The following is a 55,620-nucleotide window of genomic DNA, read 5'->3' as shown; positions in this document are numbered from 1 at the left end:
TGAAGGATCGCGTCCATGGCCTCAATCTGGGCGCCGACGATTACCTCGCCAAGCCTTTCGAGCTGACTGAGCTGGAAGCACGGGTCAAAGCCTTGCTGCGCCGCAGTGTGCTCGGTGGTGAACGCCAGCAGCGCTGCGGTGTGCTGGCCTACGACCTCGACACCCGGCGCTTCACCCTCGGCGAAGAGTTGCTGACGCTGACGTCCCGCGAACAAGCGGTGCTGGAAGCGCTGATCGCCCGGCCGGGACGGGTGATGAGCAAGGAGCAACTGGCGTCCCAGGTGTTCGGTCTCGACGAAGAGGCCAGCCCCGATGCCATCGAAATCTACGTGCACCGCTTGCGCAAGAAACTCGACGGCCAACCAGTGGCGATCGTGACGTTCCGTGGTCTGGGTTATCTGCTGGAAAGCCGCGATGCATAAGCCCAGCAGCCTGCGCTGGCGCTTGCTGTGGAACCTTGCATTGCTGCTGGTGGTACTGATGCTCGCCAGCGGTTTGAGCGCATACTGGAATGGTCGCGAAGCCGCCGACACCGCGTATGACCGCACGTTGCTGGCCTCGGCGCGGACCATCGCCGCGGGCCTGTCGCAGCGTGACGGCACACTGAGCGCCGATGTGCCCTACGTCGCACTCGATACCTTCGCTTACGACAGCGCCGGGCGGATTTACTATCAGGTCAACGATATCCATCAGAAGCTGATTTCCGGCTACGAAAACCTCCCCGGCCCGCCACCAGGGACGCCGCGAACGGACAGTTATCCCGCGTTGGCGCGCTTCTACAACGCCACTTACAACGGTCAGAACGTGCGCGTGGTCAGTCTGCTGAAAGCGGTGAGCGAGCCGAACATGAACGGCATGGCGGAAATCCGCGTGGCCGAAACCGACGAAGCGCGGGTGAGCATGGCGCGTAGTCTGGCCGCCGATACCTTGCTGCGTTTGGGTATGTTGGCGATTGGCGCGTTGTTGCTGGTCTGGTTCGCGGTCAGTGCGGCACTGCGCCCATTGGAGCGCTTGCGCACGGCGGTGGAAGAGCGTCAGCCCGACGACTTGCGCCCGCTGCCATTGGTTGAAGTGCAGCATGAACTGTGGCCGCTGGTGCGCGGGCTCAATCATTTCACCGAGCGTCTGCGCGGGCAGTTTGAACGGCAGGCGCAGTTCATTGCCGATGCCGCCCATGAGTTGCGTACGCCTTTGGCAGCGCTGAAGGCGCGGCTTGAGCTGGGCCTGCGTTCCAATGATGCCGAGGTCTGGCGTTCGACGCTGGAGTCCTCGGCACAAAGCACTGATCGCCTGACACATCTGGCCAATCAGTTGCTGTCGTTGGCGCGGGTCGAAAACGGCGCCCGGGCGATTGCCGAGGGCGGCGCGCAGTTGCTCGATCTGAGTCAGTTGGCCCGAGAGCTGGGCATGGCCATGGCGCCACTGGCGCACAAGCGCGGGGTGGCCCTGGCGCTAGAGGCGGACGAACCGGTGTGGCTGCGCGGTGAACCGACGTTGCTCAATGAGTTGCTGAGCAATCTGGTGGACAACGCCTTGGCGCACACGCCATCGGGCGGCAACGTGATTTTGCGGGTGACGGCGCCGGCGGTGCTTGAAGTGGAAGATGACGGCCCGGGGATTCCGCTGGAAGAGCGCGATCGGGTGTTCGAGCGTTTCTATCGGCGCAATCAGCAGGTGGCGGGTTCAGGATTGGGGCTGGCGATTGTTGGCGAGATCTGCCGGGCGCATCTGGCGCAGATTAGTTTGCATGACGGTGAGCAGGCGGGGTTGAAGGTGCGGGTCAGTTTTATTGCCGGCTGATTGTGGTGGTTTTGCTGGCCCCTTCGCGAGCAGGCTCGCTCCCACTCTGGAATGCATTTTCCTGTGGGAGCGAGCCTGCTCGCGAATGTGGCGGCGCGGTCTCGGATCAGTAAAACATCGTCCGCGACTCTTCCAGATCTTCACACAACGCTTTGTTCTCCGGATCAATCCCAAGCTTCCTGAACGCCGGCACGCTCAGTGGATCAATCCGCGCAAACGGGTGGTCAGTGCCCTTGTGGCAATACAGGCTCGCCACCTGCACCAGATCGACGTAATCAATGGCCGTCGAGTCGCGCTTGAAGTCCTGATAGCGCCCCGGCAACTCCACCAATCGTTCCGGAAACTCCCACACGCGCAGCAACTTGTCGCCGAGCAACGGGTGAATATGGTCGATCACATGGTTGAGGCTGACCGGATCCGACAGCAGCTCATAGTGATCTTCGGCGTAAGTCAGAATCGGCAGTACCCCGATCTGATGCACCAGCCCGCCAAGGGCTGCCTGATCGGGCTTGAGTTGCGTGTAGCGGCGGCACAACGCGTAACTGACCCCGGCAATTTCCAGGCTCTTGCGCCAGACTTCGCGCATCTTCTGCTCGACCACTTCGGAGCGGGCGTGGAAGATCTGCTCCATCACCAGGCCGATGGCCAGGTTGCTGCTGTAGTTGATGCCCAGCCGGGTGATGGCTGTGTGCAGGTCGGTGACTTCCTGCGCGGCGCGCAGCAGCGGGCTGTTGACCACTTTGATCAGGCGCGCCGACAGTGCCGTGTCACGGCCGATCACTTTGCTCAGGTCGCTGACGCTGATTTCCGGGTCTTCAGCAGCCTTGCGAATCTGCAGGGCCACTTCCGGCAACGTGGGCAGAACCAGGTCATCGTTATCGATGGCCGCAACCAAATCCTGTTGGACTTTTTCCGCCAGTTCGCTCATTTAAACTCTCTAGGGTGTTGCAACAAATGCTGCGATCAGCGCTGGATTTCGCGGTCGCGATCCAGTTCGTAAGGCAGGTCGAGCAGATGCAGCGCGGGACCTTCGAGGGTGCCCAGACGCAAATCACCGGCTTCGGCAGCTTCGGCCTGCAGCACCGCCAGGAGTTCAATGTTTTGCCCGGCCTTGGCGGCCAGCACCACTTCGCCGATGGCGCTGTTGTGGCTTGGCGCGAACAGTTGTGTACCAGGCTCCGGCAAGTCAGCAGCGTCCAGGCTCAATCGATACAGACGACGCTTGAGTTTGCCCAGGTACTGCATGCGCGCGACGATTTCCTGGCCGGTGTAGCAACCTTTCTTGAAACTCACGCCGCCGACGGCTTGCAGGTTGAGCATCTGCGGGATGAACAGCTCGCGAGTGCTTGGCATGACCTGACCGATACCGGCGCGGATCTGGCCCAGCAGCCATTGATTCAGCTCGGCTTCAGGCAGGGCTTCGGACAATTTGGCTTTGATCGCGTCAGCCTGATCGACCGGTGCCCAGAGTTCGGCGCGATCCGGCGAGACGCGAATCGCGATCAGGCTTTCATTGCGCACGAGGCTGTCAGTTTCTGCCGGCAGATCCAGACCGAGGCTGGTCAAGGCGTTGTCGCCATGGGCCAGGCCGAAGCGTACCCAAGCGGCGCTTTCGTCGGTCAGTTTTGATTTGGAGAACACCGCGTACTTTTTCAGGTCCGCCAGTTGCGGCTCCAGCAGCTCGCTGGCCATCGCCAGGACCACGCCATCGCCTTCAAGCAGAATGCGGAAGCTCGACTGCATCCGGCCTTTCTGTGTGCAACGAGCACCGAGGCTGGCGCGGCTGTCGCTCAGGTAATTGAGATTGCAGGTCAACTGGCCTTGCAGGAATTTTCCGGCATCCGCGCCGCGAACCGCGAGAACGCCTTCATGAGACAGGGTGCAGAAAAAAGCAGAATCGGCCATGGGTCTTCGCAGGGTAAATAGACTGGGGCACATCATAAGGGCGCGTTGGTGAAATGGGTAGTTGATAAAGGATCGGTGGTGCCCGACCAAAGCCGACTGTGCGACCCGCCTCGGCGCTGTATACTTGCCGCCAAATTTGAGGAGGGCTCCATGGTCGAACAAGTTGAACTGAATCGCCTCTTTTGGCACAGCCGTCGCGGCATGCTTGAGCTTGACGTGTTGCTGGTGCCGTTCGTGAAAGAGGTTTATGCCGATCTGAACGAGGTGGATCGTGCGTTGTATGTTCGCCTGTTGGAGTGCGAGGATCAGGACATGTTCGGCTGGTTCATGGAGCGCAGCGAGTCTGAAGATCCGGAGCTGCAGCGTATGGTTCGCATGATCCTGGACCGTGTCCAGCCCAAGTAACACGTTCGAATGCCGCTGGCATGCCTCACGGCAGTTGCTGGCGGCGTATCTGCTGGCCCAGGCGTTCGCACTGGGTTCGGTGTTCCTGCTTTCTATTCCACTCTGGGCAAGTTTGCTCGGGGCTTTTGGCTGTCTGCTTCACGGATATTGGGTGTTGCCTCGGCAGATTCTGCTAAATCACCCTCAGGCGTTTCGCGGATTGCGCCGGGACGCCGATGGCTGGCAGTTGTGGAATCAGGCGGATGGCTGGCAAGCCGTGCAGTTGAGGCCGGACAGCCTGGCGCTGCCGTTGATCGTGGTTTTGCGTTTTCGTCTGCGCGGGGAATGGCGGGTCAGATCAATCTGTGTACCACGGGACTCGCAGGCGGCGGATCTGCACCGGCGCCTGCGAGTACGGCTCAAGTTCAGCCGGCGTAGGTGGGCGGCACCAGAATAGTGTCGAGCGCCTCAGGCAACAGGTCGGGATAGTCGAGGGTGTAATGCAGGCCGCGACTTTCCTTGCGCTCCATGGCTGAGCAAATCATCAGTTCGGCGACTTGTGCCAGGTTGCGCAGTTCGATCAGATCGCGACTGACCTTATAGTTGCTGTAGAACTCGTCGATCTCGTCCAGCAGCAGGCGCACGCGGTGTTGCGCCCGTTGCAGGCGCTTATTGGTGCGCACGATGCCGACGTAGTCCCACATGAACCGTCGCAGTTCATCCCAGTTGTGCGCGATGATCACGTCTTCGTCGGAGTCGGTGACCTGGCTGGCGTCCCAGACGGGCAGGGCGCTTGGCGCGGCGACATCGTCCAGTTGCGCGAGGATGTCCGCCGCCGCCGAACGGGCATAGACGAAACATTCCAGCAGCGAATTACTGGCCATGCGGTTGGCGCCATGCAGGCCGGTGAAGCTGGTTTCGCCGATGGCATACAGGCCCGGCACATCGGTGCGACCGTTCTGATCGACCATCACGCCGCCACAGGTGTAATGCGCGGCCGGGACGACCGGGATCGGCTGTTTGGTGATGTCGATGCCGAATCCCAGGCAGCGCTCATAAACAGTCGGGAAGTGACTTTTAATGAACGCTTCGGGTTTGTGGCTGATGTCGAGATACACGCAGTCAACGCCCAAGCGCTTCATTTCATGGTCGATGGCCCGGGCGACGATGTCACGCGGTGCCAGCTCGGCGCGCTTGTCGAAGCGGGACATGAAGCGTTCGCCATTGGGCAGCTTCAAATGGGCGCCTTCGCCGCGCAGGGCTTCGGTGATCAGAAAACTCTTGGCCTGTGGGTGATACAGGCAGGTCGGGTGGAACTGGTTGAACTCCAGGTTCGCCACCCGGCAACCCGAACGCCAGGCCATGGCGATGCCGTCACCGCAGGCGCCGTCGGGGTTACTGGTATAGAGATAGACCTTGGCGGCACCGCCCGAGGCCAGAATCACGAAGCGTGCGCCGTAGGTGTCGACTTCGCCAGTCTTGCGGTTGAGTACGTAGGCGCCGAGGCATCGTTCGCCTTGCATGCCTAAGCGTCGTTCGGTGATCAGGTCGACGGCGACCCGCTGCTCCAGCAGTTCGATATTCGAACGCTCTTTGGCCTGGGCCAGCAGGGTTTTGAAGATGGCAGCGCCGGTGGCATCGGCCGCATGGATGATGCGGCGGTGACTGTGGCCACCTTCGCGGGTCAGGTGGAATTCGAATCCGCCGTCTTCAGTGCCGGACTGATCGTCGCGGGTGAAAGGCACGCCTTGGTCGATCAGCCACTGGATGGCCTCGCGGCTGTGCTCGACGGTGAAACGCACTGCGTCTTCGTGGCATAGACCGCCGCCGGCGTTCAGGGTGTCGTCGACGTGGGATTCGACAGTGTCGGTGTCATCCAGCACAGCTGCGACGCCGCCCTGGGCCCAATAGGTGGATCCGTTGGCGAGATCGCCTTTGCTCAATACGGCAATGCGCAAATGACCCGGCAGGGTCAGCGCGAGACTTAAACCGGCAGCACCGCTGCCAATGACCAGAACATCATGTTGGAATTGTTGGCTCATTACAGGATTCCGCTCAAAGCGACCCGGGTCGGGGGTGGTGCAGGACTGCCGGATCGGCGAGTCAAGGCAGCCACACAGCCCACTAGTATATAGAGGGGGGGATCGGCACAATAGCCGGGCCGACATGGCATTGTGAAACTACTGTGACCGAAAAAACCGTGTGCTTCGTCGGAAGTTTTTCTCACCCATTTGGGGAAAAGACGACTGTATCGGTGCTGAAACAGACTTTTTCTGCACAGGGTCGCCCAATGTCAGGTGGTGACGGCTATAAATAATTGGAACTTTTGCCAAAGGCCCAAGATCAATAGTCGGTGCCAGAGATAAGGGACAGTGTCGGCTTCAGTGCGGAATCTGCGGTTGGATTCCTGCCGGCGAAACCGATGACAAGATTATTCGCGCAGCCGGTTTATCCCGAGCTGCGCTTTTCGTGCGTGCCAAATCAGAGCCCGCAGGAAACTTGCCTGGAGGGGGAGAACTTTTGCGAAAAGCCCGAGTCTATGTTTGCAAGTCTGGTCGTTTAGTTATGCAAGTCTCCTTCGGGCTTATCGAGGAGTGTTCATGCTAACCCAGGAAGAGGATCAGCAGCTGGTCGAGCGCGTTCAACGCGGCGACAAGCGAGCTTTCGATCTGTTGGTGCTGAAGTATCAGCACAAGATTCTCGGGTTGATCGTGCGTTTCGTGCACGACACCCATGAAGCCCAGGACGTGGCTCAGGAAGCCTTTATCAAGGCATATCGAGCGCTTGGAAACTTTCGCGGCGACAGTGCGTTTTATACGTGGCTGTACCGTATTGCCATTAACACGGCAAAGAATTACCTGGTTTCACGCGGCCGCCGGCCGCCGGATAGCGATGTAAGTTCCGAAGATGCAGAGTTCTACGATGGCGATCATGGCCTCAAGGATCTCGAGTCACCAGAACGTGCACTGCTGCGGGATGAGATCGAAGGCACTGTCCATCGAACCATTCAGCAACTGCCAGAGGATTTGCGTACGGCGTTAACTTTACGTGAATTCGATGGTCTGAGTTACGAGGACATTGCGAGCGTCATGCAATGTCCGGTGGGTACCGTGCGCTCCCGGATTTTCCGCGCCCGGGAGGCCATCGATAAAGCCCTGCAGCCGTTGTTGCAGGAAAACTGAGACAGCGGCGACAGCCAAGAGAGGAACGCCATGAGTCGTGAAGCCCTGCAGGAATCGCTGTCCGCAGTGATGGATAACGAAGCGGACGAACTGGAATTGCGTCGAGTGCTCAATGCACTGGATGATGTTGATACCCGTGAGACCTGGGCTCGTTACCAGATCGCTCGGGCAGCCATGCACAAGGATCTGCTGCTGCCACGTCTGGATATCGCTGCGGCAGTGTCTGCTGCACTGGAAGACGAAACGGCTCCGGCCAAAGTATCTCGCAGCCCATGGCGCAATCTTGGCCGTCTGGCTGTTGCAGCCTCGGTGACTGTTGCCGTTCTGGCCGGTGTTCGCCTGTACAACCAGGACGAAATCGCTGGTGTTGAGCTGGCTCAGCAATCCAATCAGCCAACCTTGGCCACCCCACAGGTCAAAGGTCCGGCTGTTCTGGCAGGCTATAGTGAAAGTTCGGAAGCCACTGGCCCTATGGCCAACGGCGTACTGCAAGGTCAGCCAGGCTGGCATGATCAGCGTCTGCCAGGCTACCTGCGTCAGCACGCACAACAGGCTGCACTGAAAGGCACTGAAAGCGCGTTGCCATACGCACGTGCAGCAAGTCTGGAAAACCGTTAAGGAGGATCATGCGCGCCATACCTCTACTTTCGCTTCTGCTCAGTGGCTGGTTCATAGTTCCAGCCCACGCTGATGAGGCCCAGGACTGGTTGACCCGTCTGGGCCAGGCCGAGCAGCAGCAAAGCTTTCACGGCACTTTCGTATACGAGCGTAACGGTAGCTTTTCTACCCATAACATCTGGCATCGCGTCCAGAATGGCCAGGTTCGCGAGCGTTTACTCCAGCTCGACGGTTCGGCGCAGGAAGTCGTGCGCATTGATGGACACACTCAATGCGTCAGCGGCACCCTGATTGCCGGTCTGGGGGATTCCCCCAACTCAGCCGCTCGTCCTCTCGATCCGCAAAAGCTGAAAAACTGGTATGACCTTGCCGTCATCGGCAAATCGCGCGTGGCTGGGCGAGACGCAGTGATTGTATCGCTGACGCCTCGCGATCAGCATCGTTACGGTTTTGAATTGCATCTGGACAAGAAAACGGGTTTGCCGCTGAAGTCGTTGCTGCTGAACGACAAGGGGCAGTTGCTCGAACGCTTCCAGTTCACCAGTCTCGATACTGACGAAGTCCCGTCGGACAAAGATTTGCAGGCTGATGCCGACTGTAAAGCGATAACGCTCGACAGCGACAAGGCTTCCGCCGTCAAGACCGCTCAGGTCTGGCATTCGGACTGGCTGCCGCCGGGTTTTGAACTGACCAGCAGCACCTCGCACAAGGACCCGGAAACCAAGACTCAGGTCAACAGTTTGCTGTACGACGACGGCTTGGCACGCTTTTCGGTTTTCCTTGAGCCTTTGAACGGCGCAACCGTCACTGACACCCGCACGCAACTGGGTCCAACCGTTGCCGTTTCCCGTCGCCTGACAACGCCTGAAGGCGAGATGATGGTCACTGTGGTTGGTGAGATTCCAATTGGCACTGCCGAACGAATTGCTCTGTCGATGCGAAATACCGATGGCACTGCAACCAGTAAGCAGTGAGCTGATTTCAGTCATTACCACGTCTTCATCGAGACGTAGATGAAATGTTTGCTGAGCATTTTCATTTGCAAATACCCCGAAAATTTTTTATAGGTCAGAGCCTCACGGCTCTGGCCTTGTTTGTTGTTCCCGGAACAAAAATGCCGGTCGGTGGTTTCCGGCGTTCCTTGCTCCATATCGCTTAACCCTGCTCGTCGTAACGGGAGCTGTATGTCGATACCAAGTTTGAAATCCTATCTCTCCATTTTCGCCACTGTGCTGTTGCTCGGTCAGGCGGTGCCTGCGGCGCAAGCGGCCGATCTGCCTGACTTCACCCAATTGGTCGAACAAGCTTCGCCAGCCGTGGTGAACATCAGTACCACGCAGAAACTGCCGGATCGCAAAGTGAACCAGCAGATGCCTGATCTGGAAGGCCTGCCGCCGATGCTGCGCGAATTCTTCGAGCGCGGCATGCCGCCTCAGCAGCGTTCGCCGGGCGGTGGTGGTCGTCAGCGTGAAGCGCAGTCGCTGGGTTCGGGCTTCATTATCTCCCCGGATGGCTACATCCTGACCAATAACCACGTAATCGCCGATGCCGACGAGATCCTCGTCCGCCTCGCCGACCGCAGTGAAATGAAAGCCAAGCTGATCGGCACCGATCCACGCTCCGACGTGGCCTTGCTGAAAATCGAAGGCAAGGATCTGCCGGTGCTCAAACTCGGCAAATCCCAGGACTTGAAAGCCGGTCAGTGGGTCGTGGCAATCGGTTCGCCGTTTGGCTTCGACCATACCGTGACTCAAGGTATCGTCAGTGCCGTGGGTCGTAGCCTGCCGAACGAAAACTATGTGCCGTTCATTCAGACCGACGTGCCGATCAACCCAGGTAACTCCGGTGGTCCGCTGTTCAACCTGAACGGTGAAGTGGTCGGCATCAACTCGCAGATCTACACCCGTTCGGGTGGTTTCATGGGCGTGTCGTTCGCGATCCCGATCGACGTGGCGATGGATGTGTCCAATCAGCTGAAGAGCGGTGGCAAAGTCAGCCGCGGCTGGCTGGGCGTGGTCATCCAGGAAGTGAATAAGGATCTGGCCGAGTCGTTCGGCCTGGATAAACCGGCCGGCGCGCTGGTTGCCCAGATTCAGGATGACGGTCCGGCAGCCAAAGGTGGCCTGCAAGTTGGCGACGTGATCCTGAGCATGAATGGTCAGCCGATCGTCATGTCAGCTGATCTGCCGCATCTGGTCGGCGCACTGAAAGCTGGCGCCAAAGCCAATCTGGAAGTGATTCGTGAAGGCAAGCGCAAGAATGTCGAGCTGACGGTTGGCGCGATCCCTGATGAAGACAAAGAGCTGGATGCGCTACCGAAGTCCGGTACTGAAAGCACCAGCAACCGCCTCGGTGTGTCGGTGGGCGAGCTGACCGCCGAGCAGAAGAAAACCTACGACCTCAAAGGTGGTGTGGTGATCAAGGAAGTGCAGGACGGTCCTGCGGCGCTGATTGGTCTGCAGCCAGGTGACGTGATCACGCACCTGAACAACCAGGCCATCGGCTCCACCAAGGAGTTCGGCGAGATCGCCAAGGCACTGCCGAAGAACCGTTCGGTGTCGATGCGCGTTCTGCGTCAAGGTCGTGCCAGCTTCATCACCTTCAAACTGGCTGAATAATCCAGCGCTAAGGTAAAAAAGAAACCGCCTCGAAAGAGGCGGTTTTTTTATGCCTGAAGCTTTTGTCTGGACGGCAGGAGGCTTAGCCCATCATGTCCTTGACCATCCGCTCTTGTTCCATCAGCTCACGCTGGCGGGCATCGATGCGTGAAGACAGCGGGAAGTTACTGCCAGCCTTGCGCTTGGCAAAATCGAGTTGCTGGATCGCCTGGCGATAATCGCCAACCAGCGCGAAATACTCGGCCCGCGCCTGGTGCAGGCCAATGATGTTCCCCGACAAGCCACGGGTTTCGGCGACCTGATACCAGACATCCGGATCATCCGGGCGGGATTTGAGTAATGCTTCCAGCGCCTTCTCGGCATCCGGCGCGCGATTCTGTTTCAGCAGCAGATCCACTCGAACCTGATTCAGCGGATAGTTGCCCGGATATTGTGTAAGCATCCGGTCCACACGGGACTGTGCATCCGGCAAACGATTATTGGTGATGTCCAGATCGACTTGGGCAAGGTTGTAGATGATTTCGTTCGGCGACGTCGCCAGCAATTGCTTGAGATTCTCGCGCGCTTCATTCAACTGGCCACCCTTGATCTGCGCAATCGCCAGACCGTAGCGCGCCACATCGTTCTTCGGGTTTTCATCCAGCTGCGCACGGAAACGCTTGGCGCCCAGACCCGGGGTTTCTTCGTAGATCAACTGCACGCGCGCGCGGATCAATTGATAGCGCTTGGAGTCTTCAATGCCGCCCGGTTTGGCTTGTTCGGCGCGGTTGCGGGTGTCGGCAATACGCGATTCGGTCACCGGGTGAGTCAGCAGGAATTCCGGTGGCTTGGCGTCGAAACGGTATTGACGCATCAGGCGTTCGAACATGGTCGGCATCGAACGCGGGTCATACCCGGCCTTTTCCAGATTGAGGATGCCGATGCGGTCGGCTTCCTGTTCGTTCTGCCGGGAGAAGGTGCGTTGCGACTGAATCGCCGCTGCCTGCGTACCGGCGATGGTCGCAATACCGGCGTCACCGCCACCGGCTGCGGCAATGACGATCCCGGCCAGCAGCGCGGCCATCATCGGTACCTGCATTCGTTGCGATGCCTCGACGCCGCGCGCGAAGTGGCGTTGTGACAAGTGCGCCAGTTCGTGCGCCAGTACCGATGCGTATTCACCCTCGGTCTGCGCATTGAGGAACAAGCCACCATTGACCCCGACCACGCCACCCGGCGCCGCGAAGGCGTTGAGCTGCGGGCTGTTGATCAGAATGAATTCAAGGCGTCGGTCAGTGACTTGACTGGTCTCCACCAGCTTATAGACGCTGGATTCGACGTAGTCCTTGAGCTGCGGATCGTTGAGCTGTGAAACCTGGCTGCGCAACATCGCCAGCCAGGCGCGGCCAAGCTGGTATTCCTGTTGCGGCGAGACAATGGCAGAACTGGCGTCGCCAAGTGACGGCAGATCGTCGGCAAAGCCTGGTGAGGCGAGCAGGCAAGCGAGCGTCAGCAGGGTAGGGCGCAGAAAAGTCATGCACAAAGCCTTAGAAGACAAAGACCTTACTGTAGCCGGACACCGATGCTGCGACCAGATATTCTAGGCTGCTCGAAGACCTGAACCGGAGTGACGCAATGACTGACGCTGTAGCCCATGACGTGGAACTGGACGCCAGTGGCCTGAATTGTCCGTTGCCGTTGCTCAAGGCGAAAATGGAGCTGAACAAGCTTCAGAGTGGCGCCGTCCTCAAGGTGATCGCCACTGATGCGGGCTCGCAACGCGACTTTCGCACCTTTGCCAAATTGGCCGGTCATACGCTGCTGCGCGAAGAAGACGAAGCAGGTGTCTACCGTTACTGGTTGAAAAAGGCCTGAAATCGACAGCGTTACAATCTAAGGATTATTGATGTTCAAAGTGTTACGCGACTGGATTCAGCGCTATTTCTCCGATGAGGAAGCGGTGGTGCTGGCGGTGCTGCTGTTTCTCGCCTTCACGGCCGTGCTCACCCTCGGCGGCATGCTTGCGCCGGTATTGGCGGGTATGGTGCTGGCGTATCTCATGCAGGGCCTGGTGGTCACGCTCGAGCGTCTGCGCGTGCCGGGTGGTGTGGCGGTAGGATTGGTGTTCGCGCTGTTCATGGGCGTGCTGATGCTGTTTATCCTCGTGGTGTTGCCGCTGCTCTGGCATCAGTTGATCACGCTGTTCAATGAGTTGCCGGGCATGCTCGCCAAATGGCAGTCGCTGCTGTTGCTGCTGCCGGAACGCTATCCGCACCTGGTGTCCGATGAGCAAGTGTTGCAGGCGATCGAGGCGGCACGTGGCGAGATCGGCAAGTTCGGCCAGTGGGCGCTGACGTTCTCGCTGTCGAGTTTGCCGCTGCTGGTGAACATCATGATCTATCTGGTACTAGTGCCGATTCTGGTGTTCTTCTTCCTCAAGGACCGGGCCATGATCGGCGAATGGGTGCGTGGCTACTTGCCGCGTGAGCGCGCGCTGATCACTCGGGTTGCGCAGGAGATGAACCGGCAGATTGCCAACTACATTCGCGGCAAGGTCATCGAAATCGTGATTTGTGGCGGCGTGACCTACATCGCGTTTGCCGCCCTCGGACTCAACTATGCGGCGCTGCTGGCGTTGCTGGTCGGTGTGTCGGTGGTGGTGCCGTATGTCGGTGCCGTGGTGGTGACCGTGCCGGTGCTGCTGATTGCGCTGTTCCAGTGGGGCTGGAGCGATCAGTTCATTTATCTGATGGCGGTCTACGGGATCATTCAGACACTGGATGGCAATGTGCTGGTGCCGCTGCTGTTCTCGGAGGCGGTCAATTTGCACCCGGTGGCAATCATCTGTGCAGTGCTGTTGTTTGGCGGGTTGTGGGGATTCTGGGGGGTGTTCTTTGCGATCCCGCTGGCGACCCTATTCAAGGCAGTGCTGGATGCGTGGCCGCGCAAGGAGCCGGTGGTGGCGCCGCTGCTGTAGCGATTGATCCAGATTGTTCGGTGCGGCTTAAGGCCTCATCGCCGGCAAGCCAGCTCCCACAGGGTTTTCGGTGCACACAAAACCTGTGGGAGCTGGCTTGCCAGCGATGGCGTCAGAGAAAACGCGAGAGAAACATCAGGCCTTGTTCAAATTCTGCGCAGCAGCCAAAACAGCATCCACATGCCCCGGCACTTTCACACCACGCCATTCCTGACGCAGCACACCGTCCTTATCAATAAGGAACGTGCTGCGATCTACGCCCAGGTATTCCTTGCCGTACAGCTTCTTCAGCTTGATCACGTCGAACAATTGGCAGACGGCTTCGTCCTTGTCGCTGATCAGCTCGAACGGAAACTCCTGCTTGCACTTGAAGTTCTCGTGGGACTTCAGGCTGTCGCGGGAGATACCGAAAATCTCGGTATTGGCGGTCTTGAAGGCGGCGTATTGATCACGAAAGCCCTGGCCTTCTGTGGTGCAACCCGGGGTGCTGTCCTTCGGATAGAAATAGATCACCACTTGCTTGCCCTTGAGGGCAGACAGGCTGACAGTCTGCCCGCTGGTGGCAGGTGCTGCGAAATCGGCAACCGGTTGGTCGATGACAACGGCCATGAAAGTTTCCTTACATTGGGTTCTGTGGGCGCCAAGGCTCGATCAGTGCGTCCAGGTTCATCGCGTCGGAGAAGTCGAGGAACTGGTCGCGCAGCCAGCTGATCTGGGTGCCGGCGGGCAGGGTCACGGTAAATGTGGCGTTGAGCATGGTGCCGCCGGTCTGCGGCGCCTGGTACGTGTCGCAGGTCAGGTTTTCCAGTTCGACGTTGTGATCCATGAAGAACTGGCACAGCTCATTGATGATGTCCGGGCGATACGCCGAGCTGACATACGCCACGTACGGCAGGGCCTGCGGACGATTTTCCAGCGGCGCGCTGCGCACCACGTTGGCGGTGAAAGCGTGTTTCTTGGCCAGGCCCGGCAAGCTGCCTTCCAGGCGGGCGAGGGCATCCCAACTGCCGGAGACCTCGAGGACCAAAGCGCTGCACTCGCCGTGGCGAGTCAGGCGTGAAGTAACCACGGCGCAGCGATTTTCATGGCTGGCGCGGCACAGGACGTTAGTCAGCTCCATGGGGTTGGCGCCGAGGGCACTGATGACAAGGAATTGTTCGCGAACTGTGGGGGTGGACATGCAGCATTCCTAAAGCGATGAGCGGTCGGTAGGTTTAAGGGCGTTGGCCACCGGGGAGTGCCTGTTCTGGCTGTCCGTACAAAGAGGCCCGGCAAGCGCTCGCGGCTCGCTCCACTATAGCGGGAGCGCGTCGATGCGACGCAGGAACGGGGTCTGGGAGGCCGTAAAGGGAGGCTGGAACCCGGCGTACAAGCTGATCAGTACCGATCAAAGTCTGAAGGGTAGCGAAAAGCGGCGCCAAGGGGAATGGCGGCAGCGCAGTACTTCGCTTGTGCAAGCATCTTGGCGCCAGTACCATTACCGCTCTCTTTTTCCGGCAGGAGCGGTTTCATGATTGCGGGCAGTATGGTGGCACTGGTCACTCCCATGGATGCACAAGGGCGTCTTGACTGGGACAGCCTCAGCAAACTCGTGGACTTCCATCTCAAGAACGGCACCCATGCCATTGTCGCGGTCGGTACTACCGGCGAGTCGGCAACCCTTGATGTAGAAGAACACATCGCCGTCATCAAAGCCGTGGTCAAACAGGTTGCCGGGCGCATTCCGGTCATCGCCGGCACTGGCGCCAACTCGACCCGCGAAGCTGTCGAGCTGACCCGCAACGCCAAGGAAGCCGGGGCCGATGCCTGCCTGCTGGTGGTTCCGTACTACAACAAGCCGACTCAGGAAGGTCTGTACCAGCACTTCAAGCACATTGCTGAAGCGGTCGACATTCCGCAGATTCTCTACAACGTTCCTGGCCGCACGTCTTGTGACATGCAGGCCGAGACCGTGATTCGCCTGTCCACCGTGCCGAACATCATCGGTATCAAGGAAGCCACTGGCGACCTGAAACGCGCCAAAGCGATTATCGATGGTGTGAACAAGGATTTCATCGTGCTGTCCGGCGATGATCCGACCGCCGTTGAGCTGATCCTGCTGGGTGGCAAAGGCAACATCTCTGTAACCGCCAACGTCGCGCCACGCGAAATGGCCGATCTGTGCGAGGCCGCGCTCAAGGGCGACGCCGACACCGCACGGGCGATCAACGAAAAACTGATGCCACTGCACAAAGACCTGTTCATCGAAGCCAACCCGATTCCGGTGAAGTGGGCTTTGGTGGAAATGGGCCTGATGCATCAAGGCATCCGCCTGCCACTGACCTGGCTGAGCACACCTTGTCACGAAACGCTCCGCTTGGCCCTGCGCCAGTGCAGCGTCCTGGTTTAATTGAGGAAGTACAACGCATGAAGCGAATGGCCGGACTTTCCGCACTTGCCTTGATTATCTCCAGCACCAGCGGCTGCGGATGGGTCTGGGGGCCGGAAGGTTATTTCCGCGACCGTGGTAGCGATTACCTGCAAGCGCAACAGACTGCACCAATGCAACTGCCACCGGAAGTCAGCACTTCCAAGCGTCTGGATCCGCTGTTGCCGATCCCGCGTAACGTTGCTGATGACACCGAGAAGGGCGAATACATTGTGCCGCGTCCTCAGCCGCTGTCGGCCGTTGCCGATGCCAGCGATTACTCGCTGCAGAAGAGCGGTGACTCCCGCTGGGTCGTGGCCCAGCACCCACCGGCCGAAGTCTGGCCAGTGGCGGTGCAGTTCTTCCAGGACAACGGTTTCCGTCTGGATGAACAGCGCCCGCAGACCGGCGAGTTCACCACCACCTGGCAGCATTCCGACGAACTGTCCGCGGCCATGGCCAAGCGCCTGAGCGCAGCCGGCATCGCCAGCGACAGCGAAACCCGCGTGCGTGTGCGGATCGAGCCGGGCGTGCAGCGCAACACCAGTGAAATCTACGTGGTCAGCGCCGAGCGTCCAGCCGGCAGCACGGCCGATGTGGCCTTCACCAACCGTTCGGTCAACACTGGCCTGGACGCAGCGCTGGTCGACGACATGCTCGCGAGCATGAGCCGGATCTCCGAGAAGGGCGGCTCGGTGTCGATGCTGGCCTCGCGTGATTTCGATACGCCAAGCCGTGTCAGCCTCAGCGAAGACGGCAGCGGCAACCCGGTGTTGAACGTCGGTAACGATCTGGACCGTGCCTGGTCGAGCGTTGGCCGTGCACTGGAACAAGGCGAATGGCGCGTTGAAGACATCAACCGTAGCCTGGGCCTGTACTACATCAACCTGGCCGAAAAAGCCGAGAAGAAAGACGACAAGCCTGGTTTCTTCAGCAGCCTGTTCGGCAGTGCGCCGAGCAAGGAAGAAGTTGAAGCCCGTGCCGAGCGTTATCAGGTTCGCCTGAGCAAGGTTGGCGAGAACATTCAGGTGACCGTCGAGAAAAACATCAACACCGTCGCGCCGGCTGAAGTGGCACGCAAAGTGTTGAGCGTGATTCAGGACAACCTGGGCTGATCAACCATGCGTTTTGCCGTTCTCGGCAGCGGTAGCCAAGGGAACGGCACGCTGATCGCCAGTGCTGATACGTATGTGCTGGTGGATTGTGGTTTTTCCCTGCGGGAAACCGAAAAACGCCTATTGCGCCTGGGTGTGACCCCGGCGCAACTGAGCGCGATACTCGTAACCCACGAACATGCCGACCACGTGCATGGCGTGGGTTTACTGTCTCGGCGCTACAATCTACCGGTCTACCTCAGTCGCGGCACACTGCGCGGGATGCGCAAACCGATTGAACCCGCAGGCTTTCTGGCCGGCGGCGAGCAACTGCAGATCGGTGCACTGAGCATCGGGGTCATTGCCGTGGCCCATGATGCGCAGGAACCGACCCAGTACGTCTTCAGTGATCACCAGCAGCGGCGCTTCGGCCTGCTGACCGACCTGGGTTCCTACTGCGAGCGGGTGCTGGATGGTTATCGGGACCTCGATGCGTTGATGATCGAGTCCAACCACTGTCGCGATATGCTGGCCCGTGGTCATTACCCGTACTTTCTCAAGCAGCGGGTGGGCGGCGAGCTGGGACATTTGAACAACCATCAGGCGGCATTCCTGGTGTCCGAGTTGGGCTGGCAGGGCTTGCAACACCTGGTCCTGGCCCATCTGAGCAGCAAGAACAACCTGCCGCAGTTGGCCCGGCAATGTTTTGTCGACACCCTCGGGTGCGACCCGGACTGGCTGCAACTGGCCGATCAAGATTCAGGGCTCGACTGGCGCCACATCGCCTAGCCCACCTACTTAGCAAGCGGAGCCCATCATGGAAAAACGTGAAGAACTCTACCGCGGCAAAGCCAAATCGGTTTACAAGACCGACGACGCTGACCGCTTGATCCTGCTGTTTCGCAACGACACCTCGGCGTTCGACGGCAAGCGTATCGAGCAGCTCGACCGCAAAGGCATGGTCAACAACAAGTTCAATGCCTTCATCATGCAGAAACTCGAAGCGGCCGGCGTACCGACCCAATTCGACAAATTGCTGGCCGACAATGAAGTCCTGGTGAAGAAACTCGACATGATCCCGGTCGAGTGCGTCGTGCGTAACTACGCTGCCGGTAGTCTGGTCAAGCGTCTGGGCGTCGAAGAGGGCCTGAAGCTCAATCCTTACACCTTCGAACTGTTCCTGAAGGACGACGCCAAGGGCGACCCGTTCATCAACGAATCCCACGTCGTGGCATTCGGTTGGGGCACCGCCGAGCAACTGGTGCGCATGAAAGAACTGTCGCTCAAGGTCAACGAAGTCCTGACCAAGCTGTTCGACGACGCTGGCCTGCTGCTGGTCGACTTCAAGCTTGAGTTCGGCGTGTTCAGCGACGGCTCCATCGTCCTCGGTGACGAGTTCAGCCCGGACGGCTGCCGTCTGTGGGACAAGGACACTAAGAAGAAGATGGACAAAGACCGCTTCCGTCAGGGCCTCGGTGACGTTATCGAAGCCTACGAAGAAGTCGCCAATCGTCTGGGTGTACCGCTTTAATCGACGCAAGCATCTGATAGCACGAAGAAAATTTCGAAAGAGGGTTTGCTTTCGGTAAAAGTGTTGTTATGATGCGCGCCGTTGGAGAGATGCCAGAGTGGCCGAATGGGACGGATTCGAAATCCGTTGTACCTTCACCGGTACCTAGGGTTCGAATCCCTATCTCTCCGCCATTACATAGAAAAAGCCCCGTAGATGAAAATCTACGGGGCTTTTTTGTTTCTGCGAATTCAGCATTCGTTGCGATAGCGCTGAAGCGCGTCGTGCATGGTGAGGGCCTCGGCAGAGAGGCAATTTAAGTAAACACAGCCTCTGCCGACATTAGAGACACAACGCTCACAGGACTCACCGACCCATTTAGAGCCGCGCTCGCAGAGTAGGGGCTGTCATTATTGGCCAGCGATCGGCCGCCAAATCACACCTGTCGTCGTTTATCCTCTGTCCAGTCATGAGGCCAGCGCTCTCACTAAAGTGGATACTTGCTCACCTCGGCCGTGAAAGGCGCATCCAGCGAGTTCCAGCCTCGCTCCCTATTTGAATTGGTTTGAATATGAAAATTCCACCATCAGCCCAAGGTGCTCACCGCGTTTCTGAACGTCAGTCCGTCAGGTCAGGCAGCAGCGCCGCACCCCACGTCGAAGACTGCGAAGTGCTGGTTGCGCAGCCGCCAGCGTTCGAGGATGGCGAGCCGCCAGTCGGCGTGGTTATCCATGCGTATTACCCCGAGGTGCTGAAAGATATCCTGCGCCGTTTGATTAAACTGACTGAACGCCTGCACCTCTACGTAACCTGCGTAGCCGGTCGTGAAGATGAGATCTGTGCTCAACTGACGGCCAGCACATTGAGTTTTTCGCTATACCGGGTGCCGAATCACGGCAGGGATGTTTTGCCGTTTCTGCGGGTGCTGCCGTTCTTGCGTGCCGACAATATCCGCACGCTGGTCAAGCTGCACACCAAGCGTTCGCTGCACTTGGGCGGGGCGATCGATTGGGGCGTTGAACTATTCGATGATCTGCTAGACCCGGTACGATTCAGTCGAGCGCTGGAACACCTTGCCGACCCGGTGCATGTGCCGATGCTGGGTCCTCAGCGATACCTGGTGCCCGTCACCCGATTCCTCAGCGAAAGCAACCGCGCGTTGCTTGTCACCCTGGCCGAGCGTGGCGGTATTGAGCCGCAGGGCATCAACGAAGCGGATTATTTTGCCGGCACCATGTTCTTTGCGCGCATTGAAGTGTTTGCGCCTTTGGAGCGGATTCAACTGACGGGCAGCGATTTCGAAGTTGAAAGTGGCCAGCTCGACGGTACCCTGGCACACACGTTAGAGCGGTTTTTCGGCGTTCTGGCGAATGTTGGCCGGCAGCAGCGCAATATCGACCTTTATCAGCGCTGGCTGGCGAGTCGGCAACTGGCCGCCGTCGAGGTCGAAGGTTTGCCCGCGCGACTAGCGAGCTGGCCGCGGCAACCGGACGTGTTGTTGGTGTTGACCGACACTACGGGTGATATCGGACTGTTGCGTTCCAGCTTGGAAAGCATTGACCGCCAGCTTTATCGGGCGGCGGCCATCGTGGTGCTCTCCAATGCCGAACCTGTAGGCGTGACGCCGGCCGATAATCTGGTCTGGCTGCCGTTGGCCGAATCCTGGCCGAGCCAGCTCAATGAACTGTTGCAGGAGATCGACGTTGACTGGTGGTACCTTTTGCGTGGCGGAGACGAACTGGATCCCCACGCGCTGCTTTTGCTCGCCGAAGGCATCGCGCTCAATCCCGGTGTCAGCGCATGCTACAGCGATGAAGACTCACTGACCGCTGAAGGCTGCCAGAGTCCGGTATTCAAGCCGGATTTGAATCTGGATATGTTGCGCAGTTATCCCTATGTCGGCCGCGCACTGGCTTTCAGTCGCGAGGCCGCGCTGTCTGCCGACGGCTTTGATCCCGCCTTCAGCGAACTGGCGCCCCATGATTTGCTTTTTCGGCTGATTGAAACTCACGGTCTGGGCACTGTCGGGCACCTCGCGGATGTGCTGGTGCATCAGGCCATCAATTTCCCTCAGTGGCTCGGTGAACCGCAAGTCATCGTGAACTCGGCAGCCATCGTCGGGGCGCACTTGCAGCGCCTGGGCGTGGCGCATGAGCTGCTGGCCGGACCTTTGCCAATGGCTAATCGTGTGGTCTACCAACATGCGGAACAGCCGCTGGTGTCGATCCTCATTCCCACCAAGGACTGCCTGCCGATGCTGCTGCGCTGCATCGAAAGCATCATGGAGAAAACCAGCTACACGAATTACGAACTGATCATCGTCGACAACAACAGCGAAACAGCCGAGGCCCGGGACTGGTTCAACGGTATGGAGCTGTTGAACAATCCCAAGGTGCGCATCCTGCGTTATCCGCACCCGTTCAACTATTCGGCGATCAATAATTTTGCTGCCAGCCATGCCCGCGGCGATTACCTGGTGCTGCTCAACAATGACACGGCGATCATTGATGGCGACTGGCTTGGTGCACTGCTCCATCACGCCCAGCGGCCAGAAGTGGGGATAGTGGGCGCTAAACTGTTATTCCTCGACGGGACTGTTCAGCATGCAGGTGTGGTACTCGGGTTGCGTGGTGTTGCAGACCACCCGTTTATCGGCGATTCAATGCAGTCCAACGGCTACCTTCACCGCTTGCATCTTGATCAGAACTACAGCGCGGTCACCGCCGCCTGCCTGATGATCAGCACCGAGCTGTACCAGCAAGTGGGGGGTATGGACGAGGTCGGCCTGGCCGTTTCCTTTAACGATGTGGATCTGTGCCTGAAAGTCGGCCAGGCTGGACGGCTGATTGTCTGGACGCCTTATGCGCTGCTCGTTCACGAAGCCAGTGTGAGCCAGAACAACGTCGACACGACCAAGGAGGAAGCCAAGCGCAAACGATTCAAGGGCGAACAGTCGGTGATGTACCAGCGTTGGCTTGCGCAAATCGCCAACGATCCGGCCTACAACCGCAACCTGACCCTGGAGGGTAGTGGCTTCTCCTCCAAATACCGCACCGACACTGATTGGCACCCGTTTGCCAGTCGTGAATTGCCTCACGTGCTGTGCCACCCTCTCGACTCTTTCGGCAGCGGACACTACCGCGTGCGTCAGCCTTTCGCTGCCCTGAAAGCCGCGCAGCTGATCGGCGGAACGGTGAGCAACGAGGGACTGCAACCGACAGAACTGGAGCGCATTGCGCCGGACACGATCATTTTCCAGGGACAGCACACAACGCCTCATCTGGAGTACATGCAGGACACCAAGGCATTCTCCAGGGCGTTCAAGATTTACGAGCTGGATGACTATATTCTTGACGTGCCCGCTGGCAACTTGAACCACGAATTGCTGCCCAAAGACATCACCAAACGCTTGAAGAAAGCCGTAGGGCTGTGCGATCGGTTGGTGGTGTCTACCGAGCCGCTGGCCAATGCGCTGAAGGGGTTCAATGCCGACATCCGGGTGATGGAAAACCGTCTGCCGAGCCATTGGTGGAGCGACCTGACCAGCCAGCGCCAACAAGGCCGCAAGCCTCGGGTTGGCTGGGCCGGCGGCTCGAGTCACAGCGCCGATCTGCAAGTCCTTGCCGAAGTGGTTCGTGCGCTGGAAGGAGAAGTTGAATGGGTGTTCATGGGGATGTGCCCACCAGCACTGCGTCCCTATGTCCATGAGTTCCATAGGGGGGTGAGTATCGAAAAATACCCGCAAAGACTGGCTGAGCTGAACCTCGACCTGGCTTTGGCACCTCTGAAAGACAACTTTTTCAACGCCTGCAAAAGCAATTTGCGCTTGTTGGAATATGGCGCCTGTGGTTTCCCCGTGATCTGCTCGGACATCCCTTGTTATCGTGGTGATTTCCCGGTGACGAGGGTCAGGAACCGTTCGCAAGACTGGATTGCCGCTATTCGCGAACATCTGGCTGAGCCCGATGCCAGCGCCAAGGCTGGAGACGCCCTGCGCAGCGTTGTACTCAATCAGTGGATGCTCAAGGACGAACATCTGTTGGCGTGGCGAAACGCCTGGCTGGCGGACTGAAGATGAAGCCTGGGTTGCGCTGACTGCATTCAGGTCTTTTGCTACCGGCTCGGAAAAAAGCCTCACAGCCTTAAAACTGTGGGGCTTTTTCATATCTGCTGGACCGTGCAGAGCGGCTAGATCTCCTTGACCGGCGTCTCCCCCTGCACAGCCTTGATCAACCCGATCACGTGCATGCAATCCGCCTTGTTCACATACGACTCGCCACTGGCGATGGTCTCGTGGTTACCCGCCCGCAATCTCCAGCGCCATTGTCCTTTGCCGGTGCTCGGGGTGCCTCTGGATTGCCTGTAAATCTCGAAATACATTCAGTTCGCTCCATGCGATTCATTGTGCGACAGCCGGTGTGGCGCATGCTCGCAAGCCTAGCGCAGACGCTTTTTTTGGCTATCGGACATTTGTTTCCAATCGTTCGCGGATGTTTCTGAAGGACGCGGGCTAGAGCGCAGCAATAGGCCTGTGGATTGGCCAAAATGACGCCGTCTGATCCTTGCAACACCGTCGACGCTGCTGCTTAATACGGGACGGCTCATGGCGTCGAATATTGTTCGGTGACCGACAAACACTATAAGAAGAGCACTCCTTTGATTGAGCACGGAAAGCAACAGGCCGGGCTGGTGACGTTATCGCTGGTGGTCCCCGTTTTTAACGAAGAGGACAGCCTCGACACGTTTCTGCGGCGAATCAATCAAGTCTTTCAGACGCAGGCGTTGATCGACCTTGAACTGGTGTTCGTCAACGACGGCAGTACCGATGCCACGCTTGAGCGCCTGCTTGAACATCAGCGGGACGATGCGCGTCTGCGTATCGTCGATTTGAGCCGCAACTTCGGCAAAGAAGCAGCGTTGTCCGCCGGTTTGCAGATCGCGACCGGGCAGATCGTGGTGCCGATCGACGCTGATCTGCAAGACCCGCCCGAGGTCATTGTGCAGATGATCGAGCGCTGGCGAGAAGGCTTTGAAGTGGTGCTCGGTCATCGCATCAGCCGTCGCAGCGACACCTGGGCCAAGCAGACATCAGCGCACTGGTTCTACCGCCTGCACAACAAGATCGCCGAACAGCCTTTGCCCGAGAATGTCGGCGATTTTCGTCTGATGGATCGCTGCGTGGTCGATGCCTTGCTGACCCTGCCGGAATCCCGGCGCTTCATGAAAGGCCTGTTCGCCTGGGTCGGCTTTCGCACCACCCACGTCGATTACGAGCGCCCGGAGCGCGTGGCGGGGCAGAGCAAGTTCAATGGCTGGCGCCTGTGGAACTTTGCGCTGGAAGGCATCACCAGTTTCAGCACTGAACCGTTGCGGATCTGGACGTATGTCGGCGCATTGGTGTCGCTGGTGTCTTTTGCCTTCGCCATGTTCATTGTCGTGCGCACGCTGATTCACGGTGTCGACCTGCCCGGTTATGCCTCGCTGATGGTGGCCGTGACCTTTCTCGGTGGACTGCAATTGATCGGCATCGGTGTGCTCGGTGAGTACCTGGGCCGCACGTATATCGAATCCAAACGCCGGCCGGTTTTTCTGGTGCGTCGCGTCTATGACCCCAAGGACTGACACATGGATCTCAAGGAAACCGACATCCTCGGCGACGCCATCAACGAGCACTGGTATTACTGCTCAAAAGCCGCCGCCACCCGGCGTTTGCTGGGAGATGCACCCATCAGCCGAATCCTCGATGTCGGCGCCGGCTCGGGATTTTTCTCCCACCATTTGCTGACGCACACCGATGCACGCGAAGCATGGTGCGTGGATATCAGCTACCCCGCCGACTCCAGCGCGACCACCGCCGGCAAACCGGTGCACTACCGTCGCGGGATCGAAACCATCGAGGCCGATCTGGTGTTGTTGATGGACGTGCTGGAGCACGTCGATGATGACCTCGGTCTGCTCAAGATGTACGTCGACAAAGTGCCATCGGGCAGCAGGTTTCTGATGACGGTACCGGCATTCCAGTTCTTGTGGAGTGGCCACGATGACTTTCTCGAGCACAAGCGCCGCTACACCCTGGCGCAGTTCGAAACCTTGGCGTGTGATGCCGGTTTGACGGTGCAGCGCGGTGCCTATTATTTCGGTGCGGTGTTTCCGATCGCTGCGGCGTTGCGCTTGCTGCCGCAAGGCGCACAAGCCCAAACGCCGCGTTCACAGCTCAAGCGTCATCATCCGCTGGTGAACGGTGTTCTCAAGACGCTATGCAGTCTTGAACTGCCGTTGATGGGCATCAACCGTCTGGCCGGGTTGAGTGTGTTCGTGCTGGCGCGCAAACCGTGACCTCGGCGCAAAAAACAGCATTGATTCAGCGAGGTTTGCGCTTTGCCGTGACCGGGCTGTTTGTCACTGTGCTGCATGCGCTGGTGGCGGTGCTGTTCATCAACTTCATTACTGCGCAACCGCCGCTGGCCAATGGCGTGGCGTTTGCCGTGGCGACGGTGGTTTCCTACGTGATTAACACCACCTGGAGTTTTTCTGCCCGCTTGCACGGACGAACGCTGCTGCGTTTTCTGCTGGTGTCCGTGGGCGGCTTTTTCCTCGCGATGTTCGTTGCCTGGGCCGCGCAGGTTGCCGGGCTGCACTATCTGCTGGGCATCGTTGCGGTGGCGCTGACGATTCCGGCGTTCACCTTTGTCTTGCACTATTTCTGGACCTATCGATGAAGGCGTCACCAAACCATCCGGCGCTGGGCGTGTTGCCTTTACTGCTTGGCGTTCTGGCATTTTTCTGCGTGATCGGACCGCAAGCGCTGGATCCGCAAAACATTGCCTGGCTGGAGCAGGGCGATCCGGCGACGCATTATCTGGGCTGGGAATATTTTCGTCATTCACCCTGGATCTTTCCGCTCGGACTCAACCCTTCCTATGGTCTGGAGCTGGGCAGTTCGATCATCTTTTCCGACTCCAATCCGCTGCTGGCGTTGCTGTTCAAACCGTTCAATGCGTGGTTGCCGGCGACCTTCCAGTATTTCGGTCTGTGGCTGCTGGCGTGTTTCGTGCTGCAAGCCTGGTTCGCCTGGAAACTGCTGGGGCTGATGACCGGCAATCCGCTGATTCGTTTGCTGGGTACCGGTTTGCTGGTGGTTTCACCGCCGATGTTTCTGCGCATGGGCGGACACCTTTCCCTGTCCGGGCATTTTCTGATTCTGGCGGCGTTGTACCTGGCGTTGTTGCCGAACCTGTCTCGACGACGCCTGGCCTGGGGCGCGTTACTGGCGGTGACGGCGATGGTGCATGCGTACCTGCTGGCGATGGTGGCGCTGATCTGGGTAGCAGATCTGCTCGGCAAAACTTTCAGCCAACAACTGACTCGGCGTCAGGGGCTGCTTGAAGGCGTTTCGCTGTTTGCTGTGGTGAGTGTGTGTTGCTGGCAGGCCGGTTACTTTGCCATTGCCGACGGCGGGCAATCCGGCGGTTTCGGGTTGTACCGGATGAACCTGTTGTCGCCACTCGATCCAGCGGGCTGGTCGTTCATCTTGCCGGATCTGCCAAAAGCCAGCGGCGATTACGAAGGCTTTAATTATCCGGGGTTGGGTGTGCTGTTGCTGGTGCCGTTGGCGCTGATTGCCTTGCTTAGAAATCGCCAGCCGCTGAAGGATGAGCTTCGCGTTCGCCCTTGGCTGTTGCTGGCGTTGATCGGTTTATCGTTGTTTGCGCTATCGAACCAGATCGGTGTCGGCGCGCACACGTTCAGCTATCCGCTGCCGAAAATCGCCCTCAAACTGGCCAATATTTTTCGCGCGTCGGGGCGGATGTTCTGGCCCGTGTTGTACGCGCTCATCCTGATGGTGATGTTCCTGCTGGTGCGCGGTTACCGGCCACGTATCGTCGTCGCGTTGTTGGCGCTGGCATTGACGATACAGATTGTCGACACACGCAACGGCTGGATGGGCTTGCGCAACAGCAAAATGATGACGCCCTCCGCACAATGGCCAACGCTGATGCGTGATCCATTCTGGGCGAGTGCGGCGGCGCATTACTCGAAGGTGCGCAGTCTGATGCCACAGAATCAGTCCGAACGCTGGCAAGTGATTGCCGATTTCGCTGCGACCCATGGTCTGAAAACCGACGCTGTTTATCTGGGACGCATGAGTTCCACAGCGCTGGATCAGGCTCGGCAGAAAACGCAGCACATGCTCGAATCAGGGCAATACGATGCCGACTCGTTGTACATCCTCGACGACTCCGTGCTGGCCGATGCCGCCAAAAGCGTCAACAGTGAAACGGATCTGCTGACCCGAGTGGATGGTCTGGTGGTGCTGGCGCCGGGCTGGAAGCGTTGCTCGCAGTGCCTGAGCGTGCCTGATGAAGGACGCCGAATGTCATTGCTGGCACTGATGCGTCCCGGTCAGGCGCTGATCTTCAACTACTCCGCCCGGCAGTTGACCAGCGGTTGGTCGACCCCGGAAAACTGGGGTACATGGTCGGCGGGACAGCAGGCGCAGGTCGACTTGCGGGTGTCACCCGAGGCGCGCTCGATTGCGCTGGAGGTCATGGCATTCGTTTTGCCGCAACACCCGGCGCAGCGAGTGATTGTCAGTTTGAATGGCGAGCAGGTACTGAGCACGCGGCTGGTGCAACATCAGGATAATCATCTGGAGATCCCGATCAGTCCTGCGATCCGTCAGCATCTGGCAGACAACGATCGCCTGACGATCGAGCTGCAATTGCCCGACGCCATCAGCCCGGAACAATTGGGCATCAATGATGATTCACGGATCATGGCGCTGGGCTTGAAACGCCTGACGGTGAACTGACGCTGCGTGGCGATGGACGGCGGGGCCCTGCGCTTTCTACACTGCCGGTATTCCGGGGGGCAGGGGGCAATGGATGAACCGCAATGAACTACGCAAGGCTGACATCAACCTGATGGTGGTGTTCGAGACCTTGATGCTCGAACGCAACGTGACCCGGGCGGCCGAGAAGCTGTTTCTCGGCCAGCCGACCATAAGCTCGGCGCTCAATCGCTTGCGCACCATGCTCAATGATCCGCTGTTCATCCGTGTCGGCCACCGCATGGAGCCGACAGCGCGTGCCGAAGATATTTTCCGCCATCTCAAGCCCGCGCTTGACTCATTGTCGGTCGCGCTGAGTTTGACCCGCGATTTCGATCCGGCCGTGAGCACCATGACCTTTCGCATCGGTCTGTCCGATGACGTCGAGTTCGGCCTGTTGCCGCCGCTGTTGCGTGCGTTGCGCCAGGAAGCGCCGAACGTGGTGTTCGTGGTGCAACACGTCGATTACTGGCGCATCCCCGATCTGCTCGCAGCGGGTGATATCACGGTCGGCATCAGCCAGACCCGGGGCCTGCCGGCCAATGCCAAGCGCAAACTGCTGCGGCACATTCAGCCGAGCATCCTGCGCGCCGACGCCAGCGATACACCGCTGACGCTGGATGAATATTGCGCGCGCCCCCATGTACTGGTTTCGCACACGGCCAACGTCAGTGGTTTTGCCGATGAGTGGCTGGCCGAACTCGGTCGTACTCGCCAAGTGGTGCTGTCGGTACCGCAATACAGCGCGTTGCCGGCGCTACTGGCCGGCACCGACCTGATCGCCAGTCTGCCGGATTACACGGCGGCAGCCATGGCCACTTCCGGATTGCTGTTTAAGGAGCCGTTTCCGTTTAAAACACCGACGCTGGATTTGTCGATGGTCTGGCTCAGCCACGTCGACAGCGACCCGGCCGAGCGCTGGTTGCGCTCAAGGCTGGAGCAGTTCATGAGCGAACGGCCACTGACGCCATCCTGAGCTATAACACTCCCCCTGTAGGAGCTGCGGCACGCTGCGATCTTTTGATCTTCAAATCCCAAGATCAAAAGATCGCAGCCTCGTTTCACTCGACAGCTCCTACAGGGCTTAGTGTGAACCGCATGTGCTATATGTACGACCTTTCTGCCAACTGACTGGGGACCTGCAATGCCACACCTGCACATGGAATACACCGCCAACCTGCCGCAGTTGAACGCCGATGTAGCGTTGATGCGGCTCAACAACACCCTAGTGGGCTCTGGTCAGTTCGCGGCGGAGTTCGATATCAAGAGCCGTGCGGTGAAAGTCGAGACCTTCAAGGTCGGAACCGCCATGGCCGAGCGCGCCTTCGTCTATGTGAAGCTGGCGCTGCTCAGCGGGCGTTCGCCGCAGATCAAGAAGCAGTTGTCAGAAAGCCTGTTGGCAGTCTTGCAGGACCTGTGCGAATGGCCGGCCGGTGTCGAGGTGCAGTTGTGTGTCGAACTGGTCGACATGGATCGCGAGTCCTACAGCAAAACCGCTATTGGCGTGTAGGACTCAGGCCGCTTCGAGTTCGCTGCACACCTTGACCACCTGCTCGCGCAACCACAGATTGGCGCTGTCCTGATCAACGCTCTGGCTCCATTGCATGTCGAGGGTAAAGCCCGGCAAGCCATTTGGCGCCTCGCAGTGATTGAACACCGCCTCGTTGGTCAGTAAACGCTGGATACGGCGGGGCAGGGTGAGGATGAAGTCGGTCCCCGTGATCATTTTCAATGCCGCGCTGTAGCTGTTCGAGCGCGCGACGATCTGACGCTTCTGCGCCTGCCGCGCCAGCCAGCCATCGACCATGTTGGTGGTTGATGTCCATGGCGTCGGGAACACGTGCCGGCGTTCGGTAAAAGCCTGCAGGCTCAGGCGCGGCTCCAGTGGCGTGGCGCGTTTGTCGAAGACGCAGACCAGATCGTCCTCCAGCAGCATTTGTGATTTCAGGTCAGCGTGATGACGGTGGAAGTTGGGGCCGAAGCTGATGACAAGATCGAGGCTGCCGTCGCGCAGCTCATCCGCCGGGACATCGGTCTCGAACTTGTGCATGTTGACCATCACCGGCAAATCGTCGAAGTCGAAACGCTTCAACAGACGCGGCAGGATCAGTTGCTCGAAGTATTCCGGGGCGCAGATATTGAAGGTGACGGCTTGTCGGGTCGGGTCGAACGTGGGGGCACCGGCGTGGCACAGGTTGATGCTTTCGAGGATTTTCTGCACATGGCCATACATGGTGCTGGCCTTGTAGGTCGGACGCATGCCGGTGCGGGTGTTGATAAACAGTTCGTCTTCGAAACTGGTGCGCAGTTTTTTCAAACAATAACTGACCGTGGACTGGCTGACGAACAGGGTTTCTGACACATCAGTGACGCTGCTCTGCTCATAAACAGCGATGAACACCATGAGATCCTGCATGTCGAGCTTTCTAAGCAAGTTACTGTTCAGCATCCGTTCCGTCTCGCTGTGCTCCTTGCGCTGAATCCGCGCAAACGTGTGCGAATGATCCTAACGGAACGATGGTGCCAGGACAAAGCCCTGTAGGACGTTTCACAGTCAGTTGTGGGACAGAAAGTTTTAGTAACACGACGTCACGGGGCAAACCGCAGAAAGATGGCCAGAGGCCTTTAGCCCGATCAGGAAAAGTGCCTCGCGTAATGCCGGGGATCGAAGCGCCACACCATCAACAGCATCACCACCATTACCGCTGTCAACGACCACCACGCCCACTCGAAGCTGCCCAGTTGATCGCGGATCATTCCAGCCATCAGCGGCGAGAGACCAGCAATCAGATAGCCAATGCCTTGCACAAATGCAGTCAGGCCACCGGCACGTTGCGGGTTGTCGAGGTGATCAAGCGAGACAACCAGGCTCATCGGGAACAACCCGCCAATGCCCAGCCCCAACAGGCATGGCCATAGCAGGCTGAATTGTTGCGGGCTGAGGATCAGGCCGCAAAATCCGCCGATGATCAGTGCCAGTAGTGTCATCAGAATCACACGCCGATCCCGGCTGCGATTGGCGATAGCCGGAACCACTAGACCGGAAATCACCTCCATGGCCGTCAGCAAACCCAACAGCAATCCGGCGTTCTGTTCGCTCCAGCCGTTTTCCACGTAGTACGGCGCGAGCCAGGCCAGCACGCAGGTATAGGACGCTGTCCCCAGACCAAAGAAGAGGGCCAGCAACCAGGCACGGGAATACTTGAAGAACGAATCCTTGCCGGCTGTCGCCGTTACGGTGGAGGACAGCTGGTTGCGTTGCGACCACCAGAACAGCAGCGCGATGAATGCCAGGATCGCCCAGATCGCCAAACCGCCGCGCCAGCTCCCGGTTTGCAGCATCACCAGCGGTGCGAACGAGGCCGCAATGGCCGCTCCACCCATGATCGACGTGACATACAGACCCATGCACAGCGCGACATTGTCGGCGAAGCGCGATTTGATCAGCGTCGGCATCAATGCCTGAATCAGTGCAATCCCGAGGCCGGCCAGCACCGCGCTGACGATCATTTCGGCGGCCGATTCGATGAACAGCCGCGACAGCGTCGCCAGGCCAATGATCAGCAGTGACAGGAAAACCGTCCGTTGCTCGCCCAGCCGCTGACTGATGCCAATGCCGAAAAACATCGCCAGCCCCATTGCCATCACCGGCAGCATGGTCAGCAGCGACGCGACGCTGAAGTTCAGCGGGATGTCAGCGCGAATGGCTGACAGTAATGGGCCGATTGCCGCCATCGACGGACGCAGATTGAGGGCTACGAGAATGATGGCGAGCATCAACCAGGCAGCGGGGCGAGCGGTAGCGCGGACGTTTTCCATCATCAGACCTTTGGGCGGGGCAGATGATTAAGCGCGGAGCGGTCTGGTTCGGGCAAACCAGAAAATCCACAGCAGTATTTAAAAAGTCGATATCCCCGCTCCCACAATGGACAACCGTGCTGTTTTTCTGAATAAAACCTGAACCATTCTCAAATACTTCACACTTTCATCGCATGGCCAACAGCCAACTAATCGTTGGCGTCTTTTTCACAAAAAATTGATGGTTGCCTGCTTAAAGTTTCTCGTGCCTTAGTTAATGAAATTTTCACAATTGAAATTTCTTTCATGGACCGAGGCTCTTCTTTTCAGGAATCGCCCTTTCTATGTTGAAGTTAAAAGCCGTGCGCCCGGAATGGGTGACGTTAATTGCCAGTGCCTTTCTTTTAATCGGCTGCAATTTTGTCCTCTGGCAACACCTGTTCGAGATCACCGCCGCCGATGGTAAGGGCATCGCCATGTGTGTGGCGTTCGGGGTGATGATTCTCGCGGCATTCAATATCGTGCTGACGGTCCTCGCCTTCCGTCCGCTGCTCAAGCCGCTGTTGACCGTGATATTTCTGATCAGCGCCGGCGTGGCTTACTTCATGAGTCAATATGGCGTCATGATCGATGCCGGCATGTTGCGCAACTTTGCCGAAACCAATGCAACGGAAGTGCGTGATCTGCTCTCGTTGAAGTTGTTTGCTTATATTCTACTGCTCGGTGTATTACCGTCCTGGTTGTTGTGGAAAGTTCCAGTCAACTATCGTCGTTGGCATCGTGAGTTAATCAGCAAAGTTATTGTCGGTGTTGCTTCTGTGGCGGTGATTGGTGGGGTGGCGCTGGCCAACTATCAGGGCTTGTCATCGCTGTTTCGCAATCACCACGAAATTCGCCTGATGCTGGTGCCCAGTAATTACATCGGTGCTTCGGCGGGTTATCTGCGTGAGCAAGTAGTCTCGGCGCGGCAGCCATTCATCAAGATCGGCGAGGACGCCGAGCGCAATCCGGATGTGAAGCTTCAACCGCGTAAATCCCTTACCGTGCTGGTGGTGGGTGAAAGTGCCCGGGCGGAGAACTTCGGCATCCTCGGCTATGACCGTGACACCACGCCGACACTCGATAAGGAAGCCGGGCTGATCGCCTTCACTGACGTGCATTCCTGTGGAACGGAAACGGCTGTTTCGGTGCCGTGCATGTTCTCCAACATGGGCCGCAAGGATTATGACGCCAGCAAGGCGAAGAATGAGGAAGGCCTGCTCGATGTGCTCAAACGTGCCGGTATCGATGTGATCTGGCGTGACAACCAGTCCGGTTGCAAAGGCACTTGCGACCGGGTCACCCTGCAAGATGTCAGCAACCTGAAAGACCCGGCGCTGTGTGCCAACAGCGAGTGCCGCGACGAAATCCTCCTGCAAGGTCTGCAAAGTTTTATCGACCATCTGGACAAGGACACCGTGCTGGTTTTGCACCAGATGGGCAGTCACGGCCCGGAATACTTCAAGCGTTATCCCAAGGAATACGAGCACTTCACCCCGGTGTGTGAAAGTAACGCGCTGAACAATTGCAGCCGCGAAAGTATCGTCAACGGTTACGACAACACGTTGGTGTATACCGACCATGTGTTATCGAGCCTGATCGATGTATTGCGCAGCAATCAGGACAAAGTCGATACCGCGATGTTGTACCTGTCGGACCACGGTGAGTCGCTGGGCGAGTACAACTTGTTCCTGCACGGTACGCCTTACATGTTGGCGCCAGAGCAACAAAAGCATGTAGCGATGCTGGCGTGGTTCTCCGATAACTATCAGAAGGCCTATTCGGTCGACACGCATTGCTTGCAAATGAGCCGTGACAAACCGCTGAGCCAGGACAACCTGTTCCACTCGATGCTTGGCCTGCTCGAGGTCAGGAGCAAGGTCTATCAGCCGGGTCTGGACATGTTTGCCGGTTGCCGAGGTGCGGTGATCGACGGCGTACTCGCCAAGGACTGAGGCCAATCGGCTCCGTTGTTCTGATACGACGGGGCTTTCTGCTTCTTTTGTCAGACTATTCTTGCTCTCTGGAAGGACATTTCGTTACAGCTCTTGCCCTTCACAGGCGCGTAAATCGCCAGTGGCGATATATACTGCGCGCCATTCTTCAAGGGAGAGCCGTGTGGCCATCGATATTCACTGGATTCGCGACAACGAAAGCCTCGCGCAGTTTTGCGCCGAGTGGCAGCAGCTGCCGTTCGTTGCCCTCGACACCGAATTCATGCGGGTCGACACTTTCTACCCGATTGCCGGCCTGTTGCAGGTGGGCGACGGCAAACGCGCCTACCTGATCGATCCGCTGACCATCAATGCCTGGCAACCGCTGGCTGCGTTGCTGGAGAACCCGGCGGTACTCAAAGTCCTGCACGCCTGCAGCGAAGACCTCGAAGTGCTGTTGCGCCTGACCGGCAGCCTGCCGGCCCCGATGTTCGACACGCAACTGGCCGCCGCTTACCTGAACCTCGGTTTCTCGATGGGCTATTCGCGACTGGTGCAAGAAGTGCTCGGCATCGAACTGCCAAAGGGCGAGACACGTTCCGACTGGTTGCAGCGTCCGCTGTCCGAGACGCAAATCAGCTACGCCGCCGAAGATGCCGTGCATCTGGCGGAGGTTTTCGTACAGCTGCGGCCGAAACTGTCTGACGACAAATTCGCCTGGGTGCTGGAGGACGGCGCTGAACTGGTCGCCAACCTGCGACGTGAAACCGACCCGTACGAGGTCTATCGCGAGGCCAAACTGGCGTGGAAACTCTCCCGTGCGCAACTGGCGGTTCTGCGTGAACTGTGCGCCTGGCGGGAAAAGGAAGCCCGCGCCCGCGATCTGCCGCGCAACCGCATCGTCCGCGAGCATTCGCTGTGGCCACTGGCCCGCACGCAACCGGACAACCTCGCGGCGCTGGGCAAAATCGAAGACATGCACCCGCGTACCGTGCGTCAGGACGGCCAATTTCTGCTTGATCTGATCAAGCGCTCTGGCAGTGTGGGGCCTGATCAATGGCCGCCCGCCGTAGCGGAGCCCTTGCCGATCGAAGCCGCCGCGTTGATCAAACAATTGCGCGCATTGGGCCAGGCTGAGGCCGAGCGTCTGGGCATTGCCCCGGAACTGATGCTGCGCAAGAAAACCCTCGAAGCCCTGGTCAAAAGTGGCTACCCCGAGGGTCCTTACCAATTGCCTGAGTCGTTGCGTGGCTGGCGCCGCGAACTCATGGGCCAGATGCTGCTCGACAGCCTGGCCACCGCCGGAGAACAGCCTTGAAACGTATTTGCTCTATTTACCAAAGCTCGAAGCGCAAGGGCATGTATCTCTATGTGCTCAAGAGCGATGAGCTGGAACGCGTGCCCGAGGCCCTGATGGCGGCTTTCGGCAAAGCCATATTTGCCTTCAGTCTGGTGTTGACGCCTGAGCGCAAACTGGCCAGCGAGGACATCGTCGTGGTCCTGGAAAACCTCGACAAGCAGGGCTACCACCTGCAAATGCCGCCGGCCGAGGACGAGTACATCGAGCACTTGCCCGAAGAGTTGCTGCGACGCAACGACCCGGTCTGATCTGCGCGGCTCTGTTCTGAGTCTCGGTTTACCCTGGAACTGTTTTTACCGCGATGGCCGGCTTAATCCGGCGGCCATCTGCACGGTTTGCGAAAGGTTTGAAGATGCGCGTTCTGATTGCTGAACACGACCACGCGATATACGCCCGGCTGCTGCGTCAGGCAGCGCCCGAGCTTGAAATACTGACCAGCGGCGACTCCGCCGAGCTGGCCCGGCAGGCCGCCGATTGCCCGGTGTGGCTGGGCCAACCGGATTTGCTCGCGACTCTGTTGCGCCAGGGGCACCAGCCACAATGGCTGCAATCGACCTGGGCCGGTATCACACCATTGCTCGCTGACGGCTTGCGCCGCGATTACCGTTTGACCCGTGCAGTGGGGATTTTCGGTCAGGTGATGGCCGAGTATGTGCTGACCTACATCCTTGGCCATGAGCGCGAAGTGCTGGCGCGACTGGTCAGCCAGGTCGAGCGTAAATGGGACAACCGCAGCGGCCAGAGCCTGGTCGGGCGCAAAGTGCTGATCGTCGGCACCGGGGATATAGGCCAGAGTGTCGCGCAGTTCCTGCTGCCGTTCGGCATTGAGCTGTACGGGATTGCCAGCAGCGCCCGTGAGCAGGCGCCGTTTGTCGAGGTCGGTTCGATGGCGGATCTGCCGCGACTGGTGGGTGAAGTGGATTACGTGGTCAATCTGCTGCCGAACACCGAACACACCCACGATATCTACGACGCGGCGCTGTTCAAGCAATTCAAGCCAACCGGGTTGTTCATCAACGCCGGGCGCGGTGTCGCGGTGGTCGATGCCGATCTGGTGGACGCGTTGAAGGAAGGCCATCTGGCGGGGGCGGTGATCGACGTTTGCCGTCAGGAACCACTGCCGCAACGCCATCCATTCTGGACCGCTTGGGGCTTGCTGCTGACCGGGCACAGTTCGGCGCCGACGTCACCGGCGTTGATGGTGCAGCTGTTTGTCGAGAACCTGAAGGCGTATCAGGCGGGTGAAGCGTTGCGCGGGGAAGTGGATTTCAACCGCGGATATTGATCTCCTTGCTTCAGATCGTTCCCACGCTCCGCGTGGGAATGCAGCCGGGGACGCTCTGCGTCCCATTGGAACGCGGAGCGTCCCTTGAGTCATTCCCACGCGGAGCGTGGGAACGATCATTTGCGGTGTGGCTTAGAGGGTGAAGTCGCCTTCCACCGCCAGTTCATTCAGCGGGCGGCGCGGGCTCGGCTCTTCACGGGCCTGCAGGTATTCAGCCAGCGTTGCCTTGTCACCGAGTTTGCCAACGGCAACGGCCGCATGCAGTGCATAACCTTCAGGAATGTTCAGCTCTTTGCGCGTCAGTTCCTGATCGAACCCGGCCATGCCGTGGGTGTGCCAGCCACTGATGCTTGCTTGCAGCGCCAGATGGCCCCACGCCGAGCCGGTGTCGAAGGTATGCCACAGCGCCGGGGTTTCTTCAGTGGCGCCTGGTGCAGTGAAGGTGGTTTTCGAAATCACGATTACCAGCGCCGAGGCATGCTGCGCCCAGCTACGGTTGAATTCGTTGAGCAGACCCAGATAACGCTCCCAGTTTGGCGTATCGCGACGCGCATAGAGGAAACGCCAAGGTTGCGAGTTGTACGCCGAGGGCGCCCAGCGTGCGGCTTCGAAGAAGCTCAGCAGGGTTTCTTCCGGGATCGCTTCGCCGGTGAAGGCGCGCGGTGACCAGCGGTCGGTGAATTGCGGGTGAATGGCGTAATCGGCAACGCGTGGGTTGGCACTCATCGAGAGATTCCTTGCTACGTTTGAGTCAGGGATTTGAATGAAAACCCGGCGGGATCAGTTGCGCTGAACGATGGGGTTTTCCGAGCCTGAGGGTTCACCACAATGCAACGCGGTCGCGCGTTAATGGCTTGCGGGCAAGGCTCCTTGCGACTGGCAAAGCTACGCGCCGCCACAAAAACTGACAAGCCCCGCGCAACCGGCAGTCGCCGACGCTTGGCCCGCAAGGCCTTGGGCACTAGACTGGCGGCCTTTTCACCACCTGATGTTGATGCTTGAGCCATGGCCGCCAAAGTCGAACCGTTCTGGAAACGCAAAACCCTCGATCAACTCGATCACCAGGAATGGGAATCGCTGTGCGACGGCTGTGGTCTGTGCTGCCTGCAAAAGCTTGAGGATGAGGAAGACAACAGCGTTTATTACACGCGCATCGCCTGCAAACTGCTGGACCTGAAAACCTGCCAGTGCAGCGATTATCCGAACCGCATCAAGTTTGTCCCGGACTGCATCCAGCTCACCCCGGGGCAGGCCGAAGAGTTCAAGTGGCTGCCGCCGACCTGCGGTTATCGGCTGGTCAGCGAAGGCAAGGATCTGCCGTTGTGGCATCACCTGGTCTGCGGCGATCGCGATGCGGTGCACCACGAGCGGATTTCCCAGTCCGGGCGCATGCTCGCCGAAGGCAGCGTGCCGGAGGATGACTGGGAAGATCACCTGATTTTCCGCGCGGGCTGATACCTGCTGATTCAAGCTTTACCAAGGAGTGCGTATGGCTGTCGGATTGCAGCGAGCGTTGATGATTGCGCTGCTGGCGCTGAGCGCCCCGGTGTGGGCGGCGAAGAAAGTCGATCTGGATTATCACGTGCGCCTGTTGCCCCAAAGCGATCAGGCCGAGGTGCGCCTGACCCTGGGCAAAGGCGAGGCGGTGCGCAGTCTCGATTTCGACCTTGGCGACGGTAGCCATTACAGCGATTTCAAGGCTGACGGCCATTGGCTGCTGACCCCGGGCAAAAACGCCCGGGGCGTCTGGCGCCCGACCAGTGACAAGGCCAGCCTGACTTACCGCGTGCGCATCAGCCACGGGCGCAAGAACGGCAGTTTCGACACCCGCATGACCCCGCACTGGGCGTTGATGCGTGGCGATGAACTGGTGCCGCCAGCCAAACTCGATCAGCAGGACGGCACCGAACTGATCGCGCGTCTGCAATTCGAATTGCCCGATGGCTGGAAAAGTATCGAAACCGCTTGGCCGCGCATCGGCAAGAACAAATTCCGCATCGACAACCCGTCACGCCTGTTTGATCGTCCGACTGGCTGGATGCTCGCCGGCCACCTCGGCAGCCGCCGTACTCGTTTGGGCGAAACCGAAGTCACCGTGGCCTCGCCGCAAGGGCAGGGCATGCGCCGGATGGACGTGCTGACCCTGCTTACGTTCGTCTGGCCGCAGGTGCAGGCGGTTTATCCACGCCATCCGGCGAAACTGTTGATCGTCGGTGCTAATGACCCGATGTGGCGCGGCAGCCTTGGCGCGCATGAATCCATCTACGTGAACACACGATTGCCGTTGGTCAGCGAAAGCGGCAGCAGTGCGCTGGTGCGCGAGCTGGCGCAGGTGTTCGGGCGGATTAACGACGAGCAGCGCAGCGACTGGATCAGCGAGGGTTTTGCCGAGTATTACGCCATTGAACTGGTGCGCCGTGCCGGCGGCATGAGCGATGAGCGTTATCAGGCACTACAGACGAAACTGGCCAGGGACGGCCAGAAAGTCACCACGTTGCGCGGCGAGCAGATCAGCCCGGCGCAGGTGGCGAAAGCGGTGTTGCTGTTGCAGGAACTGGATCGCGAAATTCGCTTGAAGACGCGCAACAAGCGTTCGCTGGATGACGTGTTGCGTGGGGCGATGCATCTGGGGACGGTGAGTACCAAAGAGTTTGTGCAACTGGCCGAGAGCGTGCTCGACGAGTCCTCCAAGGTCCTCGATACCGCATTACTGCAGTAATACCGCTATCGCTGGCAAGCCAGCTCCCACAGTGCTTTGGGATGGGCACAAAATCAGTGCACAACCCATAAGCCGATTTTGGGCTGGGCAAAAATTCTGTGGTCTCCACAGAACCTGTGGGAGCTGGCTTGCCAGCGATGAGGCCGTCAGCCCCACCGCAATTCTCGGATCAAACCCCGGCTTTCGGCGATTTCACCGAATCATTGCCGGTCACGGTGGCAGTGCTGGTCGCCGCTTCGGCATTGGCTTTCAGCTTGCTCAACTCTTCCCCGGCGCGCTCGATCTTCGCCCGCACGTTGTTCATGTCCTGACGACTTTTCTCAAACAGGCTTTTCACCGAACTGTGCCCGGTAATCCCGCGCGCCATGGCCACGCCGCCAATCGCAACCTGAAGCAACCCGAACACGCCGCCACGGCGCAGGCCTTTACCGACCATGATCACGCCGCCCGCGAGTGAGCCGATGCGCTCCCAGCCTTCGACGTTCTGCTCGGAATGGCTCTGGAACGGGGTGGATTCGATACGTTCGACACGTTTGAGCTCGGTCATGATCTTTCTCCAGGCAATGAGTAATGGATAAACAAGCTGACTGCCGGAGCGGTCAGCTCGTTCCATCGGATGTGCGACGCTTTAGCGGAATTTTGGTCCGGAGCGGGTGTTCAAGCCCTTGGCCATGCGGTCGTAGAGCACGACGTTGACCGTGGCGGCGAGGTTCATGCAGCCGGTGGTCGGGATGTACACGACGTCTTCGCACCAGTCGCGGATCTCTTTGTCCAGCGAACCGTCTTCGGGGCCGAAGATATAAAGGGCGCGATCCGGGTGGGTGTATTCCGGCAGCGGGCGGGCGCCTTCGACCAGTTCCACGGCGACGGGCACGCAGTTGAGCGGGAGGATCTTTTTCAGGTCATCGATGCCGATCAGCGGAATGTCGTAGTGCACGCGCTTGGTGTCAGTGACGAAGTCGGCGGCGCGTTCATAACGTTTGCCGGTGTAGAACACCGAGGCCACGCCATAGCAGCCTGCGGCGCGCATCACCGAACCGACGTTTTCCGGTGATTTGGGGTTATACAAACCAATGCAGCTGTACCGTTTGTCTGCCACGAGCGGGGTGCCTTCGGGAAAAAGAGCGCGATTATACGGGGATTGGGAGAGGGTGGCACCGCTCGTTCCCACGCTCTGCGTGGGAACGTCTCTTCGGACGCTCTGCGTTCGGCTTTGCAAGGGACGCGGAGCGTCCCGGGCTGCATTCCCACGCAGAGCGTGGGAACGATCATGACTGGCTTATTCTTCTTTCTTCATCAGCCCGGCCAGCGCGGCAAACGGGTTATGCGTTGCCTTGGCGATCTTCGGCGTGCTCAGCGAGCCTTCGCTGAAATACTGCTGATCGGTATAGCGCGAGTGTTCGTTGTCGTGGCAATACAGGCACAACAATTCCCAGTTCGAGCCGTCCTGCGGGTTGTTGTCGTGGTTGTGGTCGCGGTGGTGCACGGTCAGTTCGCTCAGGCGCTTGCCGGAAAACTCACGGGTGCAGCGGCCGCAGACGTGCGGGTACATCTTCAGGGCCTTGTCGCGGTAGCCCATTTCCTTGTCGCGCTGGTTGTCGGCGAGGATGCGATCCAGCTTCGACGTATTGGTTGGAGTGGACGAACTCATGGGTTCACCTTTGTAAAAGACTGATGACGGTTATGCGCAGAGTTTAGCTCAGCCCTTGAGCTTCTCGGCAATCCAGATCGTGTGGCGCGTGCCCTTGTTGCCGTGGGCGAAGACCTGTACTTCTTCGGCCTTGAAACCGGCCTTCTTCAATTTGTCGGAAAACAGCCGATCGGCGCTGGCCGACCACACCGCCAGCACACCTTTCGGTCGCAATGCTTTGGCGCAGGCATTCAGACCAGCGGCGGAGTACAGCCAGCTATTGGCCTTCTGCGTCAGGCCTTCGGGGCCGTTGTCGACGTCGAGCATAATCGCGTCGAAACCGTTCGGCTCACTTTGCAGCACCTTGGCTACGTCGTCCTGACGGATCACCGTGCGCGGATCGAGCAACGGACGTCCGGACTTTTCGCCGAGCGGGCCACGGTTCCATTCGACCACGCCGGGCACCAGTTCAGCGACCACCACTTCGGCAGTCTTGCCCAGATGCTTGAGCGCGGAGGCGAGGGTGAACCCCATGCCCAGACCGCCGATCAGCACCCGCGAATTCGCCCGGCCAGCGACCTTGCGGCACGGAATTTCGGCCAGCGCATCTTCGGAACCGTGCATGCGCGTGTTCATCAATTGTCCGCCGTCGCCGCCCTGGATCTTGATGACAAAATCCTCGCCATACTCGAACAGGCACAGGGCACCGCCGCTTTCAGGGATCGGGGTGGTGTCGAGCAGAACGAAACGTTTCATGGAAATCTCTACAAGGGGGAAGGCAAGCAGGCCCGTTGGGAGTAGCCTGAGCGCAGACTAAGGCCAAACGGAGCCCTTGATGAAGCGCACCATTCTAACGGTCATTGCCCTGGCCGCGCTCTCGATTACTGCAGTGCAGGCGCAGCAGGTCGTTCCAGTCAGCCCGGCGCCGCAACCCGGCTCGCCCGGCACCGCTACACCGACACCGTATCCGCAGATCACGCCGATCAATATTCCCAAGTCTGGCGCTGGCAGTGGCAGCCCGCCGCTGGTGCCGATTGAAATGCCCAGTCCGCCGAGCAAGGATCAATCGGTGCCGGGCATCGAGCCGAGTGGCACCAAGGCGAAATCCCCCGGCGGTTAAACCTGTTGCGCCGCCAGTTGGCCGTCGGCCATGCGCAGGCGTTTCGACAGAGAGACGGCGAGGGCGCGGATGATTTTCGCGGCGATCTTCGGCGCGTCGTTGAGCATTTTTTCCAGCGAGTCTTTGCCGAGGTTCAATAGCTGACAGTTCGTCGCCGCCACGCACGTTGCCGAGCGCCGTTCGCCATCGAGCACGGCCATCTCGCCGAACGCCCGACCACTGCGCAGGGTAGCCATGGTGATGACCTGGCCATCGGGCCCGGTTTTCTGCACGGCCACCTGGCCGGTGTGGAGGATGCACATGAAACTGCCGGCATCGCCCTCGCGGAAAATCGCTTCGCCTTCAGCCACGGTACTGATGCTGAAGTAGCCGGAAGCGGCCGCAAAGTCGGCCAACTGCAATTGATCGAACAGGCCGCAGTCCATCAGCCAGTCGCGGATTTCGTTGTTCAGGAAGGTCGGTTCTGACATGTCGTCACGGTCTTTTTGTTTTCACTGTTTCAGGCTTCACACGGTCCCCATGTAGGAGCTGCCGAAGGCTGCGATCTTTTGATCTTGCCTTTGAAAAAATCCAAATCAAAAGATCGCAGCCTTCGGCAGCTCCTACAGGGATGTGTGGGGTATCGGCCTCTTGGGTCTGCAATTAAGACCCAAGTGACCAACGGAGTTCCTCAGGCCAGACCCAAAACCTTGAAAACAAATGCGTATTCGAGCGCTACGTCACGTAATCCCTGATAACGCCCGCTCATCCCGCCATGTCCGGCGCCCAATTCAGTCTTGAGCAGCAGCACGTTGTCGTCGGTTTTGGATGCGCGCAGTTTCGCCACCCACTTGGCCGCTTCCCAGTACTGCACGCGGCTGTCGTTGTAACCGGCGATCACCAGCATCGCTGGATAATTCTGTGGGCTGACGTTTTCGTACGGTGCATAAGCCTTGATCCGCTCGTAAACCTCCGGCTCTTCGGGATTGCCCCACTCGTCGTACTCGGTGACGGTCAGCGGCAGATCGGGATCGAGCATGGTGTTGAGCACGTCGACGAACGGCACTTCAGCAATCGCAACGCCGAACAGATCCGGCCGCTGGTTCAACACCGCACCAATCAGCAGACCACCGGCGCTGCCGCCGCTGATCGCCAGTTTATCGGCCGTGGTAATGCCGTTGAGGACTAGAAATTCGGCGCAGGCAATGAAGTCGCTGAAGGTGTTGTGCTTGTGTTCCTGCTTGCCGGCGCGATACCAGGCTTCGCCCAGCTCACCGCCGCCACGCACATGCGCAATGGCGAAGGCCATGCCACGATCCAGAAGGCTCAGGCGGGCGTGGGAGAACCACGGATCAAGGCTCGAACCGTAAGCGCCGTAACCGTAGAGATACAGCGGCACGGCTTTGCCAACCATTTCGCGCTTCATCACCAGGCTGATCGGCACTTGCGTACCGTCCGGCGCAGTCGCCCACAAGCGCTGGCTGACGTAGGCATCGGCGTCGAACGGGCCGAGCACCGGGGTTTCTTTCAACACCGCTTGTTCGCCGCTGGCGAGGATCAGTTGGCGAACTTGCGCCGGACGGTTCAACGCCTCGTAGCGCAGGCGAATGCGGTCGCTCTCGAACTCCAGGCTGTTTTGCACATAGAGACTGTAGGCCGCGTCCGGCAATTGCACGCGATACGGCGCCAGACCGTGTGGGTGAACTTCGATAATCGGCAGTCCGCCCTCGCGCAAGCTCAGGGTCATCGCCTCGGTGTTCAGACTGACGCCATCGAGCATCACCGTATCGCTGTGGGGGATCAGGTTCTGCCAGTCGGCTTCGGTCGGCGCGGTGCCGGTGTCCGGTGCCTGATACAAGGCATAGTTGATGCCGTCACGGTTGGTGCGGATAAACCACGTCCACACGCCATCGAGCAGGCCGTGATCGACATCATATTCATGATCCTCGACCCGCGGCGCCAGGCAAGTGAACGGCAGGTGCGGCTGGTGGGCGTCCAGCGCCCAGACTTCGCTGGTGGTCTTGCTGCCCAGCGACAACAGCAGTTGCTGCTCGGAACTGGAACGGTAGCAGTGCAGGAAGAAACGCCCGTCCGGCTCGTGGAAAACTTCTTCGGCAGCGGTGCCGTCGAGGCGGTAACGGAACAGCTTGTGTGGACGATGGGTGTCGTCGAGTACGCCGAAAAACAGGGTCAGGCTGTCATTAGCCCAGGTCATGCTGCCGTCGCAGTCTTCGAATTCCAGTTCGCTGACTTTGTCGTTGGCCAGTTCCTTGACAAACAACGTGTAAATCTCATCGCCCGAAGCGTCGACGCTGTAGGCCAGACGCTGGTGATCCGGGCTGATGCTGAACGCGCCCAGCGAGAAAAAACCACCGTTGGCCAGTACATTCGGGTCGAGCAGCAGTTGTTCGCGACTTTCATCGAGGGTCAGACTGTCGTCCGCCGGGCGTGGGCAGCGGTAGTGCCGGGCGTACTCGTCGCCCGCCGTGGTGCGCGTGTAATACAGGTACGGACCCCAAGGCGAGGGTAGGGACAGGTCGGTTTCCAGAATCCGGCCCTTGATCTCTTCGAACAGGCTTTCACGCAATTCGGCTTGATCGGCGGTTTGCGCTTCCTGGTAGGCGTTTTCGGCTTTGAGGTAATCGAGCACCGCGTCGGTGTCGCGCTCCTGCAGCCAGGCATACGGGTCGGCACCGGGCGCCTTGTGGGCGATCGGGGCACTGATGGCGTTGGCGGATTCGGACATGAAAGGCTCTCGGACAATGTACGGAATAAGGGTTTTCGCAGCGTTTGAAACCGCCGCAGACCCTATAGGAGTGAGCCTGCTCGCGATAAGGCCGGCACATTCAACATCAATGTTGTCAGGCTGTCCGTCATCGCGAGCAGGCTCACTCCTACAGGTCGCATGTCTATTGGGACAAGCCTGACGGGCGAAAAGTCGTTACTATAAGCGCCTCTTTGCCTGCCTTGCCATGGACACCATGACCGAGAACGACTATCTGATCGCCTGGGGCCTCTACGCCTTTGCTGCTGTGGGCTGCCTGTTGGTATGGATGCGCCTGACCACCTGGATGTGGCGCTGGTTGCGCGAACCGCTGCGCGTCTTGATGGCCGTGTTGTTGTTCAGCCCGACCATCATTGATCCGGTGAAAGCCAAAGTTGCGCCGTCCATCGCCATTACTGCGCTGGATCTGGCCTTCAAGGTCGGCAACAACGCCTGGCGTGCAGTCTCCGATCTGTTCATGTACGGCATGATCGCCTTTGGCATCTATCTGATTTTCGTGGCGATCCGCTTCCCGATCGAGCGTGCTTCCCGTGCGCGTCGTGAACAGGCAGAAGCCGCCAAGGCCGCCGCTCGCGCTGATGACCGCGACGACGATCAGCCGTTTGGCGGCGCCGGCGATGACCGCTATGGCCGTCCCCCTCTGCCAAACAATCCGCAGCGTATGCGGGTCGAGCCGCGCCTGTAACCCGAGAGTCCGCACATGTGTGAATTACTGGGCATGAGTGCCAACGTGCCGACCGATATCGTGTTCAGCTTCACCGGCCTGATGCAGCGCGGCGGTCGCACCGGTCCGCACCGCGACGGCTGGGGCATCGCCTTTTATGAAGGCCGTGGCTTGCGTCTGTTTCAGGACCCGGCGGCGAGTTGCGAGTCGGAAGTCGCCAATCTGGTGCAGCGTTATCCGATCAAAAGCGAAGTGGTCATCGGCCACATCCGCCAGGCCAACGTCGGCAAGGTCTGCTTGTCCAACACCCACCCGTTCGTCCGCGAACTGTGGGGACGCAACTGGTGCTTTGCGCACAACGGCCAGCTCGCCGATTTCACCCCGATCAAAAGCTTCTATCGCCCGGTCGGCGATACCGACAGCGAGGCGGCTTTCTGCGATTTGCTCAACCGCGTGCGTGCAGCATTCCCGGAACCGGTCGATATAGAAGAGCTGCTGCCGGATCTGGTCGCCGCGTGCGCCGAATACCGCAGCAAAGGCGTGTTCAACTGCCTGCTCAGCGATGGCGACTGGCTGTTCTGCTATTGCTCGACCAAACTCGCACAGATCACTCGCCGCGCCCCGTTCGGCCCGGCGCGTCTGAAAGATGTCGACGTGATCGTCGATTTCCAGGCGGAAACCACGCCCAACGACGTGGTCACGGTGATCGCCACCGAGCCTTTGACCGAAAACGAAACCTGGACCCGCTACGAACCGGGCCAATGGAGCCTGTGGCGACGCGGCGAATGCGTCAGTCAGGGCAAGACCGAATAAGGATTGCACCCCATGTTGCTCAGTTATGTACGGCTGGTGTTGTTTGCGGCGGGCCTGTTGATCGGTGTCCAGGTGCCAGGCTTCATCAACGATTACGCGAAACGCGTGGAGGCGCACCTGATCGAGGCGCAGACCGGCCTGCGCGGTTTTCAGGGCACCGCCGAGCAGTTTTTCAAGGGCGATATGCAGGCGCTGGTGGCGCATTACCGCGCCAGCGAAGACCCGGTGTTTCGTAGCGATGCCGACAGCCTGAGCACCTTGCTCAGCCGCCAGATTGCGCTGGACAAGCAGTTCCAGGCGATGCAAGGCCCGTGGTACATCCGCTTCCTGCAAGTGGTGCTGGCCGCCGACCCGGACATTCGCAAGGAAACCTGGAATGGCTACAGCTACCAGATCCTGCTGACCCCGGAAGCAATGATCTGGGGCATGAGCGGCGCGCTGTTGCTGTCGTTCGGGATTGAATGCGTGTTCCGTCTGATTGACTGGGTGGTGCTCGGTGGCCGGCGCTTGCGCCAGAGCCGACCGATCGAAGACCGCGACGTGCGCGGCCTCTGATGATCGTTCCCACGCTCTGCGTGGGAATGCCTCAACGGACGCTCTGCGTTCGGCTTTCGAGGGACGCGGAGCGTCCCGGGCTGCATTCCCACGCGGAGCGTAGGAACGATCAACTTAAAGCGATGTAGTCCTTGCCCACCTTGATCGCATATCCCTCCAGCACCTGCTGACACAACGTCACAATCTCCTCGACCCACTCAACCCCCACCCGCCACGACACCACCACCTGTAAATTCGGTGGCCGTTGATCAATCGCCAACAAGATCAATTCCCCCCGCGCCAATTCCTCAGCCACCAGCACCGGTGGCAACACGCCAATACCAAACCCATCGCGCAGCAACCGCGTGATCGCCGAGACTGAGTTCACGCAATTCAAGCGCGGCGCCAGTACGCCATTGGCTTGCATCAGCGCCAGAAGATCCTGATGCGGCCGGGAGTTTTTCGAGTAGGTGATGATCCGTTCCTGCGCCAGTTCGGCAAGGTCGGCGTAGTCGCGGTTGTAGATCGAATTACTGGCGACAATCCAGCCTAGCGGATGGCTGGCCAGCTCCAGACTGCGCACGCTTTCATGGCGGATCAGATCGGTTTGCAGAACGATGTCGAGAAAGCCTTTTTGCAGCTGATCGCAGAGGTTCAGCGAAGTATCCGCCACCAGCTCGATTTCCACCCGAGGGTACAGATCAGTCATCTGCGCGACCAACGGGCTGAGCCAGGTGTGGATTACCGTGTCCATCACGCCGATGCGCACGCGGCCGACCTTGCTTGAGCGAGTCTCGATCGATTGCTTGAGCGCCGACATCGTGTCGAGCATCTGCTCGGCATATTCCAGCACTTTCAAGCCTTCGGGCGTCAGGCTGACACCGCGTGAATCGCGCAAAAACAGCTTCACCCCCAGCTCACCTTCCAGTACCGCGATGCGGCTGGAAATCGACGCCTGAGTGGTGAACAGCTTGTCGGCGGTCAGGCGAAAACTCTTCAGTCGGGCGACCCAGACAAAGGTCTCGAGAAACTTCAGGTTCATGGACAAGGCTCGGGTGACAAATTTTTCTTATGGCTAAGGCGGGTTTTTATTCGTTGGACGCAGCAGGGCCGCGCGACGAAAAATCGACGCATCCGGTCCCCACGATAGGCGTCGTCGGGGCTACGAACAAGACCAATAAAAAACCTGCGGAGATAAGCCATGCGTGCTCCCGACACCCTAGAAGTCCCCAAGGCAACGGCGCGTCCGGGGCCGTTCGACTGGTATCGCAACATCAACCAGCAGGAGCGTCGCACGTTCTGGAGCTGCAAGATCGGCTACGGTCTGGACGGCATGGACACGCAGATGCTCAGCTTCGTCGTGCCGACACTGATCGCGATGTGGGGCATCACCACCGGCGAAGCAGGACTGATTCACACCAGCACATTGATCGCTTCGGCCATCGGCGGTTGGGTTGCGGGGATTCTCTCTGACCGCATCGGCCGTGTACGCACCTTGCAACTCACCGTGCTGTGGTTCGCCTTCTTCACCTTTCTCTGCGGCTTCGCGCAAAACTACGAACAACTGTTGATCGCACGCACGTTGATGGGCTTCGGTTTCGGCGGCGAATGGACCGCCGGCGCGGTGCTGATCGGCGAGGTGATCCGCGCCAAGGACCGTGGCAAAGCGGTGGGCATGGTGCAATCCGGTTGGGCGCTGGGCTGGGGGCTGACGGCGATTTTGTATGCGCTACTGTTCTCGGTGTTGCCGCCGGAAGACGCCTGGCGCGCCTTGTTCATCCTCGGCATCGTGCCGGCGATTTTCGTGATTTTCGTCCGTCGTCTGGTCAAGGATCCGGAGATCTATCGCGAGGCCAAGGCCCAACAAACGCCGGAGACTCAGTCGAAGTTCTACGAGATCTTCGCCCCCGGCATGCTCTTCACCACGTTTCGCGCTTCACTGCTGACCACCGGCGCGCTGGGCGGCTATTACGCGATCACTTCCTGGCTGCCGACCTTCCTGAAAAACGAACGCGGCTTGAGCGTGCTGGGCACGGGGGGTTATCTGGCGATGGTGATTGTCGGTTCCTACGTCGGCTATGTGATCAGCGCCTATCTGACTGACCTGCTGGGGCGGAAAAAGAACTTCATCCTCTTCGCTGTCGGTTCGTTCACCATCGTTCTGCTCTATACGCAACTGCCGGTGAGCAACGGCGTGATGCTGTGGCTGGGCTTCCCGCTGGGCTTCTTTGCCTCGGGGATTTTCAGCGGCATGGGCGCGTTTCTGACTGAACTGTTTCCTACGCGAATTCGTGGTTCGGGGCAGGGCTTTTGCTACAACATCGGTCGGGCGCTGGCGGCATTGTTTCCGCTGCTGATTGGTCTGCTTAGCCAGAAAGTTCCGTTGAGCGTAGGCATTGGCGCCTTTGCGGCGGTGTCCTACGGCGTGGTGATTATCGCGGCACTGAGTCTGCCGGAAACCCGTGGCAAGCAACTCGATGCGCAGTAACTGATAACCTGCAAAGCAAAGTCCTACAGATAAAAAGACAAGCACCTACAGGAGTGTTCACCGTGAGCCGCCTGCTATTGAATTGCGACATAGGCGAGAGCTTCGGCAGTTGGACCATGGGTCTGGACGCCGAAATCATGCCCTTCATCGATTGCGCCAACGTGGCCTGTGGTTTCCACGCCGGCGATCCGAGCATCATGCGCAAGACCGTCAGCCTGGCGTTGAGCCACGGCGTGCAGATCGGCGCACACCCGGCCTATCAGGATCTGGTCGGTTTCGGTCGCCGCTCCATGGCGTACTCCGCGCAAGAGCTGCAAGACATCCTGCATTACCAGATCGGCGCTCTCGACGGCATTTGCAAAGCCCAGGGTGGGCGCGTCAGTTACGTCAAACCCCATGGCGCGATGTACAACGACATGATGGCCAACCCGGCACAATTGCGTGCGGTGATTCAGGCGGTGGCCGCTTACGACCGCAGCCTGCCGCTGATGCTGATGGCCACCCGCGACAACGCCGCCGCGCAGCAGATCGGCGATGAGTATGGCGTGATCCTGTGGTTCGAAGCTTTCGCCGACCGCGCTTACGACAGTGCCGGCAAACTGGTTTCACGACAATTACCGGGCGCGGTGCATCACGACCCGGAAAAAATCATTGAACAAGCCCTGACCATTGCCCGTGGCGACAACCTCACCGCCAGCGACGGCAGCGCCTTGCGTCTGCACGCCAACACCCTCTGCGTACACGGCGACAATGCCGGTTCGGTGGCTGCCGTGCAGCGCATTCGCGAGGCCTTGAGTCAGCAGCGTGCCTCATGAACCCAAGGATTGAAGTGGTGGCACTGGATTGCCTGATGCTGCGTCTGTTTGATGAGATCGCCGAAGCCAACATGCCGTGGATGCTCGCTGCCAGTGAGCGTTTGCGCGGGGCATTCGGTGCGCAACTGATCGATCTGGTGCCGTCCTATACGACGTTGATGGTGCATTACGACCTGACTGCACTGAGCCCGAGCCAGGCGCGGGAATTGATTGCCAAGGCGTTGATCGCCCTGTCGCCGAATGCGCGAACTGGCGGTCAATGTCATGTGTTGCCGGTCTGGTATGACCTCAGCGTCGGGCCAGAATTGAGCCTGCTCGCCGAGCGTAGTGGGCTGGCAGTGGAGGAGGTGATCCGTCGTCACAGCGGACGTGAATATCAGGTATTCGCCCTGGGTTTCGCACCGGGGTTCGCCTTTATGGGGCTGGTCGAAGAGGTTCTGGCGGCGCCACGTCTTAACACGCCGCGCAAGAAAGTCGCTGCGGGCAGTGTCGGCATTGCCGAGCGCCAAACCGCTGCGTATCCCGTGGTCTCGCCCGGTGGCTGGAACCTGATCGGCCGCACCCCGGCGAAACTGTTCGATCGCACACGTGATGGCTACAGCCTGATGCAACCGGGCGACACCGTGCGATTCGAGGCGGTCAGTCATGCCGAGTTCATCAATCTGGGCGGCGATGACACACCACTGGAGGCGCTGGCATGAGCCGACTGAGGATTGAAGCGAGTACACCGCTGTGCCTGTTGCAGGACGCGGGCCGTTTCGGCGTACGGCATCTGGGCGTGACCCAGGGCGGCGCGGCAGACTGGTGTTCGATGAGTTGGGCCAACTGGCTGCTCGGCAATGGACTGGATGTGCCGGTGATCGAAATCACGCTTGGCGGCTTTGCCGTAGTCGCTGAAGACGATTGCTTGCTGGCGCTGGCCGGAGCTGATCTTGGCGCGCAGATTGAGGGTCAACCGCTGGCGCCGTGGCGCAGTTTCAAGTTGGGTAAAGGACAGAAGTTGCTGTTCACGCAACCGCTGCTTGGTGCCCGGGCGTATCTGGCGGCGCCCGGCGGTTTCGACGCTCCGAAGGTCTTGGGCAGTAGTGCGACGGTGGTGCGCGAAGAACTCGGCGGACTCGATGGCATGGGCTTGCCGTTGGCCAAGGGGGCGACGCTGAGTTATCACGGGGAAGCGCGATTGGTTCGCGAAGTGCCATTGGCGTTGCGGCCGGATCTGAAATCGACTGCACCGCTGGATCTGGTGCTCGGCGCGCAGATCGGCCAGTTCAGCGGGCAGAGTCTGTTTGATGTGTTCAACAGTGCCTGGACGCTCGACAGTCGCGCCGATCGCATGGGCATTCGTTTGTTGGGCAAAGCGTTGGAGTATCAGGGCCAGCCGATGATTTCCGAGGGGATTCCCTTGGGCGCGGTGCAAGTGCCGCCGGATGGCCAGCCGATTGTGTTGCTCAATGATCGGCAGACGATTGGCGGGTATCCACGGCTGGGCGCGTTGACGCCGTTGGCGTTAGCGCGGTTGGCGCAGTGTCTGCCGGGGGCGCAGGTGCGGTTGCGGCCGGTGGTGCAAGACGTCGCGCACCGTGAGCACATCAATTATCTGCAGCGCTTCAAAGATAGCTAGAAGCATCGCGAGCAGGCTCACTCCTACAGGGGAACGCATTCCAAATGTAGGAGTGAGCCTGCTCGCGATAGCGTCCGTCCAGACAAAACAGGTTATTTGGAAAGAAACCGCATCCCTTCCTCAAGCCCGCGCAACGTCAACGGATACATCTGATCCTCGATCAGATCCCGTACGATATTGGTCGACGAGGTATAGCCCCAGGTGTCTTTCGGGTACGGATTGATCCAGATGAGCTTCTTGTACTTCTCCATGAAACGCTGCATCCACACGTAACCCGGCTCTTCGTTCCAGTGCTCGACACTGCCGCCGGCCTGGGTAATTTCATACGGCGCCATGGCGGCGTCACCGATGAAGATCACTTTGTAGTCGGCGCCGTACTTGTGCAGCAGGTCCTGGGTCGAAGTGCGCTCCGAGGTGCGGCGCATATTGTTCTTCCACACCGATTCATAAACGAAGTTGTGGAAGTAGAAATACTCCAGATGCTTGAACTCGGTCTTGCAGGCCGAGAACAGTTCCTCGCAGATCTTCACGTGCGCGTCCATCGAGCCGCCGATGTCGAACAGCAACAACAACTTCACCGTGTTGCGCCGTTCCGGGCGCATCTGAATATTCAGCAGACCGGCATCCTTGGCGGTGTGGTCGATGGTGCCGTCGATGTCCAGCTCTTCTGCCGCGCCTTGGCGGGCGAATTTGCGCAGTCGGCGCAGGGCGACTTTGATGTTGCGCGTGCCCAATTCCACCGAATCATCGAGGTTCTTGTACTCGCGCTGATCCCAGACTTTCACGGCTTTGCCCTGGCGCTTGCCAGCATCGCCGACCCGAATGCCTTCCGGGTTGAAGCCACCGGAGCCGAACGGGCTAGTGCCGCCAGTGCCAATCCATTTGTTGCCGCCGGCGTGGCGTTCCTTCTGTTCTTCCAGACGCTTCTTGAACTCTTCGATCAGTTTGTCGAGGCCGCCGAGGGACTGGATCTGCGCGCGTTCTTCGTCGCTTAATGAGCGCTCGAACTCCTTACGCAGCCAGTCTTCGGGAATCAATGCCTGCAAGTGATCGTCGAGCTTTTCCAGGCCATTGAAGTAGGCGCCGAACGCACGGTCGAACTTATCGAAATGGCGTTCGTCCTTCACCAGAATCGCCCGCGACAAGTAATAGAACTCGTCCATGTCGGCGAAGGTCACGCGCTGTTTCAGCGCGTTGATCAGGTCGAGCAGCTCACGCACCGACACCGGCACCTTGGCTGCACGCATTTCATTGAAGAGGTTGAGCAACATGGCAGCAGCCTCTTAGCGGGTGCCGCGACGGCTCATGAACGCCAGGCGCTCAAGCAATTGCACGTCCTGTTCGTTCTTCACCAAAGCACCGGCCAGTGGCGGAATCGCCTTGGTTGGATCGCGCTCGCGCAACACCGCTTCGCCGATGTTGTCGGCCATCAGCAGTTTCAGCCAGTCCACCAGCTCCGAGGTCGACGGCTTCTTCTTCAGGCCCGGCACCTTGCGCACGTCGAAGAACACGTCCAGCGCTTCGCTGACCAGATCCTTCTTGATGTCCGGGTAGTGCACGTCGACGATTTTTTGCAGGGTGGTGCGGTCGGGAAAGGCAATGTAATGGAAGAAGCAGCGGCGCAGGAAGGCGTCCGGCAGCTCTTTCTCATTGTTGGAGGTAATGATGATGATCGGCCGTTTTTTCGCCTTGATGGTCTCGTCGATTTCGTAAACGTAGAACTCCATCTTGTCGAGTTCTTGCAGCAGGTCGTTGGGGAACTCGATGTCGGCCTTGTCGATTTCGTCGATCAGCAAAATGACCCGCTCCTCGGACTCGAAAGCCTCCCAGAGCTTGCCCTTCTTCAGGTAATTGCGCACGTCGTGGACTTTTTCGTTGCCCAATTGCGAGTCGCGCAGACGGCTGACCGCATCGTATTCGTAGAGACCCTGATGGGCCTTGGTGGTGGACTTGATGTGCCAGGTGATCAACTTGACGCCGAACGATTCGGCCAGTTGCTCGGCGAGCATGGTCTTGCCGGTGCCCGGCTCGCCCTTGACCAGCAGCGGCCGCTCCAGGGTGATGGCGGCGTTGACCGCCAGCTTCAGGTCATCGGTGGCGACGTAGGCCTGGGTGCCTTCGAACTTCATCTGCTAATCCTCGAACGGTAACGCCGACCTGACGGGCAGGGCGGGGGCGAAATAATCGGATGCCCGACTATAACGCGCAGCCCGGTCGACTGTGAACGCAGACGGCTTATTCAGTCTCTGAATGGGGCGTCACATGTTGACTCAGTCTCGGCTGATGGCCAGTATTCAGGCCTAGTTGATTTGACGATAGCCTTCAGGATGTCCACTGAATCTGTGGCGAGGGAGCTTGCTCCCGCTGGGCTGCGAAGCAGTCCCCATATGCCTGGAGGCGCTGAATTGATGCTATCCATGAAACGACCACGCTTGGCGGCAGTTACTGCACTCTCTGATTACCGGCTTGCACTGGACTTTGTTGATGGTCGAGCGCTGACACTCGATTTGAGTCGAGATATTCAAACGTGTAAGCAGTTGCAGCCCTTGCTTGATCCCCAAGTCTTTGCGACTGCCATCTTGGGCGATAAAGGTTGGACCGTTGAATGGCCGGCCCCGGACATTCAGATTGGCGCCGATACTCTATATCTGGATGCTTTTCCAGAAATGAACTCTAACCCGCATCCGGCTTAGGCCGTTCATAGCGGGCATTGAATGCCTGTACGAATCCATTGCGCAAAATCTGCAAAAACGCTTCGAACGCGCTGATGTTTTGCTGATGCACGTTACCGCTGAGTTCGACCTTGGTGGCGAACTGGTTTTTCGCCTGGTTCTTCAGCACGGTTTCCGAGCCGCCGACGATGGCCTCCCAGACCGAGCGGAAGATGCTCTTGTTCTTGTTTTCCACGTCCTGCTGCCAGTTGAACACTTCGACGTCGCGCAGCAGGGGTTTGATGTAGCCGTTGACCTGGGCTTTTTTGGCTTGGGCTTCGATCACCACGTCACCGTGGCCTGCGTTGAAGTCGAACTTGCCGTAGGCCGAGGCGAAGTCGTTCATGCTTTTGAGTTCGATGTCTTTGGCGCGCAGGCGGAACTGGAAGTCTTCGAAATTGCTCAGCGGGTCGAAGGTGGCAGTGGTTTCCAGTGGGGCATGCCCGAGCAAAAGCGCTTTGCCCTCGAAACGGGCGTCGCGTTTGCCCTGTTTGTCGACCACGTTGGTCAGGTTGTAGATGCTCGCGTCGACGTTGGTCGCGTTCATGTTCACCGGCGGTTTTGAGTTGAAATTGCGGAAGCTGATCTTGCCGTCGTGAATCTGCACTTCGTCAAGGGTTATCGGCAGCAATTTGCCTAGTTGCGCACGCCAGTCAGTGCCCTGACCGGTCTGGGAGTTCTGCTTGTTGGCTCCGCCATCGACGAAATTGATCTCGGGATTGACGAATTTCACTTGCGCCACCACAGCATGGTCGTACCACAGCGAATGCCAGCTGACCGCAAGATCGATCAGCGGTGCATTGACGAACGGCACCGGTACCTTGCCGTCGACCTTGACGATCTTCAGTCCATTGATCTTATAGGCGCCGCGCCATAGGGCCAGATCGACATCAGTGATCTGGCCCCGGTAATCACCCATGTCCGCCAGCTTGCCGTTCAGGTAGTCGCGCACCATGTAGGGCAGGGCGATGTGCAGCGCGATCAGCAGCACAACGACGACGGCGAAAATCCCTAGTGGCCAACTGTAGCGACGCTTCATGACGGCAATTCCCTGACGATGTAAGCGATTGACTGTTACGTCGCGCAGACGTTCGACCCGACTGGACTGTGATGGGCAACAGGCATACCTTGGAAGGCTGAATTCAACGCTGCATAAGGACCCAGCCATGAGCCGTATTTTTGCTGACAACGCCCATTCCATCGGTAATACGCCGCTGGTGCAGATCAACCGCATCGCACCGCGTGGCGTGACCATTCTGGCCAAGATCGAGGGGCGCAACCCCGGTTATTCGGTCAAGTGCCGGATCGGCGCCAATATGATCTGGGACGCCGAAAGCAGCGGCAAACTGAAGCCGGGCATGACCATTGTCGAACCGACGTCGGGCAACACGGGCATTGGCCTGGCATTTGTTGCTGCTGCCCGTGGTTATAAATTGATGCTGACCATGCCGGCTTCGATGAGCATCGAACGCCGTAAAGTCCTCAAGGCTCTGGGCGCCGAACTGGTCTTGACCGAGCCGGGCAAGGGCATGAAAGGCGCAATCGAGAAGGCGGCCGAAATCGTTGCCAGCGATGCTGACAAGTACTTCATGCCATCGCAGTTCGATAATCCGGCCAACCCGGCGATTCACGAAAAAACCACGGGTCCGGAAATCTGGAACGACACCGATGGTGCTGTGGATGTACTGGTCGCGGGCGTCGGCACTGGCGGAACCATCACCGGCGTTTCGCGGTATATCAAGAATACCCAGGGCAAACCGATTCTGTCGGTGGCCGTGGAGCCGATGTCATCGCCAGTAATCACCCAAGCGTTGGCCGGTGAAGAGATCAAACCGAGCCCGCACAAGATTCAGGGGATCGGTGCCGGTTTTGTGCCGAAGAACCTGGATCTGTCGATGGTCGACCGGGTCGAGCAGGTCACCGACGAAGAGTCCAAGGCCATGGCGCTGCGCTTGATGCAGGAAGAGGGGATTCTATGCGGCATCTCCTGCGGTGCCGCAATGGCGGTAGCGGTGAGACTG

56 protein-coding genes, 1 tRNA gene and 1 pseudogene (2 of these 58 only partly in view) are annotated in these 55,620 nt (G+C 59.0%); 38 read left to right on the top strand and 20 right to left on the bottom strand.

The window, feature by feature from the left end; translation table 11 throughout:
• On the top strand, positions 1-422 hold the 3' portion of the coding sequence (locus CKW14_RS15445) for a response regulator (RefSeq protein WP_007911422.1). 250 nt of this gene lie to the left of the window's left edge; the window shows 422 of its 672 coding nt (coding positions 251-672); the start codon falls outside the window, past its left edge; it ends in the stop codon at positions 420-422.
• Positions 415-1,800 carry a sensor histidine kinase gene (locus tag CKW14_RS15440; RefSeq protein WP_095049214.1) on the top strand — a complete coding sequence of 462 codons (1,386 nt, stop codon included), beginning with the start codon at positions 415-417 and terminating at the stop codon, positions 1,798-1,800. Before CKW14_RS15445 ends, CKW14_RS15440 begins: the two co-directional genes overlap by 8 nt.
• A gap of 106 nt (positions 1,801-1,906) precedes the next feature.
• On the opposite strand, the gene CKW14_RS15435 is transcribed toward CKW14_RS15440, so the two are convergent.
• Positions 1,907-2,728: an HDOD domain-containing protein gene (locus tag CKW14_RS15435; protein ID WP_093438380.1), complete on the bottom strand. Its 822-nt coding sequence runs from the start codon at positions 2,726-2,728 to the stop codon at positions 1,907-1,909.
• Positions 2,729-2,763: 35 nt separating this feature from the next.
• Positions 2,764-3,705, bottom strand: coding sequence for a folate-binding protein YgfZ (locus CKW14_RS15430; RefSeq protein ID WP_095049215.1), 942 nt, complete (start codon positions 3,703-3,705; stop codon positions 2,764-2,766).
• Positions 3,706-3,855: 150 nt separating this feature from the next.
• Between CKW14_RS15430 and CKW14_RS15425 the strand changes: the two genes are divergently transcribed.
• Together CKW14_RS15425 and CKW14_RS15420 are read left to right on the top strand one after the other, a co-directional pair.
• Entirely contained in the window at positions 3,856-4,110 is a 255-nt protein-coding gene (locus CKW14_RS15425; protein WP_095049216.1) for a succinate dehydrogenase assembly factor 2, read from the top strand.
• A complete protein-coding gene (locus tag CKW14_RS15420; RefSeq protein WP_095049217.1) occupies positions 4,094-4,546 on the top strand; it encodes a protein YgfX in 453 nt (150 codons plus the stop codon). Before CKW14_RS15425 ends, CKW14_RS15420 begins: the two co-directional genes overlap by 17 nt.
• Here the strand turns inward: CKW14_RS15420 and nadB are convergent.
• Entirely contained in the window at positions 4,515-6,131 is a 1,617-nt protein-coding gene (gene nadB / locus CKW14_RS15415; protein WP_095049218.1) for an L-aspartate oxidase, read from the bottom strand. The two genes, CKW14_RS15420 and nadB, sit on opposite strands and share 32 nt — an antisense overlap.
• 558 nt (positions 6,132-6,689) lie before the next feature.
• Here nadB and rpoE point away from each other — a divergent pair.
• The 4 genes from rpoE (at position 6,690) to CKW14_RS15395 (ending at position 10,507) form a co-directional block, all read left to right on the top strand.
• Positions 6,690-7,271, top strand: coding sequence for an RNA polymerase sigma factor RpoE (rpoE, locus tag CKW14_RS15410; protein ID WP_003172477.1), 582 nt, complete (start codon positions 6,690-6,692; stop codon positions 7,269-7,271).
• Between the two features lie 30 nt (positions 7,272-7,301).
• On the top strand, positions 7,302-7,889 hold the full coding sequence (locus CKW14_RS15405) for a sigma-E factor negative regulatory protein (protein WP_034153146.1): 588 nt from the start codon (positions 7,302-7,304) through the stop codon (positions 7,887-7,889).
• Positions 7,890-7,897: 8 nt separating this feature from the next.
• Positions 7,898-8,863, top strand: a complete 966-nt coding sequence (locus CKW14_RS15400; RefSeq protein WP_093438329.1) for a MucB/RseB C-terminal domain-containing protein — start codon at positions 7,898-7,900, stop codon at positions 8,861-8,863.
• A gap of 210 nt (positions 8,864-9,073) precedes the next feature.
• A complete protein-coding gene (locus CKW14_RS15395; RefSeq protein ID WP_034153148.1) occupies positions 9,074-10,507 on the top strand; it encodes a DegQ family serine endoprotease in 1,434 nt (477 codons plus the stop codon).
• Positions 10,508-10,589: 82 nt separating this feature from the next.
• On the opposite strand, the gene CKW14_RS15390 is transcribed toward CKW14_RS15395, so the two are convergent.
• On the bottom strand, positions 10,590-12,023 hold the full coding sequence (locus CKW14_RS15390; protein WP_034153149.1) for a M48 family metalloprotease: 1,434 nt from the start codon (positions 12,021-12,023) through the stop codon (positions 10,590-10,592).
• Between the two features lie 98 nt (positions 12,024-12,121).
• On the opposite strand from CKW14_RS15390, the gene CKW14_RS15385 reads away from it, so the two are divergent.
• Both CKW14_RS15385 and CKW14_RS15380 read left to right on the top strand, forming a co-directional pair.
• Complete coding sequence (locus CKW14_RS15385) at positions 12,122-12,361, top strand: sulfurtransferase TusA family protein (RefSeq protein ID WP_007911399.1); 240 nt, start codon at positions 12,122-12,124, stop codon at positions 12,359-12,361.
• A 31-nt stretch (positions 12,362-12,392) separates the two neighbouring features.
• Positions 12,393-13,463 carry an AI-2E family transporter gene (locus tag CKW14_RS15380; protein WP_095049219.1) on the top strand — a complete coding sequence of 357 codons (1,071 nt, stop codon included), beginning with the start codon at positions 12,393-12,395 and terminating at the stop codon, positions 13,461-13,463.
• 135 nt (positions 13,464-13,598) lie between these two features.
• Here the strand turns inward: CKW14_RS15380 and CKW14_RS15375 are convergent, their stop codons facing one another.
• Complete coding sequence (locus CKW14_RS15375; RefSeq protein ID WP_095125582.1) at positions 13,599-14,072, bottom strand: peroxiredoxin; 474 nt, start codon at positions 14,070-14,072, stop codon at positions 13,599-13,601.
• A 10-nt stretch (positions 14,073-14,082) separates the two neighbouring features.
• Complete coding sequence (locus CKW14_RS15370; protein WP_034153153.1) at positions 14,083-14,643, bottom strand: glycine cleavage system protein R; 561 nt, start codon at positions 14,641-14,643, stop codon at positions 14,083-14,085.
• A 330-nt stretch (positions 14,644-14,973) separates the two neighbouring features.
• On the opposite strand from CKW14_RS15370, the gene dapA reads away from it, so the two are divergent.
• From dapA to CKW14_RS15335, 6 genes are all read left to right on the top strand, one after another.
• On the top strand, positions 14,974-15,852 hold the full coding sequence (gene dapA, locus CKW14_RS15360) for a 4-hydroxy-tetrahydrodipicolinate synthase (RefSeq protein WP_095049220.1): 879 nt from the start codon (positions 14,974-14,976) through the stop codon (positions 15,850-15,852).
• Between the two features lie 17 nt (positions 15,853-15,869).
• Positions 15,870-16,985, top strand: coding sequence for an outer membrane protein assembly factor BamC (gene bamC / locus CKW14_RS15355; protein ID WP_093438304.1), 1,116 nt, complete (start codon positions 15,870-15,872; stop codon positions 16,983-16,985).
• A 6-nt stretch (positions 16,986-16,991) separates the two neighbouring features.
• The gene (locus tag CKW14_RS15350) at positions 16,992-17,753 is read left to right on the top strand and encodes an MBL fold metallo-hydrolase (RefSeq protein ID WP_095049221.1); all 762 of its coding nucleotides are present in this window, start codon (positions 16,992-16,994) and stop codon (positions 17,751-17,753) included.
• Between the two features lie 28 nt (positions 17,754-17,781).
• Positions 17,782-18,495, top strand: a complete 714-nt coding sequence (purC, locus tag CKW14_RS15345; RefSeq protein ID WP_007911389.1) for a phosphoribosylaminoimidazolesuccinocarboxamide synthase — start codon at positions 17,782-17,784, stop codon at positions 18,493-18,495.
• 83 nt (positions 18,496-18,578) lie between these two features.
• Positions 18,579-18,668, top strand: a tRNA-Ser gene (locus CKW14_RS15340).
• 377 nt (positions 18,669-19,045) lie between these two features.
• Complete coding sequence (locus CKW14_RS15335) at positions 19,046-22,546, top strand: glycosyltransferase (protein WP_095125581.1); 3,501 nt, start codon at positions 19,046-19,048, stop codon at positions 22,544-22,546.
• 116 nt (positions 22,547-22,662) lie between these two features.
• On the opposite strand, the gene CKW14_RS15330 is transcribed toward CKW14_RS15335, so the two are convergent.
• Positions 22,663-22,854, bottom strand: coding sequence for a DUF1508 domain-containing protein (locus tag CKW14_RS15330; protein WP_095125580.1), 192 nt, complete (start codon positions 22,852-22,854; stop codon positions 22,663-22,665).
• Positions 22,855-23,130: 276 nt separating this feature from the next.
• Between CKW14_RS15330 and CKW14_RS15325 the strand changes: the two genes are divergently transcribed.
• From CKW14_RS15325 to CKW14_RS15300, 6 genes are all read left to right on the top strand, one after another.
• Positions 23,131-24,096: a glycosyltransferase family 2 protein gene (locus CKW14_RS15325; RefSeq protein ID WP_095125579.1), complete on the top strand. Its 966-nt coding sequence runs from the start codon at positions 23,131-23,133 to the stop codon at positions 24,094-24,096.
• A 3-nt stretch (positions 24,097-24,099) separates the two neighbouring features.
• Positions 24,100-24,810, top strand: coding sequence for a bifunctional 2-polyprenyl-6-hydroxyphenol methylase/3-demethylubiquinol 3-O-methyltransferase UbiG (locus tag CKW14_RS15320; RefSeq protein ID WP_095125578.1), 711 nt, complete (start codon positions 24,100-24,102; stop codon positions 24,808-24,810).
• Positions 24,807-25,193 carry a GtrA family protein gene (locus CKW14_RS15315; RefSeq protein WP_095125577.1) on the top strand — a complete coding sequence of 129 codons (387 nt, stop codon included), beginning with the start codon at positions 24,807-24,809 and terminating at the stop codon, positions 25,191-25,193. Before CKW14_RS15320 ends, CKW14_RS15315 begins: the two co-directional genes overlap by 4 nt.
• A complete protein-coding gene (locus CKW14_RS15310) occupies positions 25,190-27,286 on the top strand; it encodes a DUF6311 domain-containing protein (protein ID WP_095049245.1) in 2,097 nt (698 codons plus the stop codon). Before CKW14_RS15315 ends, CKW14_RS15310 begins: the two co-directional genes overlap by 4 nt.
• Before the next feature lie 73 nt (positions 27,287-27,359).
• Entirely contained in the window at positions 27,360-28,280 is a 921-nt protein-coding gene (locus CKW14_RS15305) for a LysR substrate-binding domain-containing protein (RefSeq protein ID WP_007911372.1), read from the top strand.
• A 168-nt stretch (positions 28,281-28,448) separates the two neighbouring features.
• A complete protein-coding gene (locus CKW14_RS15300) occupies positions 28,449-28,814 on the top strand; it encodes a 5-carboxymethyl-2-hydroxymuconate Delta-isomerase (RefSeq protein ID WP_093438263.1) in 366 nt (121 codons plus the stop codon).
• A gap of 3 nt (positions 28,815-28,817) precedes the next feature.
• Here the strand turns inward: CKW14_RS15300 and CKW14_RS15295 are convergent, their stop codons facing one another.
• Together CKW14_RS15295 and CKW14_RS15290 are read right to left on the bottom strand one after the other, a co-directional pair.
• On the bottom strand, positions 28,818-29,753 hold the full coding sequence (locus CKW14_RS15295) for a LysR family transcriptional regulator (RefSeq protein ID WP_095049246.1): 936 nt from the start codon (positions 29,751-29,753) through the stop codon (positions 28,818-28,820).
• 185 nt (positions 29,754-29,938) lie between these two features.
• A complete protein-coding gene (locus tag CKW14_RS15290) occupies positions 29,939-31,123 on the bottom strand; it encodes a cyanate transporter (protein ID WP_095125576.1) in 1,185 nt (394 codons plus the stop codon).
• A gap of 323 nt (positions 31,124-31,446) precedes the next feature.
• On the opposite strand from CKW14_RS15290, the gene CKW14_RS15285 reads away from it, so the two are divergent.
• The 4 genes from CKW14_RS15285 to CKW14_RS15270 all read left to right on the top strand — a co-directional run bounded on the left by CKW14_RS15285 (position 31,447) and on the right by CKW14_RS15270 (position 35,720).
• Positions 31,447-33,096, top strand: coding sequence for a phosphoethanolamine transferase (locus CKW14_RS15285; RefSeq protein ID WP_095125575.1), 1,650 nt, complete (start codon positions 31,447-31,449; stop codon positions 33,094-33,096).
• Positions 33,097-33,259: 163 nt separating this feature from the next.
• The gene (gene rnd, locus CKW14_RS15280; RefSeq protein ID WP_095049249.1) at positions 33,260-34,393 is read left to right on the top strand and encodes a ribonuclease D; all 1,134 of its coding nucleotides are present in this window, start codon (positions 33,260-33,262) and stop codon (positions 34,391-34,393) included.
• Positions 34,390-34,683, top strand: a complete 294-nt coding sequence (locus tag CKW14_RS15275; protein WP_093438239.1) for a YcgL domain-containing protein — start codon at positions 34,390-34,392, stop codon at positions 34,681-34,683. The genes rnd and CKW14_RS15275 overlap by 4 nt, the downstream gene beginning before the upstream one ends.
• Positions 34,684-34,787: 104 nt before the next feature.
• Positions 34,788-35,720: a D-2-hydroxyacid dehydrogenase gene (locus CKW14_RS15270; RefSeq protein WP_095049250.1), complete on the top strand. Its 933-nt coding sequence runs from the start codon at positions 34,788-34,790 to the stop codon at positions 35,718-35,720.
• Positions 35,721-35,852: 132 nt separating this feature from the next.
• Here the strand turns inward: CKW14_RS15270 and CKW14_RS15265 are convergent, their stop codons facing one another.
• The gene (locus CKW14_RS15265; RefSeq protein ID WP_095049251.1) at positions 35,853-36,446 is read right to left on the bottom strand and encodes a nitroreductase family protein; all 594 of its coding nucleotides are present in this window, start codon (positions 36,444-36,446) and stop codon (positions 35,853-35,855) included.
• Positions 36,447-36,725: 279 nt separating this feature from the next.
• On the opposite strand from CKW14_RS15265, the gene CKW14_RS15260 reads away from it, so the two are divergent.
• The gene (locus CKW14_RS15260; protein ID WP_093438229.1) at positions 36,726-37,175 is read left to right on the top strand and encodes a YcgN family cysteine cluster protein; all 450 of its coding nucleotides are present in this window, start codon (positions 36,726-36,728) and stop codon (positions 37,173-37,175) included.
• A gap of 34 nt (positions 37,176-37,209) precedes the next feature.
• Positions 37,210-38,439 carry a hypothetical protein gene (locus CKW14_RS15255; RefSeq protein WP_095125574.1) on the top strand — a complete coding sequence of 410 codons (1,230 nt, stop codon included), beginning with the start codon at positions 37,210-37,212 and terminating at the stop codon, positions 38,437-38,439.
• A gap of 169 nt (positions 38,440-38,608) precedes the next feature.
• On the opposite strand, the gene CKW14_RS15250 is transcribed toward CKW14_RS15255, so the two are convergent.
• The 4 genes from CKW14_RS15250 to CKW14_RS15235 form a co-directional block, all read right to left on the bottom strand.
• Complete coding sequence (locus tag CKW14_RS15250) at positions 38,609-38,986, bottom strand: DUF2892 domain-containing protein (RefSeq protein ID WP_095125573.1); 378 nt, start codon at positions 38,984-38,986, stop codon at positions 38,609-38,611.
• 81 nt (positions 38,987-39,067) lie between these two features.
• A complete protein-coding gene (locus CKW14_RS15245; protein WP_007911337.1) occupies positions 39,068-39,538 on the bottom strand; it encodes an RNA methyltransferase in 471 nt (156 codons plus the stop codon).
• A 180-nt stretch (positions 39,539-39,718) separates the two neighbouring features.
• Positions 39,719-40,090, bottom strand: a complete 372-nt coding sequence (locus CKW14_RS15240; protein WP_095049254.1) for a YajD family HNH nuclease — start codon at positions 40,088-40,090, stop codon at positions 39,719-39,721.
• 48 nt (positions 40,091-40,138) lie between these two features.
• A complete protein-coding gene (locus CKW14_RS15235; RefSeq protein WP_095049255.1) occupies positions 40,139-40,825 on the bottom strand; it encodes a spermidine synthase in 687 nt (228 codons plus the stop codon).
• Positions 40,826-40,904: 79 nt separating this feature from the next.
• Between CKW14_RS15235 and CKW14_RS15230 the strand changes: the two genes are divergently transcribed.
• Entirely contained in the window at positions 40,905-41,189 is a 285-nt protein-coding gene (locus CKW14_RS15230; protein ID WP_095049256.1) for a hypothetical protein, read from the top strand.
• Here the strand turns inward: CKW14_RS15230 and CKW14_RS15225 are convergent.
• Both CKW14_RS15225 and CKW14_RS15220 read right to left on the bottom strand, forming a co-directional pair.
• Positions 41,186-41,659 carry a cyclic nucleotide-binding domain-containing protein gene (locus tag CKW14_RS15225; RefSeq protein ID WP_034153174.1) on the bottom strand — a complete coding sequence of 158 codons (474 nt, stop codon included), beginning with the start codon at positions 41,657-41,659 and terminating at the stop codon, positions 41,186-41,188. The genes CKW14_RS15230 and CKW14_RS15225 overlap by 4 nt on opposite strands.
• Positions 41,660-41,859: 200 nt before the next feature.
• Positions 41,860-43,914, bottom strand: a complete 2,055-nt coding sequence (locus tag CKW14_RS15220; protein WP_095125572.1) for a S9 family peptidase — start codon at positions 43,912-43,914, stop codon at positions 41,860-41,862.
• Positions 43,915-44,140: 226 nt separating this feature from the next.
• On the opposite strand from CKW14_RS15220, the gene CKW14_RS15215 reads away from it, so the two are divergent.
• From CKW14_RS15215 to CKW14_RS15205, 3 genes are read left to right on the top strand one after another with little or no spacing between them, the layout of a single operon-like run.
• A complete protein-coding gene (locus CKW14_RS15215) occupies positions 44,141-44,638 on the top strand; it encodes an MFS transporter (RefSeq protein WP_095049258.1) in 498 nt (165 codons plus the stop codon).
• 15 nt (positions 44,639-44,653) lie between these two features.
• On the top strand, positions 44,654-45,430 hold the full coding sequence (locus CKW14_RS15210) for a class II glutamine amidotransferase (protein WP_007911322.1): 777 nt from the start codon (positions 44,654-44,656) through the stop codon (positions 45,428-45,430).
• Between the two features lie 12 nt (positions 45,431-45,442).
• A complete protein-coding gene (locus CKW14_RS15205; RefSeq protein ID WP_095049259.1) occupies positions 45,443-45,985 on the top strand; it encodes a DUF2937 family protein in 543 nt (180 codons plus the stop codon).
• A gap of 109 nt (positions 45,986-46,094) precedes the next feature.
• Here CKW14_RS15205 and CKW14_RS15200 read toward each other — a convergent pair whose 3' ends face one another.
• Positions 46,095-47,006: a LysR family transcriptional regulator gene (locus CKW14_RS15200; protein WP_095125571.1), complete on the bottom strand. Its 912-nt coding sequence runs from the start codon at positions 47,004-47,006 to the stop codon at positions 46,095-46,097.
• A gap of 159 nt (positions 47,007-47,165) precedes the next feature.
• Here CKW14_RS15200 and CKW14_RS15195 point away from each other — a divergent pair, with 159 nt between their 5' ends.
• The 4 genes from CKW14_RS15195 (at position 47,166) to CKW14_RS15180 (ending at position 50,888) form a co-directional block, all read left to right on the top strand.
• Positions 47,166-48,452 carry an MFS transporter gene (locus CKW14_RS15195; RefSeq protein WP_034153180.1) on the top strand — a complete coding sequence of 429 codons (1,287 nt, stop codon included), beginning with the start codon at positions 47,166-47,168 and terminating at the stop codon, positions 48,450-48,452.
• Positions 48,453-48,514: 62 nt separating this feature from the next.
• The gene (locus tag CKW14_RS15190; protein WP_095049261.1) at positions 48,515-49,267 is read left to right on the top strand and encodes a 5-oxoprolinase subunit PxpA; all 753 of its coding nucleotides are present in this window, start codon (positions 48,515-48,517) and stop codon (positions 49,265-49,267) included.
• Positions 49,264-49,968, top strand: coding sequence for an allophanate hydrolase subunit 1 (locus CKW14_RS15185; protein ID WP_095125570.1), 705 nt, complete (start codon positions 49,264-49,266; stop codon positions 49,966-49,968). The genes CKW14_RS15190 and CKW14_RS15185 overlap by 4 nt, the downstream gene beginning before the upstream one ends.
• Positions 49,965-50,888, top strand: a complete 924-nt coding sequence (locus tag CKW14_RS15180) for a biotin-dependent carboxyltransferase family protein (RefSeq protein WP_095125569.1) — start codon at positions 49,965-49,967, stop codon at positions 50,886-50,888. Before CKW14_RS15185 ends, CKW14_RS15180 begins: the two co-directional genes overlap by 4 nt.
• Positions 50,889-50,980: 92 nt before the next feature.
• Here CKW14_RS15180 and CKW14_RS15175 read toward each other — a convergent pair whose 3' ends face one another.
• Both CKW14_RS15175 and CKW14_RS15170 read right to left on the bottom strand, forming a co-directional pair.
• Positions 50,981-52,159: a VWA domain-containing protein gene (locus CKW14_RS15175; protein WP_007911295.1), complete on the bottom strand. Its 1,179-nt coding sequence runs from the start codon at positions 52,157-52,159 to the stop codon at positions 50,981-50,983.
• 12 nt (positions 52,160-52,171) lie between these two features.
• A complete protein-coding gene (locus CKW14_RS15170) occupies positions 52,172-53,017 on the bottom strand; it encodes a MoxR family ATPase (RefSeq protein ID WP_095125568.1) in 846 nt (281 codons plus the stop codon).
• A gap of 279 nt (positions 53,018-53,296) precedes the next feature.
• On the opposite strand from CKW14_RS15170, the pseudogene CKW14_RS15165 reads away from it, so the two are divergent.
• Positions 53,297-53,554: pseudogene (locus CKW14_RS15165) on the top strand (DUF2442 domain-containing protein); the annotation flags it as partial.
• Between the two features lie 7 nt (positions 53,555-53,561).
• Here the strand turns inward: CKW14_RS15165 and CKW14_RS15160 are convergent.
• The gene (locus CKW14_RS15160) at positions 53,562-54,638 is read right to left on the bottom strand and encodes a DUF748 domain-containing protein (RefSeq protein WP_077571561.1); all 1,077 of its coding nucleotides are present in this window, start codon (positions 54,636-54,638) and stop codon (positions 53,562-53,564) included.
• 127 nt (positions 54,639-54,765) lie between these two features.
• Between CKW14_RS15160 and cysK the strand changes: the two genes are divergently transcribed.
• Positions 54,766-55,620, top strand: the 5' portion of a protein-coding gene (gene cysK, locus CKW14_RS15155; RefSeq protein WP_095125566.1) for a cysteine synthase A. Its footprint extends 120 nt past the window's final position; only the first 855 of its 975 coding nucleotides appear in the window; its start codon is at positions 54,766-54,768; the stop codon falls past the right edge of the window.

Origin of the sequence: Pseudomonas sp. Irchel s3a12, from assembly GCF_900187485.1 — a bacterium.
GTDB classification, from domain to species: Bacteria; Pseudomonadota; Gammaproteobacteria; order Pseudomonadales; family Pseudomonadaceae; genus Aquipseudomonas; species Aquipseudomonas neuropathica.
Note: the sequence above shows the minus strand (reverse complement) of the source record. Positions and strands in the feature narration are given on the sequence as shown.

What these genes read in the sequence shown, in the direction of transcription:
- CKW14_RS15440 (WP_095049214.1), top strand. Translation starts at nt 415, where the DNA reads ATGCATAAGCCCAGCAGCCTGCGCTGGCGCTTGCTGTGGAACCTTGCA.
- CKW14_RS15435 (WP_093438380.1), bottom strand. Translation starts at nt 2,728, where the DNA reads ATGAGCGAACTGGCGGAAAAAGTCCAACAGGATTTGGTTGCGGCCATC.
- CKW14_RS15430 (WP_095049215.1), bottom strand. Translation starts at nt 3,705, where the DNA reads ATGGCCGATTCTGCTTTTTTCTGCACCCTGTCTCATGAAGGCGTTCTC.
- CKW14_RS15425 (WP_095049216.1), top strand. Translation starts at nt 3,856, where the DNA reads ATGGTCGAACAAGTTGAACTGAATCGCCTCTTTTGGCACAGCCGTCGC.
- nadB (WP_095049218.1), bottom strand. Translation starts at nt 6,131, where the DNA reads ATGAGCCAACAATTCCAACATGATGTTCTGGTCATTGGCAGCGGTGCT.
- rpoE (WP_003172477.1), top strand. Translation starts at nt 6,690, where the DNA reads ATGCTAACCCAGGAAGAGGATCAGCAGCTGGTCGAGCGCGTTCAACGC.
- CKW14_RS15405 (WP_034153146.1), top strand. Translation starts at nt 7,302, where the DNA reads ATGAGTCGTGAAGCCCTGCAGGAATCGCTGTCCGCAGTGATGGATAAC.
- CKW14_RS15400 (WP_093438329.1), top strand. Translation starts at nt 7,898, where the DNA reads ATGCGCGCCATACCTCTACTTTCGCTTCTGCTCAGTGGCTGGTTCATA.
- CKW14_RS15395 (WP_034153148.1), top strand. Translation starts at nt 9,074, where the DNA reads ATGTCGATACCAAGTTTGAAATCCTATCTCTCCATTTTCGCCACTGTG.
- CKW14_RS15390 (WP_034153149.1), bottom strand. Translation starts at nt 12,023, where the DNA reads ATGACTTTTCTGCGCCCTACCCTGCTGACGCTCGCTTGCCTGCTCGCC.
- CKW14_RS15385 (WP_007911399.1), top strand. Translation starts at nt 12,122, where the DNA reads ATGACTGACGCTGTAGCCCATGACGTGGAACTGGACGCCAGTGGCCTG.
- CKW14_RS15380 (WP_095049219.1), top strand. Translation starts at nt 12,393, where the DNA reads ATGTTCAAAGTGTTACGCGACTGGATTCAGCGCTATTTCTCCGATGAG.
- CKW14_RS15375 (WP_095125582.1), bottom strand. Translation starts at nt 14,072, where the DNA reads ATGGCCGTTGTCATCGACCAACCGGTTGCCGATTTCGCAGCACCTGCC.
- CKW14_RS15370 (WP_034153153.1), bottom strand. Translation starts at nt 14,643, where the DNA reads ATGTCCACCCCCACAGTTCGCGAACAATTCCTTGTCATCAGTGCCCTC.
- dapA (WP_095049220.1), top strand. Translation starts at nt 14,974, where the DNA reads ATGATTGCGGGCAGTATGGTGGCACTGGTCACTCCCATGGATGCACAA.
- bamC (WP_093438304.1), top strand. Translation starts at nt 15,870, where the DNA reads ATGAAGCGAATGGCCGGACTTTCCGCACTTGCCTTGATTATCTCCAGC.
- CKW14_RS15350 (WP_095049221.1), top strand. Translation starts at nt 16,992, where the DNA reads ATGCGTTTTGCCGTTCTCGGCAGCGGTAGCCAAGGGAACGGCACGCTG.
- purC (WP_007911389.1), top strand. Translation starts at nt 17,782, where the DNA reads ATGGAAAAACGTGAAGAACTCTACCGCGGCAAAGCCAAATCGGTTTAC.
- CKW14_RS15335 (WP_095125581.1), top strand. Translation starts at nt 19,046, where the DNA reads ATGAAAATTCCACCATCAGCCCAAGGTGCTCACCGCGTTTCTGAACGT.
- CKW14_RS15330 (WP_095125580.1), bottom strand. Translation starts at nt 22,854, where the DNA reads ATGTATTTCGAGATTTACAGGCAATCCAGAGGCACCCCGAGCACCGGC.
- CKW14_RS15320 (WP_095125578.1), top strand. Translation starts at nt 24,100, where the DNA reads ATGGATCTCAAGGAAACCGACATCCTCGGCGACGCCATCAACGAGCAC.
- CKW14_RS15310 (WP_095049245.1), top strand. Translation starts at nt 25,190, where the DNA reads ATGAAGGCGTCACCAAACCATCCGGCGCTGGGCGTGTTGCCTTTACTG.
- CKW14_RS15305 (WP_007911372.1), top strand. Translation starts at nt 27,360, where the DNA reads ATGAACCGCAATGAACTACGCAAGGCTGACATCAACCTGATGGTGGTG.
- CKW14_RS15300 (WP_093438263.1), top strand. Translation starts at nt 28,449, where the DNA reads ATGCCACACCTGCACATGGAATACACCGCCAACCTGCCGCAGTTGAAC.
- CKW14_RS15295 (WP_095049246.1), bottom strand. Translation starts at nt 29,753, where the DNA reads ATGCTGAACAGTAACTTGCTTAGAAAGCTCGACATGCAGGATCTCATG.
- CKW14_RS15290 (WP_095125576.1), bottom strand. Translation starts at nt 31,123, where the DNA reads ATGGAAAACGTCCGCGCTACCGCTCGCCCCGCTGCCTGGTTGATGCTC.
- CKW14_RS15285 (WP_095125575.1), top strand. Translation starts at nt 31,447, where the DNA reads ATGTTGAAGTTAAAAGCCGTGCGCCCGGAATGGGTGACGTTAATTGCC.
- CKW14_RS15270 (WP_095049250.1), top strand. Translation starts at nt 34,788, where the DNA reads ATGCGCGTTCTGATTGCTGAACACGACCACGCGATATACGCCCGGCTG.
- CKW14_RS15265 (WP_095049251.1), bottom strand. Translation starts at nt 36,446, where the DNA reads ATGAGTGCCAACCCACGCGTTGCCGATTACGCCATTCACCCGCAATTC.
- CKW14_RS15260 (WP_093438229.1), top strand. Translation starts at nt 36,726, where the DNA reads ATGGCCGCCAAAGTCGAACCGTTCTGGAAACGCAAAACCCTCGATCAA.
- CKW14_RS15255 (WP_095125574.1), top strand. Translation starts at nt 37,210, where the DNA reads ATGGCTGTCGGATTGCAGCGAGCGTTGATGATTGCGCTGCTGGCGCTG.
- CKW14_RS15250 (WP_095125573.1), bottom strand. Translation starts at nt 38,986, where the DNA reads ATGACCGAGCTCAAACGTGTCGAACGTATCGAATCCACCCCGTTCCAG.
- CKW14_RS15240 (WP_095049254.1), bottom strand. Translation starts at nt 40,090, where the DNA reads ATGAGTTCGTCCACTCCAACCAATACGTCGAAGCTGGATCGCATCCTC.
- CKW14_RS15235 (WP_095049255.1), bottom strand. Translation starts at nt 40,825, where the DNA reads ATGAAACGTTTCGTTCTGCTCGACACCACCCCGATCCCTGAAAGCGGC.
- CKW14_RS15230 (WP_095049256.1), top strand. Translation starts at nt 40,905, where the DNA reads ATGAAGCGCACCATTCTAACGGTCATTGCCCTGGCCGCGCTCTCGATT.
- CKW14_RS15225 (WP_034153174.1), bottom strand. Translation starts at nt 41,659, where the DNA reads ATGTCAGAACCGACCTTCCTGAACAACGAAATCCGCGACTGGCTGATG.
- CKW14_RS15220 (WP_095125572.1), bottom strand. Translation starts at nt 43,914, where the DNA reads ATGTCCGAATCCGCCAACGCCATCAGTGCCCCGATCGCCCACAAGGCG.
- CKW14_RS15215 (WP_095049258.1), top strand. Translation starts at nt 44,141, where the DNA reads ATGGACACCATGACCGAGAACGACTATCTGATCGCCTGGGGCCTCTAC.
- CKW14_RS15210 (WP_007911322.1), top strand. Translation starts at nt 44,654, where the DNA reads ATGTGTGAATTACTGGGCATGAGTGCCAACGTGCCGACCGATATCGTG.
- CKW14_RS15205 (WP_095049259.1), top strand. Translation starts at nt 45,443, where the DNA reads ATGTTGCTCAGTTATGTACGGCTGGTGTTGTTTGCGGCGGGCCTGTTG.
- CKW14_RS15200 (WP_095125571.1), bottom strand. Translation starts at nt 47,006, where the DNA reads ATGAACCTGAAGTTTCTCGAGACCTTTGTCTGGGTCGCCCGACTGAAG.
- CKW14_RS15195 (WP_034153180.1), top strand. Translation starts at nt 47,166, where the DNA reads ATGCGTGCTCCCGACACCCTAGAAGTCCCCAAGGCAACGGCGCGTCCG.
- CKW14_RS15185 (WP_095125570.1), top strand. Translation starts at nt 49,264, where the DNA reads ATGAACCCAAGGATTGAAGTGGTGGCACTGGATTGCCTGATGCTGCGT.
- CKW14_RS15180 (WP_095125569.1), top strand. Translation starts at nt 49,965, where the DNA reads ATGAGCCGACTGAGGATTGAAGCGAGTACACCGCTGTGCCTGTTGCAG.
- CKW14_RS15175 (WP_007911295.1), bottom strand. Translation starts at nt 52,159, where the DNA reads ATGTTGCTCAACCTCTTCAATGAAATGCGTGCAGCCAAGGTGCCGGTG.
- CKW14_RS15170 (WP_095125568.1), bottom strand. Translation starts at nt 53,017, where the DNA reads ATGAAGTTCGAAGGCACCCAGGCCTACGTCGCCACCGATGACCTGAAG.
- CKW14_RS15160 (WP_077571561.1), bottom strand. Translation starts at nt 54,638, where the DNA reads ATGAAGCGTCGCTACAGTTGGCCACTAGGGATTTTCGCCGTCGTCGTT.